At 70.2% G+C, this 49,581-nt stretch carries 41 protein-coding genes; 22 read left to right on the top strand and 19 right to left on the bottom strand.

Translation table 11 applies throughout. The features are described 5' to 3' along the window. The 3 genes from CQ047_RS15485 to CQ047_RS15475 form a co-directional block, all read right to left on the bottom strand. Positions 1-689, bottom strand: a 689-nt coding sequence (locus CQ047_RS15485) for a GMC family oxidoreductase (RefSeq protein ID WP_146114361.1), incomplete at its 3' end; no start/stop codon positions are given. A gap of 3 nt (positions 690-692) precedes the next feature. Continuing rightward, a complete protein-coding gene (locus tag CQ047_RS15480) occupies positions 693-2,132 on the bottom strand; it encodes an aldehyde dehydrogenase family protein (protein ID WP_181155968.1) in 1,440 nt (479 codons plus the stop codon). A 144-nt stretch (positions 2,133-2,276) separates the two neighbouring features. Further along, the gene (locus CQ047_RS15475; protein ID WP_105676682.1) at positions 2,277-2,714 is read right to left on the bottom strand and encodes an Lrp/AsnC family transcriptional regulator; all 438 of its coding nucleotides are present in this window, start codon (positions 2,712-2,714) and stop codon (positions 2,277-2,279) included. A gap of 151 nt (positions 2,715-2,865) precedes the next feature. On the opposite strand from CQ047_RS15475, the gene pdhA reads away from it, so the two are divergent. The 3 genes from pdhA to CQ047_RS15460 are packed head-to-tail and all read left to right on the top strand — an operon-like array spanning position 2,866 to position 6,445. Next, complete coding sequence (gene pdhA / locus CQ047_RS15470) at positions 2,866-3,969, top strand: pyruvate dehydrogenase (acetyl-transferring) E1 component subunit alpha (protein WP_105676691.1); 1,104 nt, start codon at positions 2,866-2,868, stop codon at positions 3,967-3,969. Beyond that, on the top strand, positions 3,966-4,994 hold the full coding sequence (locus CQ047_RS15465) for an alpha-ketoacid dehydrogenase subunit beta (RefSeq protein ID WP_105676681.1): 1,029 nt from the start codon (positions 3,966-3,968) through the stop codon (positions 4,992-4,994). The genes pdhA and CQ047_RS15465 overlap by 4 nt, the downstream gene beginning before the upstream one ends. Then, positions 4,991-6,445 carry a dihydrolipoamide acetyltransferase family protein gene (locus CQ047_RS15460; protein ID WP_258132711.1) on the top strand — a complete coding sequence of 485 codons (1,455 nt, stop codon included), beginning with the start codon at positions 4,991-4,993 and terminating at the stop codon, positions 6,443-6,445. Before CQ047_RS15465 ends, CQ047_RS15460 begins: the two co-directional genes overlap by 4 nt. Positions 6,446-6,483: 38 nt before the next feature. On the opposite strand, the gene CQ047_RS15455 is transcribed toward CQ047_RS15460, so the two are convergent. From CQ047_RS15455 to dhaK, 4 genes are all read right to left on the bottom strand, one after another. After that, positions 6,484-7,767 carry a sensor domain-containing protein gene (locus CQ047_RS15455; RefSeq protein WP_181155967.1) on the bottom strand — a complete coding sequence of 428 codons (1,284 nt, stop codon included), beginning with the start codon at positions 7,765-7,767 and terminating at the stop codon, positions 6,484-6,486. 156 nt (positions 7,768-7,923) lie between these two features. Next, on the bottom strand, positions 7,924-10,371 hold the full coding sequence (gene ptsP, locus CQ047_RS15450) for a phosphoenolpyruvate--protein phosphotransferase (RefSeq protein WP_105676678.1): 2,448 nt from the start codon (positions 10,369-10,371) through the stop codon (positions 7,924-7,926). Beyond that, a complete protein-coding gene (dhaL, locus tag CQ047_RS15445) occupies positions 10,371-11,012 on the bottom strand; it encodes a dihydroxyacetone kinase subunit DhaL (RefSeq protein ID WP_105676688.1) in 642 nt (213 codons plus the stop codon). Before dhaL ends, ptsP begins: the two co-directional genes overlap by 1 nt. Beyond that, entirely contained in the window at positions 11,012-12,004 is a 993-nt protein-coding gene (gene dhaK, locus CQ047_RS15440) for a dihydroxyacetone kinase subunit DhaK (RefSeq protein WP_105676686.1), read from the bottom strand. The genes dhaL and dhaK overlap by 1 nt, the downstream gene beginning before the upstream one ends. Positions 12,005-12,153: 149 nt before the next feature. On the opposite strand from dhaK, the gene CQ047_RS15435 reads away from it, so the two are divergent. Continuing rightward, on the top strand, positions 12,154-12,921 hold the full coding sequence (locus tag CQ047_RS15435; protein WP_105676684.1) for an IclR family transcriptional regulator: 768 nt from the start codon (positions 12,154-12,156) through the stop codon (positions 12,919-12,921). Between the two features lie 159 nt (positions 12,922-13,080). On the opposite strand, the gene CQ047_RS15430 is transcribed toward CQ047_RS15435, so the two are convergent. The 3 genes from CQ047_RS15430 to CQ047_RS15420 all read right to left on the bottom strand — a co-directional run bounded on the left by CQ047_RS15430 (position 13,081) and on the right by CQ047_RS15420 (position 16,426). Next, a complete protein-coding gene (locus CQ047_RS15430; RefSeq protein WP_105676677.1) occupies positions 13,081-14,613 on the bottom strand; it encodes a GMC family oxidoreductase in 1,533 nt (510 codons plus the stop codon). Positions 14,614-14,736: 123 nt separating this feature from the next. Next, complete coding sequence (locus tag CQ047_RS15425; RefSeq protein WP_105676676.1) at positions 14,737-15,735, bottom strand: helix-turn-helix domain-containing protein; 999 nt, start codon at positions 15,733-15,735, stop codon at positions 14,737-14,739. A gap of 79 nt (positions 15,736-15,814) precedes the next feature. Continuing rightward, on the bottom strand, positions 15,815-16,426 hold the full coding sequence (locus tag CQ047_RS15420) for a TetR/AcrR family transcriptional regulator (RefSeq protein WP_105676674.1): 612 nt from the start codon (positions 16,424-16,426) through the stop codon (positions 15,815-15,817). A gap of 109 nt (positions 16,427-16,535) precedes the next feature. Here CQ047_RS15420 and CQ047_RS15415 point away from each other — a divergent pair, with 109 nt between their 5' ends. From CQ047_RS15415 to paaI, 5 genes are read left to right on the top strand one after another with little or no spacing between them, the layout of a single operon-like run. Beyond that, positions 16,536-17,723: an acetyl-CoA C-acyltransferase gene (locus CQ047_RS15415; RefSeq protein WP_105676683.1), complete on the top strand. Its 1,188-nt coding sequence runs from the start codon at positions 16,536-16,538 to the stop codon at positions 17,721-17,723. Further along, the gene (locus tag CQ047_RS15410) at positions 17,720-18,484 is read left to right on the top strand and encodes an enoyl-CoA hydratase/isomerase family protein (RefSeq protein ID WP_105676673.1); all 765 of its coding nucleotides are present in this window, start codon (positions 17,720-17,722) and stop codon (positions 18,482-18,484) included. The genes CQ047_RS15415 and CQ047_RS15410 overlap by 4 nt, the downstream gene beginning before the upstream one ends. Beyond that, positions 18,481-19,386, top strand: coding sequence for a 3-hydroxyacyl-CoA dehydrogenase family protein (locus CQ047_RS15405; RefSeq protein WP_105676672.1), 906 nt, complete (start codon positions 18,481-18,483; stop codon positions 19,384-19,386). Before CQ047_RS15410 ends, CQ047_RS15405 begins: the two co-directional genes overlap by 4 nt. After that, positions 19,383-21,440: a phenylacetic acid degradation bifunctional protein PaaZ gene (gene paaZ / locus CQ047_RS15400; RefSeq protein WP_105676671.1), complete on the top strand. Its 2,058-nt coding sequence runs from the start codon at positions 19,383-19,385 to the stop codon at positions 21,438-21,440. Before CQ047_RS15405 ends, paaZ begins: the two co-directional genes overlap by 4 nt. Then, the gene (gene paaI, locus CQ047_RS15395) at positions 21,437-21,829 is read left to right on the top strand and encodes a hydroxyphenylacetyl-CoA thioesterase PaaI (RefSeq protein ID WP_105676669.1); all 393 of its coding nucleotides are present in this window, start codon (positions 21,437-21,439) and stop codon (positions 21,827-21,829) included. Before paaZ ends, paaI begins: the two co-directional genes overlap by 4 nt. 97 nt (positions 21,830-21,926) lie before the next feature. Here paaI and CQ047_RS15390 read toward each other — a convergent pair whose 3' ends face one another. After that, complete coding sequence (locus CQ047_RS15390; RefSeq protein WP_105676668.1) at positions 21,927-23,336, bottom strand: aldehyde dehydrogenase family protein; 1,410 nt, start codon at positions 23,334-23,336, stop codon at positions 21,927-21,929. 184 nt (positions 23,337-23,520) lie between these two features. Here CQ047_RS15390 and paaK point away from each other — a divergent pair, with 184 nt between their 5' ends. Both paaK and CQ047_RS15380 read left to right on the top strand, forming a co-directional pair. Further along, positions 23,521-24,816 carry a phenylacetate--CoA ligase PaaK gene (paaK, locus tag CQ047_RS15385; RefSeq protein WP_105676667.1) on the top strand — a complete coding sequence of 432 codons (1,296 nt, stop codon included), beginning with the start codon at positions 23,521-23,523 and terminating at the stop codon, positions 24,814-24,816. 130 nt (positions 24,817-24,946) lie between these two features. Further along, a complete protein-coding gene (locus tag CQ047_RS15380) occupies positions 24,947-26,599 on the top strand; it encodes an AIPR family protein (RefSeq protein ID WP_146114360.1) in 1,653 nt (550 codons plus the stop codon). A gap of 143 nt (positions 26,600-26,742) precedes the next feature. Here CQ047_RS15380 and CQ047_RS15375 read toward each other — a convergent pair whose 3' ends face one another. Further along, positions 26,743-28,851 carry a RecQ family ATP-dependent DNA helicase gene (locus tag CQ047_RS15375; RefSeq protein WP_105676663.1) on the bottom strand — a complete coding sequence of 703 codons (2,109 nt, stop codon included), beginning with the start codon at positions 28,849-28,851 and terminating at the stop codon, positions 26,743-26,745. Positions 28,852-28,920: 69 nt separating this feature from the next. Between CQ047_RS15375 and CQ047_RS15370 the strand changes: the two genes are divergently transcribed. The 7 genes from CQ047_RS15370 to CQ047_RS15340 all read left to right on the top strand — a co-directional run bounded on the left by CQ047_RS15370 (position 28,921) and on the right by CQ047_RS15340 (position 34,175). Continuing rightward, entirely contained in the window at positions 28,921-29,340 is a 420-nt protein-coding gene (locus tag CQ047_RS15370) for a pilus assembly protein CpaE (protein WP_105676662.1), read from the top strand. Between the two features lie 230 nt (positions 29,341-29,570). Beyond that, positions 29,571-30,572: a 1,2-phenylacetyl-CoA epoxidase subunit PaaA gene (gene paaA / locus CQ047_RS15365; protein ID WP_105676661.1), complete on the top strand. Its 1,002-nt coding sequence runs from the start codon at positions 29,571-29,573 to the stop codon at positions 30,570-30,572. Then, entirely contained in the window at positions 30,572-30,877 is a 306-nt protein-coding gene (gene paaB / locus CQ047_RS15360; protein WP_105676660.1) for a 1,2-phenylacetyl-CoA epoxidase subunit PaaB, read from the top strand. The genes paaA and paaB overlap by 1 nt, the downstream gene beginning before the upstream one ends. Further along, positions 30,874-31,707: a 1,2-phenylacetyl-CoA epoxidase subunit PaaC gene (gene paaC, locus CQ047_RS15355; RefSeq protein ID WP_105676658.1), complete on the top strand. Its 834-nt coding sequence runs from the start codon at positions 30,874-30,876 to the stop codon at positions 31,705-31,707. The genes paaB and paaC overlap by 4 nt, the downstream gene beginning before the upstream one ends. Beyond that, positions 31,701-32,228 carry a 1,2-phenylacetyl-CoA epoxidase subunit PaaD gene (paaD, locus tag CQ047_RS15350; RefSeq protein WP_105676657.1) on the top strand — a complete coding sequence of 176 codons (528 nt, stop codon included), beginning with the start codon at positions 31,701-31,703 and terminating at the stop codon, positions 32,226-32,228. The genes paaC and paaD overlap by 7 nt, the downstream gene beginning before the upstream one ends. Further along, complete coding sequence (gene paaE / locus CQ047_RS15345; protein WP_105676655.1) at positions 32,228-33,391, top strand: 1,2-phenylacetyl-CoA epoxidase subunit PaaE; 1,164 nt, start codon at positions 32,228-32,230, stop codon at positions 33,389-33,391. Before paaD ends, paaE begins: the two co-directional genes overlap by 1 nt. A 13-nt stretch (positions 33,392-33,404) precedes the next feature. After that, positions 33,405-34,175 (top strand): enoyl-CoA hydratase/isomerase family protein, encoded by a 771-nt coding sequence (locus CQ047_RS15340; RefSeq protein ID WP_105676653.1) that lies wholly within the window; start codon positions 33,405-33,407, stop codon positions 34,173-34,175. Between the two features lie 39 nt (positions 34,176-34,214). On the opposite strand, the gene CQ047_RS15335 is transcribed toward CQ047_RS15340, so the two are convergent. Together CQ047_RS15335 and CQ047_RS15330 are read right to left on the bottom strand one after the other, a co-directional pair. Continuing rightward, the gene (locus CQ047_RS15335; protein WP_105676652.1) at positions 34,215-39,002 is read right to left on the bottom strand and encodes a DUF5724 domain-containing protein; all 4,788 of its coding nucleotides are present in this window, start codon (positions 39,000-39,002) and stop codon (positions 34,215-34,217) included. A gap of 7 nt (positions 39,003-39,009) precedes the next feature. Continuing rightward, entirely contained in the window at positions 39,010-39,411 is a 402-nt protein-coding gene (locus tag CQ047_RS15330) for a hypothetical protein (RefSeq protein ID WP_105676650.1), read from the bottom strand. Between the two features lie 87 nt (positions 39,412-39,498). Here CQ047_RS15330 and CQ047_RS15325 point away from each other — a divergent pair, with 87 nt between their 5' ends. Further along, on the top strand, positions 39,499-41,022 hold the full coding sequence (locus CQ047_RS15325; RefSeq protein WP_105676649.1) for an ATP-dependent DNA ligase: 1,524 nt from the start codon (positions 39,499-39,501) through the stop codon (positions 41,020-41,022). Between the two features lie 31 nt (positions 41,023-41,053). On the opposite strand, the gene CQ047_RS15320 is transcribed toward CQ047_RS15325, so the two are convergent. After that, complete coding sequence (locus CQ047_RS15320) at positions 41,054-41,563, bottom strand: phosphoribosyltransferase (RefSeq protein ID WP_223586868.1); 510 nt, start codon at positions 41,561-41,563, stop codon at positions 41,054-41,056. Between the two features lie 68 nt (positions 41,564-41,631). Here CQ047_RS15320 and CQ047_RS15315 point away from each other — a divergent pair, with 68 nt between their 5' ends. After that, positions 41,632-42,453 carry a class II glutamine amidotransferase gene (locus tag CQ047_RS15315; RefSeq protein WP_105676647.1) on the top strand — a complete coding sequence of 274 codons (822 nt, stop codon included), beginning with the start codon at positions 41,632-41,634 and terminating at the stop codon, positions 42,451-42,453. Here the strand turns inward: CQ047_RS15315 and CQ047_RS15310 are convergent. The 3 genes from CQ047_RS15310 to CQ047_RS15300 are packed head-to-tail and all read right to left on the bottom strand — an operon-like array spanning position 42,437 to position 45,872. Beyond that, the gene (locus CQ047_RS15310) at positions 42,437-43,282 is read right to left on the bottom strand and encodes a transglutaminase family protein (protein ID WP_105676645.1); all 846 of its coding nucleotides are present in this window, start codon (positions 43,280-43,282) and stop codon (positions 42,437-42,439) included. The genes CQ047_RS15315 and CQ047_RS15310 overlap by 17 nt on opposite strands. Next, complete coding sequence (locus CQ047_RS15305) at positions 43,279-44,205, bottom strand: alpha-E domain-containing protein (protein ID WP_105676644.1); 927 nt, start codon at positions 44,203-44,205, stop codon at positions 43,279-43,281. Before CQ047_RS15305 ends, CQ047_RS15310 begins: the two co-directional genes overlap by 4 nt. Beyond that, positions 44,199-45,872 (bottom strand): circularly permuted type 2 ATP-grasp protein, encoded by a 1,674-nt coding sequence (locus tag CQ047_RS15300; RefSeq protein ID WP_105676643.1) that lies wholly within the window; start codon positions 45,870-45,872, stop codon positions 44,199-44,201. Before CQ047_RS15300 ends, CQ047_RS15305 begins: the two co-directional genes overlap by 7 nt. A gap of 201 nt (positions 45,873-46,073) precedes the next feature. Between CQ047_RS15300 and CQ047_RS19140 the strand changes: the two genes are divergently transcribed. Next, positions 46,074-47,996 (top strand): thiamine pyrophosphate-binding protein, encoded by a 1,923-nt coding sequence (locus CQ047_RS19140; RefSeq protein WP_258132710.1) that lies wholly within the window; start codon positions 46,074-46,076, stop codon positions 47,994-47,996. A 101-nt stretch (positions 47,997-48,097) separates the two neighbouring features. Next, complete coding sequence (locus tag CQ047_RS15285) at positions 48,098-48,643, top strand: hypothetical protein (RefSeq protein ID WP_146114359.1); 546 nt, start codon at positions 48,098-48,100, stop codon at positions 48,641-48,643. A 326-nt stretch (positions 48,644-48,969) separates the two neighbouring features. Here the strand turns inward: CQ047_RS15285 and CQ047_RS15280 are convergent, their stop codons facing one another. Beyond that, entirely contained in the window at positions 48,970-49,359 is a 390-nt protein-coding gene (locus tag CQ047_RS15280) for a VOC family protein (protein WP_105676637.1), read from the bottom strand. Between the last annotated feature and the right edge of the window lie 222 nt (positions 49,360-49,581).

The following is a 49,581-nucleotide window of genomic DNA, read 5'->3' as shown; positions in this document are numbered from 1 at the left end:
GGCCGGCGGAGGAACTGGCCGCACTCGGCATCCGCCCCCTCCCCGAGCCGGACCCCCAGCGCCCGACCGTCTTCGACGATGACCGAGTGCACCTCACGGCCGGTGACGACCGTGAGGCGGTCGGCGATCGGCTGCGCATAGGCCATCCACGTGTTCACGCGGCGCCCGTCGCGCATCGTGACCTGCTCCTGCGAGATGCCGTCGAGGGTGCCGGCGTTGTAGTCCGGGTTGTGCGGCAGGCCCTCCTGCATGGCGGCCTCGATGATCGACGCCTGGATCGGTGACAGCGGGTAGTCGTCGGTCACGGGGAGCAGGTCGTTCTCGATGGCCTCGTAGACCGGCTCCACGTCGGACCAGCCCCAGCCGGTCGCCCCGTCGCGCTCCCATCCGTCGTAGTCGGATGCCGCGCCCCGCACCCAGATCATCGCGTTCAGCGCGTGCGATCCGCCCGTCACCTTGCCCCGAGGCAGATGCAGTCGGCGGCCGGCCGCGTGCTCCTGCGGAACCGTGTAGAAGTCCCAGTCCTCGGCGGAGTGCCACAGCTCCCCCGCACGGGACGGGTCGTGGATCGCGGGGTTGGTGTCGTAGCCGCCCGCCTCGATCAGGGTCACGGCGACGCCCGCATCGGCCAGCCGTCGCGCGACGATGGCGCCCGATGTGCCGGCGCCGACGACGATCGCGGTCCGCACGCCTCAGCCCTTCCGTCCGGGGCCGGAGACGACCTGCGTCACCGCGACCGACTTGAGTCCCTCGACGCCGAACTCGAGGCCGTAGCCCGAGCTCTTCACCCCGCCGAACGGCACCATCGGGTGCAGCCCGCCGTGCGAGTTGATCCACACCGTGCCGGACTGCATGCGCGTCGCCGCCTCGCGGGCGGCATCAGGGTCGCTCGACCACACGGACGCGCCGAGGCCCACGTCGACCGCGTTCGCCCAGGCGAACGCCTCGTCGACATCGGAGTAGCGGATGATCGGCAGGGCCGGTCCGAACTGCTCCTCCTGCACGAGGGCGGCGTCGTTCGAGATGTCGGCGATGATGGTCGGCCGGTAGAACAGCTCGCCCAGCTCCGGGGCGGCCTCGCCGCCCGTGACGACCCGCGCCCCCGACGCCTTCGCGTCGTCGACGAGCCGCGAGACGATGTCGAACTGCGCTCTGTTCTGCAGCGGTCCGAGGACGTTGTCCTCGTCGAGGCCGTTGCCCATCGGGACCGACGCCGCGATCTCGCCCAGCGCGTTCACGACGTCGTCGTACACCGAGTCGTGCACGTACAGGCGCTTCATCGCCGCACAGGTCTGGCCGGTGTTGATGAATGCTCCCCAGAAGAGGTCCTGCGCGATGGCCGCGGCATCCGTGCCCGGCAGCACGATGCCGGCGTCGTTGCCGCCCAGCTCCAGCGTGAGGCGGGCGAGGTTGCCGGCCGAGCTCTCGATGATGCGGCGCCCCGTGGCCGTCGAGCCCGTGAACATGATCTTGGCGACGTCGGGATGCGAGGCGAGACGGGAGCCGACCTCGCGGTCGCCGGAGACGCCGATGAGGACGTCGGCCGGAAGGACCTCGTTCATGACCGAGAGCATCGCGAGCACGCTCAGCGGCGTGTACTCGCTGGGCTTCGCGACGACCGTGTTGCCCATGCGCAGCGACGGCCCGATCTGCCAGATCGTGATCATGAGCGGCCAGTTCCACGGACCGATCGCCCCGACCACCCCGGCCGCCTTGTACACGAGCTCCGCGTGCAGGTTCTCGTCGTCGACCAGCACCTGCGACTCCAGCACCGTGGCGGCGTTCGTGCGCAGCCACGCCGAGCACGCTCCGAGCTCGAACCGGGCGTTCGGTCCGTTCAGCGGCTTGCCCTGCTCGCGCGAGAGGATGTAGGCGAGAGCCTCCGCGTTCGCGTCGATCGCGTCGGCCGCAGCGAGCAGCAGCTCGATCCGCTTCTCGTGGCCGAGCGCCTCCCAGGCGGGCTGTGCCGCCCTGGCACGTTCGATCGCGCCGTCGAGGACGTCGATCGAGTCGACGGGGGCCCGTCCGATGATCTCGCGCGTCGCGGCGTCCGGGATCTCTCGTCCTGCGCCCTCCGGCGCCTGGATGCGGTCGAGCAGCGCGGCGGCTGCGGATGCGGCGGATTCGGACATCAGGACTCTCCTTCGAGCGGGGGCTTCGACCGGTGGACGGCCCCGGTCCCCTTCATTGTCGGATGCCGCGGCCCGCCGGACTTGTCGCGGAGCGCGCCGGTGATGTCCGAGTGCGAAGGGATCGCGGGAACCCTCCCGTGACCCTCAGGCCCTGGTGAAGTCCTCGAAGATCAGCGTGGTCCGCGTCGAGCGGATCGACGGGATCGCCTGGATGTCCTCCAGCACGATGCGGCGGAGGTCTCGCGCATCACTCGCGCGCACCAGGAGGATGACGTCGAAGTCCCCGCCGACCAGCGCCATGTGCTCGATCTCGGGGATCGCGCGCAGCCGTGCGCTCACGTCCTGCCAGGTGGCCTGCTCGATCGCGAGCATGACGTAGGCGCTGGCGTGGTGACCGAGCAGCACGGGGTCGGTCCGCACGGCGTATCCCGTGATGACGCCGGCCTCGGTGAGCCTCTTGATGCGGGCGTGGGCGCCGGCGCGGGAGATGTGCACGGCATCCGCGATCGCCGTCATCGAGGCGCGGGCGTCCTGACGCAGCTCTCGGAGGATCGCGTGATCGGTGTCGTCGAGCGTGATCATGGCACCCCTTCGTTCTGTCGATGAATTCTGACACTTCGATGCCTGAATCAACAATCATCATCCATTCGTCCAGGATTCGCGGATAGATCTTGGACGAGTGCGCGGAGCGACGCATGCTGGACCCATCGAGTTCGGCAAGGAGGGCGGACGGATGCAGGACACGGACATGCTCCCGCGTGAAGAAGCGGTGCAGCTGATCGACCAGGACGGCGCTGTCGTCGCCGACGACCACTACGCGCTGCCGGACACCGCCAGCCTGCTGCGCGCGTACCGCGGTCTCGTCGAGGGCCGCCGGATCAACGACCAGGCCAGCGCCCTCGTCCGGCAGGGGCGACTCGCGGTGTACCCGTCGTCGCACGGGCAGGAGGCCTGCCAGATCGGGGTCGCGCTCGCCCTCGCCGAGACGGACTGGCTGTTCCCGACCTACCGCGACTCCGTCGCCGTGATCGCGCGCGGTGTCAGCGCCGCCGACGCCCTGGTGCTGCTCAAGGGCGACTGGCACTCCGGCTACGACGTGAAGACCCATCGGGTCGCCCCGCAGGCGACCCCGCTCGCCACGCAGCTCCTGCACGCCGTCGGCTTCGCCTATGCGGCGAAGCAGCGGGGCGAGGACACGGTCGTCGTCGCACTCTGCGGCGACGGCGCCACGAGCGAGGGCGACTTCCACGAGGCGATGAACTTCGCCGCGGTCTTCCATGTGCCCGTCGTGTTCTTCGTCCAGAACAACGGGTTCGCGATCTCGGTGCCGCTCTCGCGCCAGACCGCCGCCCCCTCCCTCGCGCACAAGGCCATCGGCTACGGCATGCCGGGGCAGCGCGTCGACGGCAACGACGTCGCCGCGGTCCTCGCGGTGCTCGGAGAGGCCGTGGAACGGGCACGCACCGGCGGAGGGCCGGCTCTCATCGAGGCCCACACGTATCGGATGCAGGCGCACACCAACGCCGACGACGACACCCGCTACCGCGAGCGCGCCGAGGTGCAGGCCTGGGTGGCCAGGGATCCGCTCACGCGCCTCCGCGCGCACCTGACGGCCTCCGGCGTCCTCGACGAGGCGCTCGACGCCGAATACGCGGCCGGGGCCGAGACGATCGCCCAGGCGATGCGCGACGCGCTGAACGCGGATGCCGAGCTCGACCCCGAAGACCTCTTCCGCTTCGTGACCGCGGCCCGCTCGCCGCAGCTCGAGGAGCAGTGGCAGCTGCTCCGCGGAGAGATCGATCGGACCCCCGCCGAGACCTCAGGAGGCGCACGATGACCATCGCCGAGCACGACGTCCGGACAGAGGCGTCGACACCCGCCGTGGCCACGATGAGCATGGCGGCCGCACTCAACCTCGCCCTCGCCGATGCGATCCAGGCGGATCCGGAGGTCGTCGTCTTCGGGGAGGACGTCGGCGCCCTCGGAGGCGTGTTCCGCATCACCGACGGCCTCACGGCCCGGTTCGGCGAGGACCGATGCTTCGACACACCGCTCGCGGAGTCGGGCATCGTCGGCACGGCGGTCGGCATGGCGATGAACGGCATGCGCCCCGTGGTCGAGCTGCAGTTCGACGCCTTCGCGCTTCCTGCGTTCGAGCAGGTCGTCAGCCACGTCGCCAAGCTCGGCAACCGCACGCGGGGCGGGGTGCGGATGCCGTTGGTCATCCGCATCCCGTTCGGCGGCGGCATCGGCGGGGTCGAGCACCACTGCGACTCGTCGGAGGCGTACTACGCGCACACCCCCGGCCTCACGGTCGTCAGCCCATCGACTCCGCAGGACGCGTACTCGCTGCTGCGCGCCGCGATCGCCTCCCCCGATCCCGTGATCTTCCTCGAGCCGAAGAAGCTCTACTGGGCCAAGGGCGAGGTCGACACCTCGGTCACCGCCGAGATCGGCACCGCACGCGTCGCCCGCGAGGGCACGGATGTGACCCTGCTCGCCTACGGGTCCTCGGTGCCGCTGGCTCTGGAGGTCGCCGAGGTCGCCGCCGCCGAGGGGCGCAGCGTGCAGGTCGTCGACGTGCGCTCGCTGTCGCCCTTCGACGACGAGACGGTCACCGCCGCCGTGCGTTCGACGGGCCGCGCGGTCGTGATCGCCGAGGCTCCGGGCTATGTGAGCGTCGCGTCGGAGATCCAGGCGCGGGTGTTCGAGCGCTGCTTCGAGTATCTGGAGGCCCCCGTGCGCAGGGTCACCGGTTTCGACACCCCGTACGCGCCGCCCAAGCTGGAGCACTGGTACCTGCCCGACGTCGACCGCGTGCTCGACGCGATCGACTCGCTGCACTGGGAGGACGAGAAGTGAGCGCCCTCACCGCGCGCGTCTTCCGCCTCCCCGATCTCGGCGAGGGGCTCACCGAGGCCGGTCTCGTGCAGTGGCTCGTGGCCGTGGGCGACACGATCACGACGGATCAGCCCATCGCGGAGGTCGAGACGGCGAAGAGCGTCGTCGAGCTGCCGTCCCCGTTCGCCGGCGTGGTCATCGCGCTGCACGGCTCCCCCGGCGACACGATCGATGTCGGAGCACCCGTGCTCGAGGTCGCGGATGCCGCGGCATCCGACGTCCACGAGGCCTACCGCACCGAGGAGCGCGCAGGCTCGGGCAACGTCCTCATCGGCTACGGCACCTCGGAGCGCGAGGTCAAGGGGCGGCGCCGGCGCCCCGCCGCGCGTCCGGGTGCTCCGACCGTGACTCCGGATCTCTCGTCTGCCGCTCCGGACACCCCGATCACGACTCCTGAAATCGGAGACCCGCGCATTTCTCGGACGATTCCGCCGACGGCATCCGAGAATCGTACGATCATCCGAAATTCGGATGCAGAGGCGGCCGCCCGTCGACCGGTCGCCGTGCGCTCACCCCTCGTCCGCCGGCTCGCGCGAGACCTCGGCCTCGACGTGCGCCTCATCGCGCCGACCGGGGCGGACGGAGCGATCACCAGGGCCGACGTGCTCCGCGCGGCCGTCGATCACGCCGTGGACGGCGTGACGGCCGCGGCATCCGCTCCCGTGGAGGGCGGTCCGGCGGCGTCCGCTCTCGAGAGCGACGCACGGATCGACGGCCTGGCCGTGCGGTCCCGCACCCGCATGTCGCCCCTGCGCAAGGCCGCGAATGCGACGCTGAGCCGCAGCAGGGCCGAGATCCCCGAGGCGACCGTGTGGGTCGACGTCGACGCCACCGCGCTCTGGAACGCCCGCGCCGAGATGGCGCCGGAGGGCGGACGTGCGCCCTCGATCACCGCGCTGATCGCCCGCTTCGTGCTGATCGCGCTGGAGGACCATCCGCTGCTCGCCTCGCGTCTCTCCCCCGACGCGTCGGAGGTCATCGAGTTCGAGGGAGTGAACCTCGGCATCGCCGCCGACACTCCCCGTGGCCTCATGGTCCCCGTCATCCCGCACGCCGATGCCCTCAGCGCCGCCGACCTCGACGCCGCTCTCCGCGAGCTCGCCGGCACCGCGCGCGGCGGAACGATGCCGCCGGAGCGCCTGCGGGGCTCGACCTTCACCCTGAACAACTACGGCGGCTTCGGCGTCGACGGGTCCGCCGCGATCATCAACCACCCCGACGTGGCGATTCTCGGCCTCGGTCGCATCCTGGAGCGCCCGTGGGTGGTGGAGGGCGAGATCGTCGCCCGACGCATCGCCCAGCTGTCGCTCGTCTTCGACCACCGCGTCTGCGACGGCGGGTACGCCGCCTCGTTCCTGCGACGCGTGGTCGAGCTCATCGAGCATCCCCTCCGCGCCTTCGGGAGGGTGTGACCGGGGGCGCGTGCTGTCGCCAGCGCCCCCGGTGCGCGTCAGTCGCCCAGCTGCGGAAGGGGCGTCATCGTGGCGTCCCTCGCCGTGATGCCGACGATCAGTGCCTCCGGATCCACGGCGTCCCGATCGGTGTGGAACCGGAGCAGCCTCCCGCTGCGGGTGGCGACGTCGTACCAGTCGTCACCCGAGGAGGCGACGGTCACGATCGTCCCTCCGGGGAAGGCCGAGATGGCCTCTGCCACCGGCGAGCCCACGCGAATCTCCCCGGCTGCCGGAAGAGCCTGCCCCTCCTGCAACGGCCGCTCGAGCGAGGCCCTGGTGCCGACGGTCAGCGCCGCGACCTTCGACCCGTCTCCGGACGCCTCGATCAGGATCGAGCCGTCCGCCCCGGGGGCCGTCGCCTTCCACTCTCCACCCGGAAACTCGGGCTCCGCCACGGAACCGTCGGGAAAGACGGACTTCGCAATGTCGAGAGTGTCGCCGAGAAGGATGGGCCCCACGCCGGCGGTCGAGATCTTCCACTCGCTCCAGGGTGCGGAGGCGTCGCCGGTCGGCGCTTCCTCTTCGGTCGGCGGGGTGGCCGTCAGCTTCTCGATGAGCGCGTCACGCGCGTCCTCCGTGCGTGCGTTCATCGCCTCGGCGATGTCCCCGTTGTCGACCTCAGTGCCGTCGGGGAGAGGGGCTTCGAGCACGGTCACGACGTTGCCCGTCGCGGCATAGCCCCGCACCGTGCGCATGGCCGTCCCGCTCCAGTTATCCGTGAGGGTTCCCGCGAGCGCCCTGACCTCGCCGTCGCCTTCGGTGGCCACACCGTCGAAGGTCACGGCCGCCTCCTTCGTGAACGCGCTGCACTGCTCTGCCCCCTGGACGACCTGGTCCATCAGAGACCGGGCATGCTCCTCATCGGCGAACTGCAGAACCTGCAGGACCCCTGGCACGTCCTGCGCTGCACCCGGCATGCTCCACGTGACGACGCGAGCACCGACGGCGTGCAGAGCGTGCTCTGTGTAGAACACCTCGCAGATCCTCGGGTCAGCGCTCGGTCCGCTTCCGTCTGAGACCTGCATGAGCACCGACGAGGATGCCGTCACCCCCGTCGCCCCGGGAAGGATCTCCGCGATCTCCTCGGGTTCCAGCACAAGGAGATCCAGTTCATCGCCGACGAACGCCACCGGTCCGTCATACGGTTCCGGTGTCTCGGGGGCCGTCGACGGCGTCCCCCCGGGTTCGGACGCCGGCGCGCAGGCCGCGAGGCCCAGCAGAACGACTCCGGCCGCGGCGACGACGATCGAGGACCTTCTCCACACACGCAGATGAGACATGAGAACCCTCCAGTTCATTGATCGCACCGTTCTTCGGTGCCCCCTGGTGTCGAGGATAGAGGCGAGGAGAATCTGTGCTCACCTCTGCGTCCATGTCGAGACGGGAATGATATGAATCACATGCCGAGATGAGCATGTGACGACGCCGGCGCCGTCCTACCGCTGTCGCCCCCGACCCGCCGCATCCCGGGTCTGCTGCACGTCCGACGCCGTCGACACGGCCTCGGCCATCCGTCTGCACTGCGATTCGTCGACACCGGCCAGGGACGCCCCGACCCGTCCGAGGGCGCGAGGCGTCATCGACAGGCTGGTCGCTCCGAGTCCGACGAGCACCGGTGCGAGCACAGGGTCTCCCCCCGCTTCACCGCAGACGCCGACGGGCTTGCCTGCCGCCCGCCCCGCGGCGCCGACGGTGCCGATCAGGCGGAGCACCGCGGGCTGCCACGGGTCGTTGAGGTCGCCGAGATCGCTGAGGAGGCGGTCGGCGGCGAGCGTGTACTGGGCGAGGTCGTTCGTGCCGATGCTGACGAAGTCGACGACCTCCAGCATCTCCGCGGCCAGCAGCGCGGCCGACGGCGTCTCGATCATGATGCCGACGCGCGTGAGCCCCGCTGCGCGCGCCCGCTCGGCGAACTCCCGCGCCTCCTCGACCGTGGCCACCATGGGCGCCATGACCTCGACCAGCGCGTCCTCCGAGGCGGCCGCGGCGGCGAGGGCGCGCAGCTGATCGTCGAGCAGAGCCGGCGAACGGCGGGCGATGCGGAGCCCGCGCACACCGAGCGCGGGGTTCTCCTCGTCGTCGGCGTTCGCGAACGGCAGCGGCTTGTCGCTGCCCGCGTCGAGCGTGCGCACCACGACCTTGCGTCCGGGGAACGCCGCGAGGACTCCCCGATAGGCCTCGATCTGCTCCTCGACCGACGGAGCCTCCGTGCGGTCCAGGAAGCAGAACTCGGTGCGGAAGAGACCGACGCCCTCCGCGCCGGCCGCTGCGGCGGCCACGGCATCCGCCGCTCCGCCGACGTTGGCGAGCAGCGGCACCTCGTGGCCGTCCGCCAGCCTGCCCGCGCCGTCGAACGGCACGATGACGGCGGCGGCGACCGCCGCGTCGATCCTGGCGCGTGACGGCTCCACTTCGACGGTGCCTCGGTCCCCGTCGACCAGGACGGTCGCGCCCGAGGCGATCCCCGTCGCCCCCGCGACGCCCACGACGGCCGGCAGTCCGAGGGAGCGCGCGATGATCGCCGTGTGCGAGGTCGGTCCGCCCTGCTCCGTGACCAGGGCGACGCAGCGCCCTCCGTCCAGCGCTGCGGTGTCTGCGGGGGCGAGATCGGTCGCCACGAGCACGAACGGCTCGTCCCGCTGGGGCACCCCCGGCATCTCCACCTCGAGGATCTCGGCGATGATCCGGTCGCGGACGTCGCGGATGTCGGCGGCCCGCTCGGCCATCCGACCGCCGAGAGCGGCCAGCCCCTTCTCGTGCGCTGATGCGGTCTCCCAGACGGCGCGCGCGGCGGTGCGTCCCTTCGTCCGCACGAGCGCGGACGCCTCGGAGACGAGTTCGGGGTCGGAGGCCAGCAGCCGAGAGGCGTCGAGGATGTCGCGAGCCTCGCCCGACGCCTCCGCCGTGCGGCCGCGCAGTTCGTCGGCGACCGCGACCGCTGCCCACTCGATCGACGAGACCTCCGCATCGCGGTCGGCCTCGTCGATCACGATGTCGCTCGCGGGTTCCGGCAGCGGCGGCGCGAGACGCACGACGACCGCAGCGGCGGCCCCCGCGCTCACGCCACGGCCCCGCAGCACCGCGCCGGCCGCGACGGTCGCGGGGGGCGCCTCGACGGGAGCGGAAGCAGGCGCCGCCGCCTCGACGCCCTCGCCGAAACCGTCGTGGAAGAGGGCGGCGAGACGCGTGAGCGCCTCCTCGGCGGCGTCCCCGGACGCCGACAGCTCGATCTCATCGCCCTGACGTGCGCCGAGGATCAGCAGGCGCGACAGGCTGGCCGCGGCCGCCTCCGGCCCATCGGGCAGGAGGCGCAGCCGCACCTCGGCTCCCGTCGAGGCCTTGGCGATGAGCGCGGCGGGGCGTGCGTGGATGCCGAGCGGATTGCGCACCCGCACGGTGCGAGTGATCCGCTCCCCCTGCGCCTCTCCGCGCTCGTCCGCGGGTTCCCGCTCGGGCTCGGCCGTGTGCTCCCCCAGCTGCCCGGTCTTCGCCCCCAGAGCAGCGGAGGCCTCGTCGGCGACGACGTCCAGCGACGCCCCGGCCGCCGCCGACACGACGGCGGCGAGGAGTCCCTCGACGAACGGCGCGGGAACGAGCCGCACGGGAACCTCGCTGGTCCGGAACTCCAGGGCGAGCTCGGCGCTCATCACCGCAGACCCCAGATCCATGAGCACGAGCACGCCGCCGCACTCGGGGGCGAGCTCGTCGATGGCCGCGGCCACCGCGGTCGCGTCTGTTCCGAGGATCGGCCTGCCCTCGGCATCCGTTCCCGCCCCTGCCGCGACGCGCACCTGCACGCCGCCGCCCTGCACCATCTGGAGGGCGAGCTCGAGTGCCGCCTCCCCGAGCCGAGCGCTGTGGGAGACGGCGACGATGCCGATCATCAGGAGGCGGCCGCGATCGCGGCGTCCAGCGTCTCGAACAGCAGAGCGGTCGACGCGGCGCCGGGGTCGAGGTGACCGGCGCTGCGCTCCCCGAGATAGCTGGCGCGACCCTTGCGCGCCACGAGCGGGAGCGTCGCATCCCGACCCGTCGCCGCCGCGACCGCGGCCGCGTGGGCCGCCTCGCTCACGGAGGCGCCGCCCGCGAGGGCCCCGTCGAACGCGTCGACGGCCGGAGACATCGCGTCGAACATGGTCTTGTCCCCCGCTTCGGGCTTGCCCCGGGCGACGATGCCGTCGAGACCTGCGCGCAGAGCGCCGGCGAGCGACGCGCCGTCGAGGGAGTCGACCGCTCCCGCGCTCATCCCCATGCGCAGGAAGAACGTGCCGTAGAGAGGGCCGCTGGCGCCGCCCACCGAGCTGACCAGGGTCATCCCCACCGTCTTGAGCAGCTCATCCGCCGTGGCCGGCGCGCCTCCGCTCAGCTTCTCGACGACGGCGCCCATGCCCCGCGACATGTTCGCTCCGTGGTCGGCGTCGCCGATGGCCGAGTCGAGCTCGGTGAGCCAGTCCTTCTTCTCGGCGACGGCCGCGCTGAATCGCGCGATCCAGTCCTGCAGCGCCGCGACTCCCACGTTCCCCATCAGGCGCCCCACCGCAGACCGGGGGTGACGACCGGCGCATCCCACAGCCGCAGGACCTCGTCGTCGGCCTTGAGCACGGTGACCGAGCATCCGGCCATGTCGAGCGAGGTGATGTAGTTGCCGACGAGGTTGCGCACGATCTGCACGCCGGCCTTCTCCAGCAGAGCAGCCACCTCGGCGTACATCAGGTACAGCTCGATCTGCGGGGTGGCGCCCATGCCGTTGAGCATCACGATCACGGGTCCCGTGAAGTCGAGGTCGGCGAGGATCGGCTCCACCAGCTGCCGGGCGATGTCGGATGCCGGGGCGAGGGGCTCGCGGTGGCGACCGGGTTCGCCGTGGATGCCGATGCCGATCTCCATCTGGTCCTCGGGGAGATCGAAGGTCGGCTTGCCGGCGGCCGGCACCGTGCAGCTCGTGAGCGCCATGCCCATCGACCGGCCCTGGGCGTTGACGCGCTGGGCGAGTGCGACGACGGAGGCGAGGTCCTGCCCCTCCTCCGCGGCGGCGCCGACGATCTTCTCGAGCAGCACGGTGAGTCCGACGCCGCGTCGACCGGCGGTGTACAGCGAGTCCTGCACGGCGACGTCGTCGTCGACGACGACCGTGCCGACCTCGATGCCCTCCATCTCGGCGAGCTCGGCGGCCATCTCGAAGTTCAGCACGTCTCCGGTGTAGTTCTTGACGATGTGCAGCACCCCGGCGCCGCGGTCGACGGCCTTCGTGGCGGCCTGCACCCGGTCGGGGGTCGGCGAGGTGAAGACCTCACCGGCCACGGCGGCATCGAGCATCCCGATGCCGACGAATCCGCCGTGCAGCGGCTCGTGTCCTGAGCCTCCACCGGACACCACGGCGACCTTGCCCTGCGCCTTGGGCGTCGCGCGCGTGATGACGCTGGTGTCGAGGTCCACCGACAGCTCGGGGTGCGCCGCGGCGACTCCCCTGAGCGACTCGATGAGCACGTCCGCAGGGTTGTTGATGAGCTTCTTCATCGTCCGATCTCCCTTGATCACTGCCTGGCTGAAAGTCGTCGAAATCCGAAAGGAATTCGTTAATGTCGAATATGCTCGGAGTCGGACGGGATGTCAAGACCCCGTCGAGTCGCCGATTCGAGGAAGAATCGTCTGAGAGGGAGGGCCGCATGATCCAGGCCATCGACCGCGCCGCGAAGGTGCTCGAGCTGCTGCAGGGCGCCCGGCATCTGGGCATCACCGACCTCGCCCTCGCGCTGGACCTCCCCCCGTCGACCGTGCACGGCATCGTCAAGTCGCTCAGGGAGCACGGCCTCGTCGCCAAAGAGCGCGGCGGGCAGCGCTACATGCTCGGCCCCACGCTGCTGCGGCTGAGCAACGTCTACCTCGACACCCTCGACGTCCGCGCCCGCGCGATGCGCTGGACGCAGGATCTCGCCCGCCGCACCGGCCTGTCCGTGCGGCTCGGCGCTCCGCACTTCACCGACGTGCTGGTGATCCACCACAACCTGCGCCCGGACGACAGCCAGCAGATGCTCGAGACCGGGGTCGCGATCCCGGCGCACGCGTCTGCGATGGGCAAGGTGCTGCTCGCCTACGATCAGGGGTTCCAGCGGAACGTGTTCGCGCAGCCGCTGCGCAGTCTGACCGGCGACACGGTGACCGACGTCGCGAGGCTCACCCTCGAGCTGCCGGCGATCGTCGAACGGGGAAGCGCCTCTGAGACCGACGAGGCCGTGCTCGGCGAGACGTCGATCGCGGCGCCCGTGGCCGACGCGCGGGGCGACATCGTCGCGGCGCTCGCGGTCGTGATGCCGACCGCGCAGGCCCCGGCATCCGACGCGGTGCTCGCGGCCCTGCGGGAGACGGCCCGCAACATCTCCCGCGAGCTCGGCTCGACGACGTGGCCCCCGCGAGTCGCGCCGGCCGAGGACTGAACAGTCCGGGCCTCGATGCGCACCTCCTCCGCGGAGGCGATCGCCCACCACCCCGCACGAAGTGTCGAGACGGCCGCTGACGCTCCATGCCCGGGTGGACGCGCGCGGCGCATCCACCCGGGCACTCGACGTGTCCCGCGGGCTCGGGTTCTCCCGTGGCTACTCCGCGAGCAGGAAGCCCGCCGCCCGCTCGCCGATCATGATCGAGGGCGCGTTGGTGTTGGCGCTCGGCACGAAGGGCATGACCGAGGCATCGGCCACGCGGAGTCCCGCCACTCCGCGAACCCGCAGCTGCGGGTCGACGACGGCGAGCTCGTCGCTCCCCATCCGGCAGGTGCCTGCCTGGTGGTGATAGGTGCCGACCGTGCGGCGGGCGAAGTCGCGCAGCTGATCACGGGTGGTCACGTCGTCGCCGGGGGCGAACTCCGCAGCGCGGAACGGCGCGAACGCGTCCTGGGCGCCGACCCGGCGCACGAGCTCGATCGCATCGACCATCGCCTCCAGATCACGGTCGTCGGCGAAGACGTTCGGGTCGACGAGGGGAGCATCGGATGCCGCCGCAGAAGCCAGGCGCAGCGTGCCGCGCGAGTACGGGCGGACGATGCCCGCGACGATCGTGTACCCCTGCTCCGGCACGGCTCCGCCGTCGGTCGGATACGGCACGTGGATGAACAGCGGCTGCAGATCGGGGGCCGCATCATCGGCCGCGACGGAGGATCGGGCGTAGAACTGGCTCTCCAGGATGTTCCACTGCGGCGGGGCGACCGGGTCCTTCGCCTCGTACAGCACGCTCACCAGGAGGTGGTCGTGCAGGTTCTCGCCGACACCGGGCAGATCGGCCACGACATCGATGCCGAGGGCGCTCAGGTCATCCTTCGGGCCCACGCCCGAGCGCAGCAGCACCGCGGGTGAGCCGATCGCCCCGCCGGACAGCACGACCTCGCGCGTTGCCCGCGCCACTCGCGTCACGCCGTCGACCGAGTACTCGACGCCGACGGCCCTGCCGTCTTCGATCACGACCCGGTCGACGAGCGCATCCGTGGTCACGGCGAGCCGTGCGTCGCCGAGGATGGGGGCGACGAACGACTGCCAGGCCGACGCGCGTCTGCCGTCCTTCGTCGTCGTGTGGTTGAAGCCCGCGCCGTCGAGCGTCTCGCGGTTGAAGTCGTCGGTCGCGGGGATGCCTTCGGCCACCGCCGCATCCACGAACGCCGAGGCCAGGGGGTGCCGCTTGTCCACGGGCACCCGTTCGACGTGCAGCGGTCCGCCTGCGCCGTGGAACTCGTCGGCGCCGTCGGCGTGGTCCTCGGACGCGGTGAAGAAGGGGAAGACCTCGTCCCACGACCAGCCGGCCGCGCCCCGCTCAGCCCAGCCGTCGTAGTCGCTGCGGTCGCCGCGCATGTAGATCATGCCGTTCAGCGAGCTGGAGCCGCCGAGCGTCCTGCCGCGCGGCCAGTAGAGGACCCGCCCGCCCAGATGCTCCTGCGGAGTGGTCATGACCGCCCAGTCGCTGGGCGACATCAGCAGGCCCGGCCAGCCCTGCGGTGAGTGGATGTTCGGGTCGCTGTCCACCGGCCCCGCCTCCAGCACGTGGACGGTGCGCCCCGCGTCGACCAGGCGGCGCGCGATGGCGCTGCCCGCCGATCCCGCGCCGACCACGATGTAGTCGGCGACTTCTGTGAGCTCGGTCATCGCTCGTTCCTCTCTGAACGCCGGGCGGTCTTCGCCCGCTGTCAGATCAGAATCGCCCGGATGCGGCGGAACCGACCGGCCACCGGCGAACACCGATGTGCCGGACGCGCACGATCGCCGGGGTCAGTGCTGCAGCGCCTCGGCGCGGTACTCGCTCGGCGTGACGCCGAACCGCGTGCGGAACGCCCGGGAGAAGGCCGTGGCGTCGGTGAAGCCCCATCGCGCTCCGATCGACGCGATCTGCTGCCCGACCTGGGTCGGATTGCTCAGGTCTCTACGGGTGGCGTCGAGGCGGCGATGCCGGATCCACGAGCTCACGGTGTCGTTCCTGCCCTCGAACAGCTTCTGCAGATACCGCACCGAGACGTGGTGGGCGGCGGCGATCTGAGCGACCGTCAGCTCGGCGTCGCCGAGATGCGCGGCGATGTACATCTCGATCCTGGTCAGGAGCGCCCTCCGGTCGGCATCCCCTCCGCTGTCCAGCACGAGCTCCAGTCGTTCCCCGAGGGCAGCGGTCAGCATGTCGAGCACGGCGTCGGACAGCGGCATCCGGTTGCGGAGCGTGCCGTCTTCGAGGGCGCTGTCGAACGCGCGCAGCAGCGAGGAGGCGATCGCGCTCACGCCCTCGTGTCCGGAGAACCGCGAGGCCGTCAGCGCTCTCAGGCGCGCCCGATCGATGCGGAGGGTCTCGAGCGGGAACATCACGACCAGCATGCGGAACGAGTCGTCGAAGTCGACGGAGTAGGGGCGCGTCGTGTCGTAGACGGCGAAGTCCCCCGGCAGCAGGATGGCATCGCGTCCGTCCTGGCTGATCACGCTCCGGCCCTGCAGCTGCACGCCGAGCTTGATGTGGCCGGGGTCGTCACGGGCGATCTCGCTCCTGGTGCGGCTCACGCGAACGGGCGATCCCGACACGCTGCTCACCGACAACGGCCCGAGCTCCTGCGCCACGAGCTTGCCCGCGAAGCCCGCCCTGGTCGCAGGATCCGCAGACCAGGCCCGGAGGGGCACGAAGCTGCGATTCACGGCATCCGTCCACATGTCGAAGCGCTCAGCGGAGGCCACGTCGCCGCAGTCGAGCACGACCCTGCCCGGGTTCTCCTCGCGTTCGCGATCGCCCATCCATCACTCCTCGCCTCGTCGCGTGACGGACAGCATACGCGCAGTTCGTCGGCGCGCGCCGCGCGAGGTCGACCCGAGGTCAGCGCGACTGGAGCCCGTCCAGACTCACGCGCAGGATGTCCTCGCCGAGCTCTTCGGGGTCTACGGGGCCGCCTGGTCGGTACCACTCGACGACCGAGTTGATCATGCCGAAGATGAGCCTGGTCGCGACCGCCGCATCGACGTCATCGCGGATCAGCCCCTCGCGCTGCGCCTCGGCGACGATCGCCGTGACCCGCTGGTCGAAGTCGCGCCGGCGCCGCAGCGCCGTCGTCTCGACCTCGCTGTTGCCCCGCACCCGCAGCAGCAGGGTCACGGAGGGGAGCTTCTCGGTGAGCACGCGAACGGCTCCTCGGACGATCGAGCGCAGACGGTCGGCGGCGAGCGGATGCTGCGCCACGGCGTCGTCCACGACCTGCTCCAGTCCGTCGAGCGCGTCGTTCAGCGCGAGTTCGAGGATCGCGGACTTGGAGTCGAAGTGGTGGTAGAGCGCCGACTTCGTCAGCCCGAGCGCGGCGGTGAGGTCGGCGACGCTGGTCGCGTCGTAGCCGTGGTCGTTGAACACCTTCACCGCGACGGCGAGCACCTGCTCGCGGTCGTAGCCCGGCCTGCCCCGCTTCGGCGTCGGATCTGCGGGATCGGTGCGGGGCATGCGACCAGTCTGTCATCTCGGAGTTGCCAACCGCCGGTTCATCTGAGAATGTATTCCTGACCGATCGGTCTGAAATTATCTGCCAGTGGCGGCAGACAGGAGGATGACGATGTCCGAGGCCTACCTCGTCGGCGGTGCGCGCACCCCGGTCGGCCGCTACGGCGGCGCGCTCTCCAGCATCCGCCCGGACGACCTCGCCGCCCTCGTCGTCGGCGAAGCGGTGAGCAGGTCGACGGCGCCGGTCGATGCGATCGACGAGGTGATCCTGGGCGCGGCGAACCAGGCGGGCGAGGACAACCGCAACGTGGCCCGCATGGCCGTGCTGCTCGCCGGCCTCCCCGATTCGGTCCCCGGGCTGACCGTGAACCGGCTGTGCGCGTCGGGGATGTCGGCCATCGCCCTCGCGGCGAACGCCGTGCGCGCGGACGACGCCGACCTCATCGTCGCCGGCGGCGTCGAATCCATGACCAGGGCGCCCTGGGTGCAGGCGAAGCCGGAGCGGGCATGGGGCAAGCCGGGCGCGGCCTTCGACACGTCGATCGGCTGGCGATTCACGAACCCTCGGCTGAGCGCACGCGACAAGGCGACCTTCTCGATGCCGGAGACCGCAGAGGAGGTGGCGCGCGTCGACGGGATCTCGAGGGCGGATGCCGACGCGTTCGCGCTCCTGAGCCATCAGCGCGCCCTCGCGGCGATCGACGCCGGACGGTTCGCCCCCGAGATCGTGGGGGTCGAGACGCCCCGCGGACTCGTCGACACCGACGAGGGCCCTCGACGCGAGACCTCGCCCGAGGCGCTCGCTGCGCTGCGTCCTGTCGTGGTCGGCGGATCGGTCGTCACGGCCGGCAACTCCAGCTCGCTGAACGACGGCGCCTCCGCGATCCTCGTCGCGAGTGCACAGGCCGTCGCCGCGCACGGACTGCGCCCCCGCGCGCGCATCGTCGCCTCGGCCTCGGCGGCCCTCGCCCCCGAGATCATGGGGCTCGGCCCGGTGCCGGCGACCGAAAAGGCGCTGCGCAAGGCCGGACTGAGCATCGCGGACATCGGCGCGGTCGAGCTGAACGAGGCGTTCGCCTCGCAGTCGCTGGCCTGCATCCGCCGCCTGGGACTCGACCCCGCGATCGTGAACGCCGACGGCGGCGCGATCGCCCTCGGACACCCGCTGGGATCGAGCGGATCGCGATTGATCGTCACGCTGCTCGGCCGTATGGAGCGCGAGGGCGTGCGCTACGGCCTCGCCACCATGTGCGTCGGCGTCGGCCAGGGCACAGCCATGATCGTGGAGCTCGTGTCATGACGCTGCGCATCGAGGAGCGCGCCGACCGCGTGATCGCGACCCTGGACCGCCCGGAGAAGCGGAACGCGATCGATCAGGAGACGATCGATGCCCTGCACGAGCTGTGCGCAGGGCTCGAGGCCGCGCCGCGCACGCTGATCCTCACTGGCTCCGGAGGAACCTTCGCGGCGGGGGCCGACATCGCCCAGCTGCGGGAGCGCACGGCCGAGGACGCGCGGAAGGGCATCAACGCGACCGCGTTCATCCGGATCCGCGAACTCCCGATGCCCGTGATCGCGGCGATCGACGGCTATGCGCTCGGCGGTGGCGCCGAGCTCGCCTACGCGGCGGACATCCGCATCGCCACCCCCGCCCTGAAGATCGGCAACCCCGAGACCGGGCTCGGCATCATCGCCGCGGCGGGCGCCGCCTGGCGACTGCCCGAGATCGTCGGGGAGGCGAGAGCGAGCGAGCTCCTCCTCACCGGTCGGGCGCTGGATGCCGAGGAGGCGCTGGCCTGGGGGCTGATCTCCGCTGTGCACGCCGCGGACGACCTCCTGCCCGCCGCCCACGCGATCGCAGATCGGATCGCCGCGAACGACCCCCTCGCGACGCGGCACACCAAGCGCGCCCTGCGCACGCCGAGGGCCCAGCATCCGGCCATCGAGCTCGAGCTGCAGGCCGAGCTGTTCGAGTCCCCCGAGAAGCACCGCAGGATGACCGCGTTCCTGGAGCGCCGCACTGAGCGAGCGCAGCGAGACGAAGCGAGGAACAAGCTATGAGCGACCCCGCTCCCACCCCCCGGTCGTTGAGCGAGCGCAGCGAGACGAAACGCCCGCCGGCACGCGTCGGCGTCCTGGGCGGCGGACGCATGGGCGCCGGCATCGCGCACGCGTTCCTGCTGGCGGGGTCGCACGTGACCGTGGTCGAGCGCGACGACGCCAGCGCGGATGCCGCGGCCGACCGCATCGACGACAGCATCCGTCGCTCGGCCGAACGCGACGCCTCCCTCGACGGGACCGCGCTGCGCTCACGCCTCACGACCGGCACGGACATCTCAGCCTTCGGCGAGTGCGACCTCGTGATCGAGGCGGTGCCGGAGGACCGCGACCTCAAGGAGCAGTCTCTCGCCCGCGCGGAGGCCGCCATGCCCGCGCACGCGACGCTGGCGAGCAACACGTCGTCGATCTCGATCGACGACCTCGCCGCCACGCGCCTGCGCCCGGAGCGCTTCCTGGGCCTGCACTTCTTCAATCCCGTCCCCGCTTCGGCGCTGGTCGAGATCGTGCACGGCACGGCGACCGCGCCCGATGTCACCGAGAGCGCCCGCGACTGGGTCGCGGCCCTCGGCAAGACGCCGATCGTCGTGCGCGACTCCCCCGGCTTCGCGTCTTCGCGCCTGGGCGTCATGCTCGGCCTCGAAGCGATCCGGATGCTGGAGGAGGGCGTCGCATCGGCCGCCGACATCGACGCCGCGATGACCCTCGGGTACCGGCATCCCACCGGCCCGCTGCGCACCTCGGACATCGTGGGCCTCGATGTGCGCCTCGGGATCGCGGAGGAGCTGGAGCGCGCGTTCGGCGAGCGCTTCGCCCCGCCGGAGCTGCTGCGCCGGATGGTGGCCGAGGGGCGGCTGGGCCGCAAGTCCGGCCGCGGATTCTACGAATGGAACGAGGAGAGATGACCGAGTACCTGTCGAGCTACGTCAACGGCGAGTGGTGGACGCCCTCCTCCCCCGACCGGGCGACGGACGTCCGCGACGCCTCCACCGGCGAGCTGATCACCCGGGTGTCCACCGAGGGACTCGACCTCGCTGGCGCGCTCGAGTTCGCCAGGACGACCGGGCAGCGGAGCCTCGCCGCGCTCACCTTCCACCAGCGGGCGGTGCTGCTCAAGCAGTTCGCGCTCGCCCTCACCGCGCGCAAGGACGAGCTGTACGCGCTGTCCTCGCGCACAGGCGCCACGAAGGTCGACTCGTGGGTGGACATCGACGGCGGGATCGGCGTGCTCTTCTCCTACTCGGGCAAGGGCCGGCGCGAGCTGCCGAATGGCACCGTGCACGTCGACGGACCCGTGGAGCCGCTCTCCAAGGACGGATCCTTCCTCGGCCGCCACGTCTACACGACCCTCCCCGGTGTGGCGGTGCAGATCAACGCCTTCAACTTCCCGGTGTGGGGTTCTCTGGAGAAGTTCGCCCCCGCGTTCCTCGCGGGCATGCCGACGCTCGTCAAGCCCGCGACGCCGACCGGATACCTGGCCGAGGCGATGGTGCGGATCCTCGTCGAGTCGGGGCTGCTGCCCGAAGGATCGCTGCAGCTGGTGAGCGGCAGCGTGCCCGAGCTGTTCGAGAACCTGCGACTCGGCGACCTCGTCGGCTTCACCGGCAGCGCATCCACCGCGGAGAGCCTGAAGGCGCACCCGGCCGTGCAGACGGGCGGCGTGCGGTTCACCGCCGAGACCGACTCGATCAACGCCTCCGTGCTCGGCACCGACGCGGTGGAGGGCACCCCCGAGTTCGACGCGTACGTCCGCCAGCTCGTGACGGAGATGACGACCAAGGCCGGACAGAAGTGCACCGCGATCCGCAGGGCGATCGTGCCCGCCGCATCCGCGGACGCCGTGATCGCCGCCGTGCGGTTGCGCATCACCGAGAAGACCGTGCTGGGTGACCCCCGCGCGGAGGGCGTGACCATGGGTCCGCTCGCCTCGACAGCTCAGCGCGACGAGGTGCGGCGCCAGGTGCGGGTCCTGCAGGACGCCGGCGGCCGGGTCGTCGTCGGATCGACCGACGCCCCCGAGGTGCGCCTCGCCGACGGCACGGTGGGCGACGCCCCCGACGGCGCCTTCGTCTCGCCCGTGCTGCTGCGCTTCGACGACGCGCAGTCGGATGCCGTGCACTCCGTCGAGGCGTTCGGCCCCGTCTCCTCGCTGCTCACGTACGACACCACCGCCGAGGCCGCGGCGCTCGTCGCCCGCGGCGGCGGCTCGCTCGTCACCAGCATCGCGACGCACGACCCCGCACAGGCCGTCGAGCTCGCCACGCGCATCGCGCCCTTCAACGGACGCATGCTGCTGCTCGACCGCGACGATGCCCGATCCTCCACCGGCCACGGCTCCCCGCTGCCGAACCTCGTGCACGGCGGTCCCGGGCGGGCCGGCGGCGGCGAGGAGCTCGGCGGCATCCGCGCCGTGCTGCACCACATGCAGCGCACGGCCGTGCAGGGATCGCCCGAGATGCTGACGGCGCTGACCGGCGTGTGGCATGCCGGCGCCGCGGCGCACAGCGGCGGACGGCATCCGTTCCGCAAGTCGCTGGCAGAGCTGCGGATCGGCGATCAGATCGTGTCGGCTTCGCGCGAGGTGACCCTCGACGACATCGAGACCTTCGCGCACTTCACCGGCGACACCTTCTACGCGCACATGGACGAGGAGGCCGCCGCGGCCAACCCGTTCTTCCCCGGGCGCGTGGCGCACGGCTACCTGCTCGTCTCGTGGGCGGCCGGGCTGTTCGTCGACCCGGAGCCCGGACCGGTGCTCGCGAACTACGGACTCGAGAACCTGCGCTTCCTCACGCCGGTCTCCCCCGGAGACGAGATCCGCGTCGAGCTCACCGCCAAGCAGATCACGCCGCGCGAGACCGACGAGTACGGCGAGGTGCGGTGGGATGCCGTCATCCGCAATCAGGAGGACGAGACCGTCGCCACCTACGACGTGCTGACGCTGGTGAGCAAGTCATGAGGCCGATGATGCAGCGTGACAGCGCCTCGGCGATGCTCGGGATGGTCGTCGAACTCGACGAGCCGGGGCACGCGATCGTGTCGATGCCCGTGCGGGAGGACATGCTGAACGGCTTCGCGATCACCCACGGAGGACTCGTGTTCGCCCTGGCGGACACGGCGTTCGCGATCGCGTGCAACGAAGACGAGCGGGTGACCGTGGCCGCAGGAGCCGACATCACCTTCCTGAAGTCGACGCGGGCGGGGCAGACCCTCACCGCGACCGCCGTTCGGCGCGTGGTCAGCGGCCGCACCGGGCTGTACGACGTCACGGTCACCGACGAGATCGGCGATGCCGTCGCCGAGTTCCGCGGACGCTCGATCACCACGAACCGGCCGGCATCGCGCTGAGGCGCGGGCCGTCACGGATGCCGCCGCCATGCGCACCTCTGACGCAGAGAAGGGCCGGGGTCGTCACGACCCCGGCCCTTCCGCGCGTTCGAGAGGTTCAGCGCTGGATCACCTGGGGAGCGGCGACGGCCTTGAGACCGGCGACGCCGAACTCCTGCCCGTAGCCGCTGGCCTTGATGCCGCCGAACGGCACGTTCGGGTTGATCGCACCGTGCTGGTTGATCCACACCGTCCCGGCCTGCACCCGACGGGCGACCTCGGTCGCGGCATCCGCATCCGACGACCACACCGACGCACCCAGTCCCTGCGACGACGCATTCGCCCGGCGCACCGCATCATCGATCTCCGAGTAGCGGATCACTGGGATCACGGGGCCGAACTGCTCCTCGTCGACCAGCGGGGCGCCGTCGTCGATGTCGGCGACGACGGTCGTCTGGTAGAACAGCGGTCCGTGCTCGGGCGCGGCCGCTCCGCCCGTCACGATGCGGGCGCCGCGCGCCCTCGCGTCATCCACGAGCCGGCGCACGACGTCGAACTGCTTCTCGTTCTGCAGGGGGCCGAGCACGTTCGCCTCGTCGAGCCCGTTGCCGCTCGGCATCGCCGCGGCGAGGTTCGCGAGCGTCTCCACGACCTGCTCGTACTGCGAGTCGTGCACGTACAGCCGCTTGAGGGCCGCGCAGGTCTGACCCGTGTTGAGGAAGATGCCCCAGAACAGGTTCTCGGCGATGGCGGCGATGTCGGTGCCCGGCAGGATGATGCCCGGATCGTTCCCGCCCAGCTCGAGCGTGAGCCGCGCGAGGTTGTGCGCCGAGGCCTCCACGATGCGGCGCCCCGTCTCCGTCGATCCGGTGAACATGATCTTGTCCAGCCCCGGGTGCGCCGCGATCGACGCGCCCACCTCGCGGTCGCCCGAGACCACGGTCAGCACGCCCTCGGGCAGGTGCCGGTTGAACACCGCGGCGAGCGCGAGCACCGAGAGCGGCGTGTACTCGCTCGGCTTCACGACCACGGTGTTGCCCATGCGCAGCGAGGGCGCGATCTGCCAGACCGAGATCATCATGGGCCAGTTCCACGGACCGATCGCGCCGACGACGCCGAGCGGCTCGTAGTGCACCTCTGCCCTCGACTCGCCGGCCTCGAAGACGACCTCGGGTTCGAGCGGGGTATCCGCGGCGCTGCGGGTCCAGAGCGCGCACGCGCCGACCTCGAAGCGCGCGTTGGGTCCGTTGAGCGGCTTGCCCTGCTCGCGCGAGAGCAGCACCGCGAGCTCCTCCGCGTTCGCCTCGATCTCGTCGGCGATCGCGTGCAGGATGCGGCTGCGCTCGGCGTGACCGAGTGCGGCCCACCCCGGCTGCGCCGCACGGGCGTCGGCGATGGCCCTGTCCAGGTCCTCCGTGGTGTGCACCGGCGCGTACGCGATCACCTCGCGGGTCGCGGCGTCGGGGATCGGCCGACCGATCCCCTCGGGCACGCTGATCTCCTCCAGGAGCGTCGTCGTCGTGGTCACAGCATCCTCCTTCTCCGCGGACGGCTCCGTCCGATTGCGGCGAGCCTACGAGCCGGCCGCTGCCCGCGACAGGGGCTTCACCCGTTCATGCATCCGCGGCACAGCGGCGTACGTGTACGGCAGATCGCACCCGACCGACACCCGCTGAAATGAAGATGCCGCCCCTGCGACGAAGGAGTCGACCATGACCTCAGAACTTCCCGAGATCGGGACCGAGACCGAGCTGCACTCGCGCGATGCGCTCGCCGAGCTGCAGCTGCGCCGCCTGCAGTGGACCGTGCGCCACGCGTACGACAACGTGCCGCTGTACCGGCGCACCTTCGACGAGCACGGCGTTCATCCCGACGACATCCGCGAGCTCGCCGATGTCCAGAGGCTCCCGTTCACGACCAAGGCCGATCTGCGCGAGACCTACCCGTTCGGCATGTTCGCCGTGCCGATGGCCGATGTGCGCCGCATCCACGCCTCGTCGGGGACCACCGGCCGGCCGACCGTCGTGGGCTACACGGCGGGCGACCTGGAGCGCTGGAGCGACCTGGTCGCGCGGTCACTGCACGCCGCGGGCATCCGCGCGGGCATGAAGGTGCACAACGCGTACGGCTACGGGCTGTTCACCGGCGGCCTCGGCGCGCACGCCGGCATCGAACGGCTCGGCGCCACGGTCATCCCGATCTCCGGAGGCCAGACCGCCCGGCAGGTGCAGTTGATCACCGACTTCGAGCCCGATGCGATCCTGTGCACGCCGAGCTACCTGCTCACGATCGCGGATGCTCTGGAGGCCGCCGGCCTCGACCCTGCCGCGACCTCGCTGAAGGTCGCCGTGCTGGGCGCGGAGCCCTGGACGAACGAGATGCGCCGGGAGATCGAGCGGCGCCTGAACATCGACGCCGTGGACATCTACGGCCTGAGCGAGGTCATGGGCCCCGGCGTCGCGAGCGAGAGCGTGCTCACGAAAGACGGTCCGCACATCTGGGAGGACCACTTCCTGCCGGAGACCATCGACGGCGACACCGGAGTCACTGTGCCGGATGGCGAGCTCGGAGAGCTCGTGTTCACGTCGCTCACCAAAGAGGCGTTCCCGGTGATCCGATACCGCACGCGCGACCTCACGAGACTGCTGCCCGGCACGACCTACCCTGCGGTGCGTCGGATCGAGAAGATCACGGGCCGCAACGACGACATGATCATCCTGCGCGGCGTGAACCTGTTCCCCACCCAGATCGAGGAGATCGTGCTCGGCATCGAGACCCTGACCCCGCACTTCATCCTCGAGCTGCACCGGGCGGGGCGGATGGACTCCCTGACCGTGCGGATCGAGCGGCATCCCTCGCTGAGCGCCGAGGAGTGCGAGGGCGCAGCCGCCGTGCTCAGGCACCGCATCAAGATGCACATCGGCACGAGCGTCGAGGTGCAGGTCGAGGAGCCGGGGGTGCTCCCCCGCAGCGAGGGCAAGTACAAGCGCGTGTACGACCTGCGCTGATAAGCCGGGCATGAATCGCGCGGAGCAATCTATGCCAAGATTTGGAACAGGCCCCGAGAGGGACGAACCCTCCGCTCTATGTTGACTCGGACACGCTACTGTCGATTCAACCAACCGTCAGGAGTCGAACTTGAGCAAGTTTCATGTAAGCCAAATCGAGACCCACGTTCGCGGCCTCTACGAAAGCGAACACTGGAACGCAAAACTAGACGACGTAGCGAACCTTTCGCGGCTCCTCGGCCTTCACGCAGTACATTTGGTCCTCGGCAACCTCGCAGACGGATCTCAAATTATTGAGATTACCGATGGCGGCGAAGATCGAGGGATCGATGCCATTGGTGTCGATCCCTCTGCCAAGCTCGTGGTACTGGTGCAATCGAAGTGGCGCCAGGATGGAACCGGGTCGATTGATCTGGGTGGCGTCTTGAAGTTCCTCGCCGGCGTGAGATCCCTTCTCGGAATGAAATCTGACGAAGAGCCAATACACGCGTCAGAAACCACCAAGACAGCCGTCCGTGAACTACTCAAGACGCCCGGAGCTCGAATTAGACTAGTCACAGTTTCAACGGCAAGCGAGGAGCCGTCGGAAGAAGTCGAGCTACCGATTCAAGAGATTCTTGAGCAGCTCAACGACCTCCAGGACGTCGAGCCGCTGGCAGGTCACAACCATTTCGGCCAGGCCGCACTTTTCAACTCGATCTCCGAGAAAATTCGCCCCTCTGTTGATATCGACCTTCAGATGCTCGATTGGGGCAAGGCTTCCGATCCTCAGCGGATCTTTTACGGACGCGTCAGCGCAGCCGAGATCGCATCATGGTTCAAGGAACACGGGACAGACCTTTTTGCGGAGAATATTCGCGTAGTGATCCCCCGCTCCGACATAAATGAGGGAATCCTCTCGACCATCGCGACGAAACCAGATCGCTTTGTCTATTACAACAACGGGATAACCATCCTCGCAGATACGATTGAGACTGGCCCTGGCGGTTTGCTGAACAGGGACGTCGGCTATTTCAAGTTGACCAGCGCGAGCATAGTGAACGGCGCACAGACTGTTTCCACTCTTGGTTCAGCAATTGGGACTGAGCGAGAGGAAAACCTTGGCAAGGCTTTCGTTCTTGTCCGCTGCATTGAGGTACCACTCGCCGAGGAAGATCTCGGGCGGAGCATCACGCGCTACGCGAATACGCAGAATGAGGTCTCAAGTCAAGACTTCGCTTTTCTGGATCCAGAGCAGCACCGACTCGTACGTGAACTTCAAGTTCTAGGATACGAGTACCTGCTTCGTTCGGCGGAAGTGCCAAAAAGCAAGGACCCGACAAAAGTCATCGAGTTGCGGCAGGCGGCAATTGCCCTCGCATGCGCGTCACCGAATGCGTCCCACAGCGTCGTAGCAAAGAGAGAAGTGTCACGACTCTTCACTGATTCGTACTCAGCGCTATTCAATCCATCAACTGACCCGCTACGACTCTCGCGAGCTGTCGTAATCACGGACGCGGTCGATGAAATCCTCGACGACATTGAGCGCGAGTCGGATGGAGTGAAAGGCGGCGTCGCCGTTCACGGTCGAAGAGTTATCGCTCATCTCGTCATGAAGAAGATTGGCCAGAAAGCACTGGCAGACCCAGATCACGACTTGACCGCAAACCTAAATAACCTCAGAGGCGATGTCAGCAACATGGTTGATTCTCTTGTTGAGATCTTTCCAACTAACGCTTACCCTGGCAATGTCTTTAAGAATGGATCACGGGTCTCGAAGCTGTTGAGCGACGCCGACCTCTGACCCCTACCCACTTCAGGCATGCGTGAGCTCCAGCGCGGCCGGAGCTGCACAGAGAATTCAGGTGCGTCGGGCGGCGCTTCCCGAACTTGCAGCGATTGCTGGGATGCTGAGTCGGTGTTCAGCGAGGACACATTTCAGGCCGATCAGCCCCGCAGGGCCAGCACGAACGGCAGCACCTCGGCAGCACCGGCCTGGCGGAGCACGCGGGCGGCGATCGTGAGGGTCCAGCGGCTGTCGGCCTGATCGTCGACGAGCAGCACCGGCCCGTCCGGCACGTCGAGCCCCTCGGCGCTGAACCGCTCCCAGAGCCCCGCGACGCGGAAGGCGCTGTTGCCGCCGGGCTGACCGGTCGGCCCTCCGCCGACCAGCCCCAGTTCGCCGAGGTACGGCAGCCGGCCGATCTCCGCGATGCCGCGGGCGAGGGAGTCCACCAGCTGGGGGCGGGAGCGCGACGGCATCGCGATGACGGCGACCGGCCGCTGCTCCCATCCCCACCCGGCGAGCACGCGCACGCACCCGGCGAGGAGCTGCGGCGGGACCACGGCATCCGCGGCCCCCGCGCCGAACAGGTCTCGCAGCGCTCCTCCCCAGCCGAGATCGGTGAGCCGCGCCAGCGCGCGCCCCTCGGCCGCCTGCTCGGCCGGTGCGATGCGCCCCTTCACGGGAACGCCCAGCCGGTCGGCGCCGGTCGGCCAGGCTCGTCGTGGCTCGATCGGCACGCCGACCCGATCGAGGGACTCGGATGCCGCGGCCGTCGCCCGCTCCTCGATGTCGCGGGGGAACCACGCCCCGGCGCAGTTGTCGCAGCGTCCGCACGGGACCGCGGTGTCATCGTCGAGCGCACTCTGGAGGAACTCCATGCGGCAGCCTGCCGTCGTCTCGTAGTCGAGCATGCTGCGCTGCTCGGCGACACGCTCCGCCGCGATCCGCTCGTACCGTTCGGCGTCGTAGATCCACGGCTCGCCCGTGGCCACCCATCCGCCCTGCACCCGCCGCACCGCACCGTCGACGTCGAGCACCTTGAGCAGGAGCTCCAGAGGTGTGCGCCGGATGTCGACCATCGCCTCGAGCACCGGGGTCGAGACCGGGCTGTCGCCGAGAGCGGAGATCACCCGTTCGGCGCGCTCCCGATCGGGCATCGACGCGGTGGCGAAGTAGTGCCAGATGTCGCGGTCCTCGACGCCGGGCAGCAGCAGCACGTCAGCGCTCTCGCTCGCACGGCCGGCGCGACCGACCTGCTGGTAGTACGCCACGGGAGAGGACGGGGCTCCGAGGTGCAGCACGAAGCCGAGGTCGGGCTTGTCGAAGCCCATCCCGAGGGCGCTCGTGGCGACGAGCGCCTTGACCTCGTTGCGCTTGAGCATGCCCTCCGACTCCTCGCGCTCGTCGGCGTCGGTCTGCCCCGTGTAGGCGCGCACCTCGTGACCGCGCTCGCGCAGCAGTCGAGCGGTGTCGACGGCCGCCGCGACGGTGAGCGTGTAGATGATGCCGGAGCCGGGCAGATCGTCGAGGTGGCTGAGCAGCCAGGCGAGACGACTGGCCGAATCGGGCAGCCGCAGCACGCCCAGCCGCAGCGACGTGCGTGCGAGGGCGCCGCGGATGGTCAGCACCTCGGCATCCGATTCGCCGGTGCCGAGCTGCTCGGCCACATCGGCGACGACGCGGCTGTTCGCCGTCGCCGTCGTCGCGAGCACCGGCACGTCGGCGGGCATCTGCGCGATGAGGTCGCGCAGGCGCCGGTAGTCGGGGCGGAAGTCGTGACCCCAGTCGCTGATGCAGTGCGCCTCGTCGACCACGAGCATGCCGATGCGGCGCACCAGCGCGGGCAGCCGCTCCTCACGGAAGGACGGGTTGTTCAGCCGCTCCGGCGACACCAGCAGCACGTCGACCTCGTCGCGGTCGAGCTGCGCGAGCACATCGGACCACTCGTGCGCGTTCGTGGAGTTGATCGCGACCGCGCGCACGCCCGCCCGCTCGGCGGCCGCGATCTGGTCGCGCATGAGCGCCAGCAGCGGCGACACCAGCACGGTCGGCCCCGCGCCCTGCCGGCGCAGCAGCAGGGTCGCCACGAAGTACACCGCCGACTTGCCCCACCCCGTCCGCTGCACGACGAGCGCGCGACGACGACGTTCGACCAGAGCTTCGATGGCCTCGTACTGCCCGTCGTGGAACTCGGCGTCCGGCCTCCCGACCAGTTCGCGCAGTGCGGAGAGGGCGGCGGTGCGGGTGTCGCCGGAGAGCGGAGAGGTCATGTCCCCACTCTGCCTCACGTCGCGGACATCGTCGGCGACGCGTAGATGTCGATGCTCTACCGTTGACCCATGATCGCCCGTGAGCTCGCCGTCGCCCTGCGCGAGGCCGGGCTGATGTGGCACCCCGCCGAGGGAGACCGCTTCCAGCTCGATCTGCCCGATGAGGTGGAGCTCGAGGCGGAGGCCGACATCTTCACCGTGAGCGAGATGACGATCGAGGCGCGTCAGACCCCGAGCGGCACCGACCTCGCGTTCAACGGCACGACGGAGTGGGCGCTCGACGCCGTGACCCTCGCAGACGCCGTGTGGCTGCCCCGAGAGGATCAGCTGCGCGACCTCCTCCGCGGCACCTTCCGTCGACTGACCCGCCTCGGCGACGCCTTCCTCGTCGAGATCGAGATCGCCGGGGAGACGCTGGCGTTCGAGCATCCGGATCCCGCGGAGGCGTACGGCCTTGCGCTTCTGGAGCTGATCTCCCGCTCGCACTGACCCTCCCCTCCCGCTCCGGAACTCCGGAGATCGGGCGGCGCCGGCCATCCGGATACCGCTCGACTCACGCGTGCGCGAAAGGGGCAGCTCCCGCATCTCCGGTTTCTCCGGAGTTCTGGAGCGCCGGCCCCGAGCACGGCGGAGGGCACTGTCTTGCGTGCGACGACGCGCCGTGTCAGAATTACCTAACGAACGGTCAGTAAAGAAGGCCGGACCCTGAGGAGTCGATGATGACCAGCCCCGCAGACCTCTCCCTCGTGAACGAGGAGCTCTCCGACGAGGAGCGCCTGTTCGACGAGCTCATCGCGAACGAGCAGCGCATCGAGCCCCGGGACTGGATGCCCGACGCCTACCGCAAGACGCTGATCCGTCAGATCTCGCAGCACGCGCACTCCGAGATCATCGGCATGCAGCCGGAGGGCAACTGGATCACCCGCGCGCCGAGCCTCAAGCGCAAGGCGATCCTCATGGCGAAGGTGCAGGACGAGGCCGGCCACGGACTCTACCTCTACTCCGCCGCGCAGACCCTCGGCATCACCCGCGACGAGATGATGGACCAGCTCATCAGCGGCAGAGCCAAGTACTCCTCGATCTTCAACTACCCCACCCCGACCTGGGCCGACATGGGCGCGATCGGCTGGCTCGTCGACGGCGCCGCGATCTGCAATCAGGTGCCGCTGTGCCGCGCCTCCTACGGCCCGTACGGACGCGCGATGGTGCGCGTCTGCAAGGAGGAGTCCTTCCACCAGCGGCAGGGCTTCGAGATCCTGCTGACGCTCATGCAGGGCACCGAGGAGCAGCGGCAGATGGCGCAGGATGCCGTGAACCGCTGGTACTGGCCGAGCCTGGCGATGTTCGGACCGCCCGACGACCAGTCCCCCAACTCCGCGCAGTCGATGAAGTGGAAGATCAAGCGCTTCTCCAACGACGAGCTGCGCCAGCGCTTCGTGGGGATGCTCGTGCCGCAGGCCGAGATCCTCGGCATCACCCTGCCCGACCCCGATCTGCGCTGGAACGACGAGACCGGGCAGTACGACATCGGCGAGATCGACTGGGACGAGTTCTTCGAGGTGCTCCGGGGCAACGGACCCTGCAACGCCGAGCGTCTCGAACGGCGCCGCACGGCGCACGCGGAGGGCGCGTGGGTGCGCGAGGCCGCGGCCGAGTACGCGCGCAAGCAGCGTTTCGGCTCGCCTGCGGCTCGCTCGACGACCGGTCGGGGAGCGGCGTGATGGCGACCCCCGGCGCCGACGAGCGCGAACCCTGGCCCCTCTGGGAGATCTTCGTGCGCGCGAACCGCGGACTCAGCCACGTGCACGTGGGCTCGCTGCATGCTCCGGATGCCGACATGGCGATCCGCAACGCCCGCGACCTGTACACGCGGCGCGGTGAGGGCGTGTCGATCTGGGCGGTGCCCGCCGAGGCGATCACGACGAGCGACCCAGACGCGAAGGGCGCGTACTTCGAGAGCCCCGCGGGCAAGAACTACCGCCACGCCGTGTACTACACGGCGTCCGAGGGGGTGCCGCACCTGTGAGCGACGACATCCACGGCGACGTCCACGGCGACGTCTCCGTCGACGAGCTCCGGCTGAGCGACGAGCTCGCCGGCGCGGGGGCGATCGCGGCATCCGCCGACATCGCCGAGTACGCCCTGTGGCTCGGGGATGACGCGCTAATCCTCTCGCAGCAGCTGGGCGCCTGGATCTCGAACGCCCCCGAGCTGGAGGAGGACGTGGCCCTCGGCAACATCGCCCTCGATCTGCTCGGCCACGCCCGCTCGCTGCTGCGCTACGCCGGATCCGTCGACGGCCGCAGCGAAGACGACCTGGCCTACTTCCGCGACGAGCCGGAGTTCCGCTGCGCCTGGATCGTCGAGCAGCCGAACGGCGACTTCGCACAGACCATCGCGAGGCAGTTCATCGTCGCGACCTACATGTTCGAGCTCTACTCCGCGCTGCGCGGAAGCACCGACGAGACCTTCGCCGCGATCGCCGAGAAGGCGCTCAAGGAGGTCGACTACCACCGCGACCACGCCGTGCAGTGGGTGCTGCGTCTGGCCGGTGGCACGGAGGAGTCGCGGACCAGGATCGTCCGCGCGTTCGGCGACGTCTGGCCCTACGTCGAGGAGCTGTTCCGCGACGAGCCCCTGATCGACCGCCTCGGAGACGCCGCGGTGCGTCCATCGTCGCTGCGCGCCGGTGTCGACGGGGTCATCGACACCGTCTTCGCCGAGGCGGAGCTGTCGACGCCCGCCGTCGCCGCATCGTCTGCCGGCGGCAGGCACGGAGCCCACGCGACCCCGCTCGGCCACCTCCTCGCGGAGATGCAGGTGCTCGCCCGCCGGCACCCGGGGGCGACATGGTGACCGCGGGCGAGGCCCGGACACAGGCGCCCTCGCTCGACGGCCGGGAGCACGACGCGTGGCGGATCGCGGCATCCGTCGCCGACCCGGAGGTGCCGGTGCTCACCATCGAGGACCTCGGCGTGCTGCGTGCCGTCGAGGTCGACGGAGGCGTCGTGCGCGTCGACATCACGCCCACCTACAGCGGCTGCCCCGCGATGGACGCGATCCGCGACGACGTGATCCTCGCTCTCACCGCCGCGGGGTACGCGGAGGTCGACGTGCGGCTCGTGCTCTCCCCCGCCTGGACCACGGACTGGATGTCGGATGCCGGCAAGCGGAAGCTGACGGAGTACGGCATCGCCCCGCCCTCCGGCCGCGCCGCCGTGTCGACCGGTCCCATCCGGCTCGCCCTCAGCGTCCGCTGCCCGCGATGCGGATCGCTGGACACGCGTGAAGTCTCCCACTTCGGCTCGACCTCCTGCAAGGCGCTGTTCGAGTGCCGTGCGTGCCTCGAGCCCTTCGACCATTTCAAGGTGCACTGATGTCGCTGTTCGCCTCCGCTCACACCGCTCCGGCATCCGCCCCCTCGCGCGGCGTCTCCGGCGAGCGCACGCGCGCTCGCTTTCACACGCTCACCGTGGAGGACGTGCGTCCCCTCACCGACGATGCGGTCGAGGTCACGTTCGCCGTGCCCGCCGAGCTCGCCGACGACTATGACCACCTGCCCGGCCAGTACGTGGCGCTCAGGACGACCCTCGACGGCGTCGAGGTGCGGCGCTCGTACTCGCTGTGCCGCGCGCCGGAGCACAGGGGCGCAGGGCAGCCCACGCGCCTCAGCGTCGCCGTCAAGCGCGACGAGGGCGGGCTGTTCTCGACCTGGGCGCAGACCGGGCTGCATCCGGGGTTCCGCATCGACGTGATGAGCCCGCAGGGGACCTTCACCTCGGGTCTCGATGACCTCGACCACCGCCACATCGTCGGGATCGCGGCTGGCTCCGGCATCACGCCCCTCATGGCCCTCGCGCACACCGTGCTCACGCGCTCGGAGACCTCGCGCTTCACGCTGCTCTACACGAACCGGTCGACGCTCGACGTGATGTTCCTGGAGGACCTGGCCGACCTCAAGGACCGCTACCCCACCCGGCTCACGCTGCACCACGTGCTCTCGCGCGAGCAGCGCACGGCGCCGGTGCTGTCCGGCCGCATCGACGAGGAGAAGCTGCGGACGATCCTGCGGGTGCTCATCGATCCGACCGATGTGGACGAGTGGTTCCTGTGCGGCCCGCTGTCTCTCGTCGACCTGTGCCGCGAGGTGCTCGCGGATGTCGGGGTGGCCCGCGAGCACATCCGCTTCGAGCTGTTCACGACCGGCGACGAGCCGCTGCGCACCGCGCGCCCTGTCGAGGTGCGCAAGGGTGAGAAGACGTTCCGCATCGAGGTGAACCTCGACGGCGTCTCGTCGACGGTGGAGAGCCCCGTCGACGCGCACGAGTCCGTGCTGAACGCCGCGCTCCGGGTGCGCCCCGACGCCCCGTTCGCGTGTGCGGGCGGCGTCTGCGGCACGTGCCGCGCGCGGGTCATCGAGGGCAGTGTGACCATGACCGAGAACTACGCCCTGGAGCCGGACGAGCTCGAACGCGGCTACGTCCTCACCTGCCAGTCCCACCCCACGAGCGACCGCGTCGTGGTCGACTACGACGTGTGAAGCGGAGCATCCGATGATCGACCTGAGCATCCACGACGACGTCGCCACCATCGTGCTGAACGCGCCGTCGCGCCTCAACGCGCTCGACGAGCAGGCGCTGCACGGCCTGGGCATGGCCTACGACGAGGCGGAGGCCGCAGGCGTGCGCGCCCTGGTGCTCCGCGGCGAGGGCCGGGCGTTCTGCGCCGGCCGCGACATCTCCGGCGTGGATCCGAGGGATGACGACGTCATCGGCTACCTCGACGGCCTCGTGACCCCGCTCCTGCAGCGGATGTCGCGGTTCCCCGCGCCGACCTTCGCCACCGCCCACGGAGCATGCCTCGGTGTGGGGCTCGGGCTCCTCATCGCCACCGATGTCGTGTACGTGGCGGAGTCCGCGAAGATCGGCTCGCCGTTCGCGGCTCTCGGCGCCACACTCGACTCGGGCGGCCACGCGCTCTTCCTCGACCGCCTCGGCGCCCACAAGACGCTCGATCTCATCTACACCGGGCGTCTGATGAGCGGCACGGAGGCGGTGCAGTCCGGCCTCTTCTCCCGGGTGCTCCCCGACGACGAGGTGGCGCAGGCGACGACGGATGCCGCGACCGCCGCGGCCCGTGGAGCCACGGCCGCGTTCCTCGCGAGCAAGCGGCTCGTCGCACGGATCCGCGACGAGCGCCTCGCGCTGTGGGATGCGGTGGGCATCGAGAACGCCGCCCAGGCCGCGCTCTGCGACACCGACGACTACCGCGAGGGCTTCGCGGCGTTCCAGGAGAAGCGGAAGCCGGAGTTCCGCGGCCGCTGACACGACGGGAGGACCGCGGCGCCTGTGGGGCCTCGCGACTCAGCGCACAAGCTGGCTCACGATCGTCGGATCCTTGATCTTGTCGTCGCTCGCCAGCATCACCACCTTGGAGACGACCTCGGCGGTGCGCGGGTCGTCGTCGACGAAGGGCAGGAAGACTCGTCCCCTGTGCTGCCCCCCGACCGGGATGATGAACAGGGTGTTCCCGGGGATGCGGTGCACGATCCCCGACCCCAGATGCACGGAGTACACGCCCAGTGCCCCCTTCACCCGGACGTGATGCCCGGAGACCTCGATGTTCTCGAGTCCGAGCAGGAGACAGGTCTCCTCGACGATCCGCCGCCTCGCCTCGATAGTCGACTCTGAACTCTGGGGATCGACGCCGCTCGAGTGGGCGACCGACACCACGAGGTCCAGATCCCGCATGGTCTCGGAGTACACGCGCGGCGGCACCTCGTCCAGCGGGATCGCGCGGTGGCTTCCCGCCGGACCGAACCGCACATCGCTCACCGTTGCGTCTTCGGCCCCCGCTGCTGTGTCCCACCCGTCGTCGACGTTGCAGAACACGTGGATCTTCTCGTTGTGGAAGGTGCGCTCATAACCGATCCCGTAGTCTCGCATCCACCCCCTGGCGGTGAACAGCCCGGAGGCGCGACGGGCGTCGATCTGGTGGCCCGCGTAACGGCGAGACGATACTCCGCCCTCGCCCTTCTCGTTCTCCGTCGGCACATAGAGTTCGCGGAACACCTGCTTGAACGGCTGCGGCCGGCCCCGCGTCATGACCTCATGCTGCAGGTCGGGCCAGTCTCCACTCGCCAGCAGATCGAGAGGGTGAGCGATCCGCAGTCCGCCGACCGGCTCGAACGCGGTGCCGTCGGCACGAACGAGCTCGTCCCCGGCTCCGCTGAGGAACCCGACGCGTCCCTCGCCGTCGACCAGCACGAGGTCGGCCAGCATCCTGCTGAGCTGCGGATGAGAGGTCAGGAGCGCGATCTCCCCTGCCTCGAACACGTCGCCGAGGACGCAGGCGGCCTCGAGCGAAGACCGCATACGCTGCGCCTGCTTCTTGAGTTCTGCGGCGCGGTTTCGGAGAGCCTCGATGCGCTCGACCTTCCGGCTCGCGGCCGGCACCGACGCGAGGGGCTTCCCGGCGCGGTCCACCGCGATCGTCGGCATCCCCTGCGCGTCGATCGACAGGCTCACCGTCAGGTCTCCGTCCGTGGCGGCGACGGGGCCGTGCAGGAGGTCTGTCGCCGTGCGCGCTTCCATGGCCCAGGTCAGCCGCAGCGGGTCACGATATCCCGCGGAGCGGGCGAGGTTCTCGAGCGCGGTGTGCACAGCTGCGGTCTCGGTGGCGCGACGCTGCGCGCCGTTGGTCTTGCCGGTGCTCACGAACGCGCGCAGCACCTCGTACCGCTGCAGCAGCACCTCGGGCTCGTCGGCGAGCGGCAGCAGCCCATACGCGCGCACGGCATCCTGGTGGCGTTTCTCGTGCATCCGAGCGAGCAGCTCCTCCTCGCCGACGCGGCCTCGGAGGACGTTTGCGAACAGCTCCGCCTGTTTGTGCTCGCCTGCCACCGAGGCGTACTTCGCGGCCTTGAGCACACGGTCGAGGCGATCGTCGCCGAGCTCGGCGTGGAACCGGTGGAACCACTCGGCGTCCGCGCAGCCGCGCTCCCGATCGTCCGACGGCACCGCGGTCCGCCTCGCGATCTCCCGCCCCCGATAAGCGCGGATATCTCGGTTGATCTCATGGGTGTCGACCGGAGTGTGCGCGTGGAGCCACCAGACAGCCGAAGCGAACCCCGGCCAGCCCAGGTGCTCCTCGAAGACCTCGGCCCACTGCGGCGAGTACACGGCAGTCTCGATCACCCTGCTCTCGGGGATCTTTGCGGTGGCGAACGCCTTCGCCACGGATTCCGCCGTCTCGTCACTCGCCGGGTGGTGCACGCGGATCAGGTGGGCGAAGACCTCCTCCCTGTCCTCCGCGTACAGGTGTCGCCGCGGAATCGGACGGCGCCCCAGGGCTTTCACCGTCGCGACGAGCGTCTCCGCTCCAGTGACCCTCTGCAACGACATCGCCATCCGGGAGTACTTCGTCATCTGGTCGCCGCGCGGGAGCTCCAGTTCGACGACGGCACGCTGCACGTCATCGACCACGCTCTGCGTGGCGGCGGCGGCCCCGGTGATGCCGCTGAGCCTGGCGAGCGGATTGGTCTCGAGACCACGCAGCTCGCTCTGCCGCAGGGGCCGCACGAACGCCCAGTCGACCAGATCGGCACGGGTCGCGATGCCACGCTCGAACGCGGTGCGCACCACCTCGAGCGGCGGCCGGAACCGGAACGGCTGATCGACCGACACGTCGACCTCGTTGCGATACCAAGGGTCGCTCCACTCGACTTTCGGACCGTCCCATTGGTCGACGGCTCCCTCTGGTTCGTCGACGAAGCGGAGGATGCCCCAGAGTCGGCGGAGCCGTTGGTCGTCGAGGGACGTCGGGTCCAGGTAGCCGGACACGCGGCCGAACATGCCACCCTCGCGGGGGTCGCTGCCGATGCGTCTCCGGTCTTCGCCGAAGCGGACGTTCCTGGGCCCGAGGAACCGGCCGGTCGGCAGTTCTGCGGCCAGGAGCGCCAGCAGATCGATCATCGGGTCCGCCCACGTCGCACGCCGCTCCCTGCGGGCGAGGTGGTCGATCAGAGCGACCCGCAACGATCCCTGTGCATCGCCGCGGTCACGTCCGATGTCGCCGAGGATCCGCAGGCCCATCGCGTCCTGATCCGCGTTCAGGATGGAGAGCAGAGCCAGCTCCACACCGCCGTCGATCAGGTCGCCGCGCACCCGCTCCCACCAGGGATCGACCAGTTCGGCGAGAGGCATGGTCCCGTCATCGCCCGTGCGGAGCTCGTGCCCCTGCACGTTGGCGAGCAGCTGGACGCCGTGATTCGACTGCACCTCGACGTCGGAGTGCTCGTCCATCCATGCCTCGAAAGACAGCCAGATTCGGCGCGCTCCGGGGTGGTAGCCGTCCCATCGCGACCTCGATGGCGCCTGAGGACGCACGGCCGGCGTGCGCTCCTCGACTCCGAATCGGAGCGCGGCCGGACGATCGGAGAACGCGCCAGCGCTGTCCTGAGGCGCCACGGGGTCGGTCTTCCTCCCGAGTCCTGCCATCTGCGCGAGATCCTCCGCGGCCCGCCGCTGATCCGGCGTACCGGCGCGAAGCCGCTCCACCGACGCGATGACGCCCTCCTGCCCCTGCAGCTGCAGGAGCCGCAGCGCGCACTTTCGGATGTCGTCGGCCTTGCGGGTGAGCGCGCGCTCCAGCTCCCTCGCCTCGTCGTCCGTGATCGACTCGACGGCGAAGCCCCGATGCGCGACGCTCCTCACCTGGGACGACGGGTCGAGAAGGAGCCTGAAGAGGTCGGCCCGATGGCCTTCGAGGTTCTTCGCGTACCTCGCCGCCGCTCCTCGACGCACGTCAGGCGACGCGGTCGCGATGTCGATCTCGTCGGTGTCGGAGTACACCGCGACGACGTCGATGATGTCGGTCTTCTTCAGCGTCACCATGCGCGGCGCCATGATCCCGATGTCGACCGCGAGCGGGGAGGTCAGCCGGCCGCTGCGCTCACGCAGTCCACGGGCCGCGGCGGCCGTCAACGTGCACTCCCGGTGCGCTGCGGCGTGGTGCGCGGGCCAGGCGGCGAGCGCCACCGCGAACACCGCCGGGTCGTCGTCTTCGAGGCCGCGGGCCAGTGCGTCGACGATCGACGGGTGCCCGAGCCTGACCAGCATCCGCGACGCAGCGAGCCGCAGCCCCGCATCGTCGTCGTCCATGAGTTCCGCCGCCGCACCGATCGCCACGCCGATGTCGCGCACCGCGAGGGTCCACAGACCGAGATAGGCCTCGATGCGACTCCCCGCGCGGAGGTCGTCGGACGTCGGCGGAGTGCGCAGGAATCGGACGATCGTCGCGACGGCCGCGTCTGCGCGCACCGCATCGCGCACGGTCAGCTCCTCGTCGACCCACCGCGACAGCGCGCGGATCGAGCTCGAGAAGCGGATGAGCCCCTCGTCGGCCACGGTGCCGAGCACACGTTCGATCGCTCCGGGGTGCGCGACGTCGAGCGCGTCGAGGATCGTCTGCCGAAGGCCCTCCGCACGTCCGGCGTCGAGCAGCTGGCCGACCACGAGGTCCCAGGCGCCGGCGTCGTCTGCCGCGAGCAGGGCGACGTAGGCATGAGCCGATGGACCGGCGACCGCATGCGATCCCGAGATGCCCTCGACGAGGATGCGGCGGACTGCGGCGTTGCCCGCGTCGACAGCGGATGCGACGAAGTCTCCGAGTCGCGGATGCTCGGGGAGGTGCAGCAGCCAGGTCGCGTGCCACTCGATCGGCTGCGGATAGTGGGTGACATGACGGATCAGCGAGACGAGTCTCTCCCACCTCGATGGCAGGGTGAACCGGAGGTCCGTGGAACGATACGGTGCGCTACTCCAGGACCCCTGCACGTAGGGCCGTGATCGCGACCACACCCACCAGGACGAGAGCTCGGCGCCGACCGACGGACACAGCGCCTTGAGCGCCTTCGTGCGCGCACGGTCGTCGAGCGCGTCGAGCTCGTCTGCGAGGGCCCGCGCCGTGGCCCGCACCGCCTCTGCAGCTTCGGGGTCGTGGGCCCCGCTGCTGACGTTCAGGTGGTCGGCGATGCGGCGGGCGAGACGCGGAGCGCCCCATCCGTGCACGTCGACCGGGCGCGGCACGCCCTCCTTGTCGCACGAGCAGAACCTGCTCAGTTCCTCGGTCGCCTGCTCGGCAGTCAGCACGGTGCTCCTATCCGGTGAGCGCGACGAGCCGCACGAGCCGGAGGCGCGAGTGCGGCTCGACCACGATGATGTCGTCGAGTGCGTGGATCCGGACGTCGTCGAGGAAGACGAAGTACAGCTCGTCGTCGAAGGCCTCCACGGCACGGGCATAGGCCCCGTCGATGACGGGGGACGCCGGGAGCGCACGCGGCTCGTGGCCGTAGCGTCCTGTCTCCACACCCTTGACGAGGTCTGCGGGAGTGAGGATCTGCAGGGTCGCTGAGCGCTCCCGATGGGCGACGTAGAGACCCACCTCGTGCTCGACGAGGAAGCGCAACAGCGATCTCAGGGAGTGCTCGCCGCTGATTCCAAGGAGCGTGACGGGCTCGCCGAACGCTCCTCGGCCCGGCGCGGTGCTCTCGACGATCATGGAGCCAGTCTGGCATGGGGCTCCGACAGCGGATGCGCAGGTCGATCCCGCTGGTCGGATGTCGGAGGCCGGTGCCAGACTGCAGTGATGAAGCTCGCGGACGTCGTCGACAAGACCCGGACGATCTCAGCCACGCGGTCGCGGCTCGCGAAGATCGACACGCTCGCCGCGCTTCTCGCCGAGACAGAAGCGGAGGAGCTCCCGGTTCTCGTCGGCCTGCTGCTCGCCGCACCGCGACAGGGACGACTGGGGGTCGGCTGGCGAGGGATCGTCACGCTCGAGGTCACGCACGCGGCGGCATCCACGCTCACCATCTTGGAGGTCGACGGTGCGCTCGATGCGCTCGCGAGCGCCTCCGGCCCCGGATCCGCAACCGCGCGCAACGAGCTTCTCACGGCTCTCGCCGCCCGGGCCACGCCCGACGAGTGGGACTTCCTCGCCCGCTCCATGCTCGGCGAGCTGCGCACCGGCGCACTCGCGGGCGTCCTGCTCGACGCGATCGCTCGGGCATCCGACCGCCCTCCCGCCGCCGTCCGCCGCGCGGCGATGCTGTCGGGCGACCTCGGCGTCACCGCGGTGATCGCCCTCACCGGCACCCCCGACGAGCTCGACGACGTCGGTCTCGTCCTGGGCCGCCCCGTGCTGCCGATGCTGGCCTCGACCGCCGCGACGCCGACGGCGGCGCTGGAGCTGACGGGAGAGTCGTCGGTCGAGTACAAGCTCGACGGCGCGCGCATCCAAGTGCATCGGCACGGAGACGAGGTCGGCGTGTTCACGCGCAGTCTCGCCGACATCACTCACCGCGTGCCCGAGATCGTGGAGATCGTGCGCGGCCTCCCGGCGCACGACCTCATCCTCGACGGCGAGACCCTGGCGCTCGATGAAGACGGAGGCCCGCGCCCGTTCCAGGAGACCATGTCGCGGTTCGGCGCCGAGGCCTCGCGCGATCTCGCGCTGCGACCCTGGTTCTTCGACCTGCTCCACGTCGACGGACGCGACCTCATCGACGAGCCGCTCTCGGTGCGACTGGCCGAACTCGATCGGGTCGCCGAACGCTGGCGGATGCCCGGCATCGTCACGGGCGACGCCGACGCCGCAGAGCGGCTCTCCCGCGATGCTCTCGCCGCCGGCCACGAGGGCGTCGTGGTCAAGAGCATCGACTCGCCCTACGCCGCCGGCCGGCGCGGGAAGTCCTGGGTCAAGGTCAAGCCGGTGCTCACGTACGACCTCGTGGTGCTCGCCGCCGAATGGGGGTCGGGGCGCCGCCGCGGCTGGCTGTCGAACCTGCACCTCGGCGCACGCGATCCCGACGGGGAGTTCGGCGAGCCAGGGGGCTTCGTGATGGTCGGCAAGACCTTCAAAGGACTCACCGACGAACTGCTCCGCTGGCAGACGGAGACCTTCCCGCAGCACGAGGAGAGGCGCACGGCATCCGCTGTCTTCCTGCGCCCCGAACTGGTCGTCGAGATCGCGATCGACGGCGTGCAGCGCTCACCGCGGTATCCGGGCGGCCTCGCCCTGCGCTTCGCGCGCGTCAAGGGCTACCGACCTGATAAGACCCCCGAGGGCGCCGACACGATCCAGACCCTGCGCGCTCTGCTGCGCGGGTGAGTCCCGCGCAGTCTGAGCGCGACGTCCCACGTCAGGCGGAGGGAGCGAGCCCCAGGTCCTCTTCGCGCACCGTGCCCTGGAACGACCACGGGAAGTTGATCCAGAGATCGGTGTCCTTCCAGGCGTAGTCGGGCTGGATGATCGTCGACGGCTTCGTGTAGATGGTGACGGAGCGCACGTCGGCGCCCTTCTCCTTCAGCAGCTCGACGGCGAGCGCGAGGGTGCGTCCGGAGTCGGCGACATCGTCGACGAGGAGCACGCGACGTCCGTCGAGGTAGGCCATGTCGAGCTCTGGGGGCAGCACCTCCGGAGCGTCGAGCACCGTGCCGATACCCGTGTAGAACTCGACGTTGATCGCGCCGCAGTTCTTCGCGCCGAGCCCGTACGCGATCGCGCCGGCCGGGAGCAGCCCGCCCCGAGCGATCGCCACGACGACCTCCGGCTCGAAGCCGCTGTCGAGGATCTTGCGCGCGAGGTCGCGCGTCGCGGATCCGAAGCCGTCCCAGGTGAGCGTCTCGCGCTCGTTCGATGCATCAGTCACCGGTACATTCTCGCTCATGCACGGGCGTCACGCCGCCGGGTCGGAGGATGCGCTACAAACGAAGGACCATGTGCCGCCTCTTCGCCTTCGTCTCCCCCACCCCGTCGTCGGTGCGCCGCGAGCTCGGCGACACCGGTATGGAGCGCCTGATCTCCCTCGCCCGCCTGCACGGAGACGGCTGGGGCTGGGCCGGGGTCGAGCGCCGGGGCGAGGCGCCCGGGGTGCGCAAGTCCGCTCTCTCGGCGGTCTCCGACCCCGATTTCGAGGATGCGGCGACCACGATGGCCCGCGCTGCGATGGTGCACCTGCGGTGGGCGACAGCGGGCATCGAGATCGCCGACCGCAACGCTCACCCTTTCCTCCGCGGCGCCGTGGCCTTCGAGCACAACGGCTCGCTGAAGCCGATCGAGAGCGCCCGCGCCCTGCTCTCCCCCGAGAGCCTCGCCGAGATGACCGGGGAGACCGACAGCGAGATGTACTTCGCCCTCATCCGCGAACGGCTCGCGCTCGGCATCCCGCTCTCCGCGGCGACGGCCGATGCGGCCCGCATGCTGCGCGAGGTCTTCCCTCTCGCGAGTCTCAATGCGATCATGCTCGACCGGGAGCAGATGGTCGTGGTGCGCGCGAGCGCACGCAGCGTGCTCTCCGACGACGACCTCGACGAGATCGCGCAGCATCCGCTGCTGCCCGAGGAGCACAACGAGGACTACTTCGCTCTGCGTTGGACGCGCACGGACGACGGCGCCCTGCTGATCGGCTCCACGGGGGTCTCCGGGTACGACTGGGAGGCTCTGCCGCCCGAGTCGGTCACGACGATCCGCCTCGACGACCTCACCGCATCGACGGTGCTCCTGCACCGCGCCGAGTCGGACGTCACTCGAGCCGGGTGATCTCGACGGAGACGAAGAGCTCCGAGGCGCTCGGCCCCGCGTAGACCCCGCGCAGCGGAGCCACGTCGCCGTAGTCGCGACCGTGCCCCACGTACACGTGAGACTCCCCGATCTCGACGAGGTTGGTCGGGTCGTATCCGCGCCACCGTCCCGAGTACCACTCCACCCAGGCGTGCGACTCGCCGATCACCGGCTGCCCGATCCCCGCTGAGGGGTCGGGGTGCAGGTACCCGGACACGTACCGCGCGGGGATGCCGGCCGCTCGCAGCACCCCGAGTGCGACGTGGGCGATGTCCTGGCACACCCCCGAACGCGTCGGCCAGGCGTCGCGCGCCGTGGAGGTCACCCCGGTCACCCCTCGCCGGTACTCCATCGCCTCCCCGACCGTCCGGCAGATCTCGAAGGCCGTCTCGTCGACGTCGCCGCCCTCCGCCTCGATGCGCAGGGCCAGGTCGCGCATCTCGTCATCGGGTTCGGTCGCCGGCGTCTGCGCCACGCACTCGGCGAGCGCGAGCGACAGCGGGATGCGGGCGGACAGCTCGTCCCAGTCGATCGAGGCCGCCGCAGCCGGAGCGGGCCGCACGTCTACCACGCTCGTCGCAGTGACCGACAGCAGCTGGTGAGGCGTGAGCACCTCGAACGTGGAGACCCTCGTGTCCCAGTAGTCCGCGTAGGAGTGCTGGGTGGCGGTCGGCGTGATCTCCAGGTTCGCCTGCAGCACGAACTGCCCGTCGCGCGAATGCGGGAGCATCCGCGCCTCGTTGTACGACGCGGTGGCCGGCTTCTCGTAACGGAACCCGGTCCTGTGCACGATCCGCAGCCGGCTCACAGCGCTTCTCCGATCCACACCGGCATCGCGATCGACGGGAAGTAGCGCTCCCTGATCGCGTCGCTCGCCATCGACATCCCCACCTGCACCTCTTCCATGCTCTCCGACAGGCGATGCACGATGTCGCCGATCGGCCGGTACTCCAGCTCCGACCGCATCCGTCCGAGCACGCGGTGCGCGCGGTCGGGTGCTCCGAACGCGCCGGCCGGGTCGATGCCGCGCAGACAGTCCTCGGCCTGCAGGATGCTCGACAGCACCGAACGAGGGAACAGCCGATCCACCAGCAGGAACTCGAGGGCGGACGCCGCGGTCGGCATCGCCCTGTGACTCCGGAGGTGCGCCTCGTACGCCCCGCAGCTGCGCAGCAGGGTCGTCCAGCTGGGTCCGGCGGCGTCCGTGAGCGACCGGGTGGCGAGGAGCCGTGCGGTCATGTCGGCGCGTTCGATCGACCGTCCGAGCACGAAGAAGTGCCAGGCCTCGTCGCGGCTGGTCGAGGAGTCCACCACCCCGAACGCGAGGGCGGAGCGGTCGCGCACCCAGCGGAAGAACGGGTGGGTCTTGTCGGAGGCGATGCGCCGCGGCATCCGCGCGTTGGACTCGTTGAGCGTCTCCCACAGGTCGGTGGAGATGATCTCCCTGGCGCGCCGCGCGTTCTCCCGAGCGGAGGCGATCGAGTGCGCGATGGATGCGGTGTGCTCCCTGTCGAGGGCGAGCAGGCGCACGACGTCGTCGCGGCTCAGCACGACGTCCGGCTCGGCGCTGGTGCCCATGACCGACAGGAGCGCACGGCACGCCGTGTCTTCCTCGACCCAGGGATCCTCCAGCAGCAGCTGCAGGTGCACGTCCAGGATGCGGGCGGTGCCGTCGGCGCGCTCGACGTAGCGGCCGATCCAGAACAGCGCCTCGGCGATGCGGCTCAGCACGACGCACCTCCCTGCTGTTGCTGTTGTTGTTGCTGCTGCTGCTGGTGGTGCCGCGCCTCGACGTCCTCGTCCTGCGGGGACGAGAGGAACGGAGGGTGCGGGTCCTCGCGGGGAGGCGCGACCACGGCGATCGCTCCGGTGGCGAGCGAGACCTCGTCGGATGCCGGGTCCGGTGCCCCGGCGAGCGTCGTCGGCCCGGTGAACAGCGAGGGGTCGAGCACCCACGTGTCCTTGGAGCCGCCGCCCTGACTGGAGTTCACCACGAGCTGCCCCTCCGGCAGGGCGACCCTCGTCAGTCCGCCGGGGAGCACCCACACATCGTCGCCGTCGTTCACCGCGAAGGGGCGCAGATCGACGTGCCGCGGACGGAACCCGTCTTCGACGAGCGTCGGGATCGTGGAGAGCTGCACCACCGGCTGAGCGATCCACCCGCGGGGGTCCGCGAGGAGGGTGCGGCGCAGCTCCTCCAGCGTGGCGCGGGAGGCATCAGGCCCGACGACGAGCCCCTTGCCCCCTGACCCGTCGACCGGCTTCACCACGAGCTCGTCGAGCCGATCCAGCACCTCCTCCAGAGCGGCGGGCTCCTCCAGCCGCCAGGTGTCGACGTTGGGGATGATGGGGTCCTCACCCAGGTAGTACCGGATCAGGGCCGGGACGTACGTGTAGACGAGCTTGTCGTCGGCGACGCCGTTGCCCACCGCGTTCGCGATGGTGACGGTGCCGAGCCGCGACGCCAGCATGAGCCCCGGGGCGCCGAGCACCGAATCGGGGCGGAAGTGCTGCGGATCGAGATACTCGTCATCCACGCGTCGGTAGATCACGTCGACACGCGTGGGGCCTGCGGTCGTGTGCATCCAGACCCGTCCGCCAGAGCAGAAGAGGTCACGCCCCTCGACGAGCTCGACGCCCATCATCCGCGCGAGAAGGGTGTGCTCGTAGTAGGCCGAGTTGTGCACTCCCGGGGTCAGCACCACGACGTTCGGGTGATCGACGCCCTCGGGCGCGGCCGCACGCAGCGCCTGCAGCAGGCGCCCCGGGTAGTCGACGACGGGCCGCACGCGGAGGCTGGTGAACAGCTCGGGCAGGGTCTGCGCCATGACCCGCCGGTTCGCGAGGACGTAGCTGACGCCGCTCGGCACGCGGACGTTGTCCTCGAGCACCCTCCACGCCCCGGCCTCATCGCGGATGACGTCGATCCCGGCGACGTGGATGCGCACGCCGTTCGCCCCGACGATGCCCGCCGCCTGACGGTGGAAGTGCGAGGAGGAGCTGATGAGGGATGCCGGGATGACCCCGTCCTGCACGGCGAGCTGCGGGCCGTAGACGTCGGCGAGGAACGCCTCCAGCGCCCTGACCCGCTGCTTCACACCGGATTCGACGTAGAGCCAGTCGTCCGCCGCGACCACGCGCGGCACCACGTCGAGCGGGAACGGGCGTTCCTCCCCCGCGAAGTCGAAGGTCACGCCCTGGGCGAGGTAGCTGCTGGCGAGCGCATCCGTGCGGGCCCGCAGCTCGTTGTCATCCATACCGGCCAGAGCCGGGTACAGATCCCGATAGGGGCCGCGCACCTCTCCGTCCGGCGCAGCCGGGAACATCTCGTCCCAGGGTCCAGGCCCGGTCCGCACCGCGCTCCGTCGTGAGGTGTATCCGTTGAACAGCGACTCCATGACCGCATGCTTCCGCGTCGCGGTTTCCGCGATGTTACGGTCGCGAGACGGCGCCGAGTCGGGCCCTCTCGCGCTAGAATCGACGGGTCCGGCTCTGACGAGGCCGGTGCCTGAAAAAGAGGCACGAAGCACCCCGCATCGCAGCGGGGGCGAGACACATACGGAACAGCATCCTCCGTCCCTGTCTCGAAAGGCTTTCGCATGCCCACCGTCTCCGCGCACGTCGCCCTCACCCTCGCCCAGCACATCGACGCCGTCTTCGGCGTGATGGGCAACGGCAACGCCTACTTCCTCGACGCCATCGAGACCCAGACGGATGCCGTCTTCACAGCCGTCCGCCACGAGCAGGGCGCCGTCGTGGCCGCCGACGCGCACTTCCGCGCCTCGGGGCGCATCGCCGCCGGCACCTCGACGTACGGCGCCGGCTTCACCAACACGCTGACCGCTCTGGCTGAGGCCGTGCAGGCGCACGTGCCGCTCGTGCTCGTCGTCGGCGACGAGCCCACCTCCGGCCCTCGTCCGTGGGACGTCGACCAGATCGCGCTCGCCTCTGCCGTTGGCGCCCGCACCTATACGGTCGGACGGGCGGATGCCGCCGCCACCACCGTCATCGCGATCGAGCACGCCCTGACCTACCGCGTGCCCGTGGTGCTCGCGATCCCCTACGACGTCGCCGCCCTCGAGGCCGGCGATGTGCCGCCGGCACCGTCTCCGCGCATCCCCGCGCCGCTCGCTCCGCGCGGTGAGTTCGCCGAGGGGATGCTCGATGAGATCGCGCACGCCCTGCGCGGCGCCGAGCGCCCGTTCCTGCTCGCGGGGCGCGGCGCCTGGCTGGCCGGCGCCGGTTCAGCGCTCGGCGAGCTCGCCGCCCTCACCGGAGCGCTGACCGCCTCGTCGGCGCTCGGCCGCGGCGTCTTCCCCGAGACGCAGTACGACCTGGGCGTGACCGGCGGCTTCGGCGCCGACGGAGCCATGGAGCTCGTCCGCACCGCCGACGTCGCCGTGGTCTTCGGCGCGTCGCTGAACCAGTTCACGATGCGCTTCGGCGAGCTGTTCGCGCCCGGAACCCGCGTCTTCCAGATCGACACCGCCCCCGCGGCCACCCACCCGCACGTCGGCGGCTTCGTGCGGGCCGACGCCCGCGTCGCGGCGGAGGAGCTCGTGACGCGCGTGGCCGCGGCATCCGCCACGTCTGCCGGGCACAGCGTCGGAGAAGAGGCCGCCGGGCCTGCCGGGCCTGCCGGGCACAGCGTCGGAGAAGAGGCCGCCGTGCCTGCCGAGCACAGCGTCGGAGCAGAGGCAGGACACGCCGGGCGAGCCCTCGATGCGCGCGGCGTGTCAGTGCCGACATCCGAAGCCATGCCCGGTGTTGCATCCGAAGCCGCGCCCGATGCCGAGCTCGGTGTCACATCCGAAGCCGTGCCCAGCGCCGCATCCGAAGCCGTGCCTAGTGTCGTGCCCGCCCGTCCCTGGCGGGAGACGGTCGACGTGGCCGGCTCGCGCGCATACGAGACCGGCGACGACCTCGCCCCGGACGGACGGCTCGACCCCCGCTCGGCGGCACGACGCATCGCCGAGCTGCTGCCGGAGGACCGCGTGGTCGTGTCCGACGGCGGCCACTTCATCGGATGGGCGAACATGTACTGGCCTGTCGCTGCTCCCGACCGCATGATGATGGTCGGCACCGCCTTCCAGTCGATCGGTCAGGGCTGGCCGAGCGTCGTCGGCGCCGCGCTCGCGCGCCGGGAGTCGACCGTCGTGCTCACGAGCGGTGACGGCGGTGGCCTCATGGCGATCGCCGACCTCGAGTCCGCTGTGCGCGCGGCGGCCGGACGGGGCATCGCCGTGATCTGGAACGATGCCGCCTACGGCGCCGAGGTGAACCTCTACGGGCTGAAGGGCCTCGCCGAGGGGCCGATGCGCATCCCGGAGGTCGACTTCGCGGCGTTCGGCGCGGCCGTCGGCGCCGAGGGCGTCGTGGTGCGCACCCTCGCCGACCTCGACCGTCTCGGCGAGTGGGCGCGGGAGGATGCGGCCAGCCGCCGCTTCCTGCTCCTCGACCTGCGGATCTCGGGCGACGTCATCGCGCCGTACCAGCAGGAGATCATCCGCGTAAACTCCTGAGGTCGCCGACTCAGGTCGCGTTCCGCATGGTGATCATCCGTGAACTCCCGAGGTCGCCGACGCAGGTCGCGGTCCGCATGGTGAGATGAAGCATGCGCTACGTGTTCCGCCCCAGCGTCCTGAGCACGCTCATCACCACGATGAAGGCGATCGAGGTCCGCACGGAGACCGGCGCCCTCGTCGGGACGATCAGCCGAGGCACGATCAACGGAGCCGAGACGGCAGGGACGTTCTGTTTCGAGCCGGAGGGCGCGACGCCGACGACAGTGGGGATCGGCAGCTTCAGCCGGTCCTGGCTCAAGCGGCTCGTACGTCCTGACTACCTGGTGCGCCGAGACGATCGCGAGGACCGGCTGAGCGACCGGCTCGGCGAGAACCTGCTCTACTTCGCGGTGGACGGAAGGATCGACGGCCGCGACTACCTCGCCCGACAGGACTGGGACGACTCGGTCGAGGTCAAGGTCGATGGCGCCCTCGCCGCACGCTGGAACATCGACGACCTGAGCGGAACGGTCACGATCGACGCAGATCCGGAGGGCATGATCGCGGACCCGGCCTCCACGCTCTTCGCCGTGACCGTGCTCCTGCCCTTCATGCAGATGATCCACTCCGATGAGTCCGAGCTGCTCGAGTCAATTCTCGACTGAGATCGACGCGCGGTTGAGTCGGTCCTCGGTTGAGTCGGTCCTCGGCTGAGTCAGTCCCCGACTGAGTCAGTCCTCGACTGAATCGGTCCTCGGCCGCGATCGGTCCTCGACTGAGCTCCATCCTCGACTGAGGTCGGCCTTCGACTGAGGTCGAGCCTCGGCTTCGATCCATCATCGACTGAATCGGCCCTCGACTGAGGTCGAGCCTCGGCTGAGTCGGTCGGATGACCTCTGCAGTCCGGAACTGCTCACTGGACCGCAGAGGTCAACCGGTTCGAACACCCCTTCAACAGGGGACGAACCGCATCGGGCCGCCGCGGCTGCGCTCAGGCCTGCTGGTTCGCCGCCGCGTAGTCGGGCAGCTCCTGCAGGGTCCACGTGTTGCCGTCGGGGTCGTCGAACCAGACGAAGCGACCCCAGCCGAGGTCTTCGACGCCGCGCGTCGCGACGCCGACGGCTTCTAGCTGCGCCTTCGCCTCGTCGGCGTTCGGGACGACCACCTGGATCGTCTTCTGCTGCCCCGGCTCGAGCGGGATGTCGAGACCGGTGCCGAAGGCGATCGAGCAGGCCGACCCCGGAGGGGTCATCTGCACGAACCGAAGCCCCTCGTAGGGCACCTGATCGTGGTCGGGATTGAAGCCGATCTTCGTGTAGAAGTCCTTCGCGCGGTCGACATCGGTCACCGGCACGAAGATGAGCTCGATCTTCCAGGTCATCGCACACACCCTCCATCGCGGGCATCTCCCGCCTGCGACCAAGGTACGCGGGGCCTCCGACATAGCGACACCCCCTTCCGCGCGCCTCCACTGACCGTGCATCCGACGCCGCATCGCCCCTCCAACACTCAGCCCTCAGCCCTCAGCCCTCGGCCCTCAGCTCTCCGGCACTCGGCCCTCAGGCCCTCAGGCCCTTAGCGCCCCGGTCGCAGGCCGCGCCCG

It is taken from the genome of Microbacterium sp. MYb72 (genome assembly GCF_002979415.1).
In the GTDB taxonomy this organism is placed as follows: Bacteria; Actinomycetota; Actinomycetes; order Actinomycetales; family Microbacteriaceae; genus Microbacterium; species Microbacterium natoriense.
The sequence above is the reverse complement of the archived record's forward strand: the minus strand, read 5'-3'. Positions and strand labels throughout refer to the sequence as shown.

Excerpts from the sequence above, each read along its gene's own strand:
- CQ047_RS15480 (WP_181155968.1), bottom strand. The coding sequence starts at position 2,132 with ATGTCCGAATCCGCCGCATCCGCAGCCGCCGCGCTGCTCGACCGCATC.
- CQ047_RS15475 (WP_105676682.1), bottom strand. The coding sequence starts at position 2,714 with ATGATCACGCTCGACGACACCGATCACGCGATCCTCCGAGAGCTGCGT.
- pdhA (WP_105676691.1), top strand. The coding sequence starts at position 2,866 with ATGCAGGACACGGACATGCTCCCGCGTGAAGAAGCGGTGCAGCTGATC.
- CQ047_RS15465 (WP_105676681.1), top strand. The coding sequence starts at position 3,966 with ATGACCATCGCCGAGCACGACGTCCGGACAGAGGCGTCGACACCCGCC.
- CQ047_RS15455 (WP_181155967.1), bottom strand. The coding sequence starts at position 7,767 with ATGTCTCATCTGCGTGTGTGGAGAAGGTCCTCGATCGTCGTCGCCGCG.
- ptsP (WP_105676678.1), bottom strand. The coding sequence starts at position 10,371 with ATGATCGGCATCGTCGCCGTCTCCCACAGCGCTCGGCTCGGGGAGGCG.
- dhaL (WP_105676688.1), bottom strand. The coding sequence starts at position 11,012 with ATGGGGAACGTGGGAGTCGCGGCGCTGCAGGACTGGATCGCGCGATTC.
- dhaK (WP_105676686.1), bottom strand. The coding sequence starts at position 12,004 with ATGAAGAAGCTCATCAACAACCCTGCGGACGTGCTCATCGAGTCGCTC.
- CQ047_RS15435 (WP_105676684.1), top strand. The coding sequence starts at position 12,154 with ATGATCCAGGCCATCGACCGCGCCGCGAAGGTGCTCGAGCTGCTGCAG.
- CQ047_RS15430 (WP_105676677.1), bottom strand. The coding sequence starts at position 14,613 with ATGACCGAGCTCACAGAAGTCGCCGACTACATCGTGGTCGGCGCGGGA.
- CQ047_RS15425 (WP_105676676.1), bottom strand. The coding sequence starts at position 15,735 with ATGGGCGATCGCGAACGCGAGGAGAACCCGGGCAGGGTCGTGCTCGAC.
- CQ047_RS15420 (WP_105676674.1), bottom strand. The coding sequence starts at position 16,426 with ATGCCCCGCACCGATCCCGCAGATCCGACGCCGAAGCGGGGCAGGCCG.
- CQ047_RS15415 (WP_105676683.1), top strand. The coding sequence starts at position 16,536 with ATGTCCGAGGCCTACCTCGTCGGCGGTGCGCGCACCCCGGTCGGCCGC.
- CQ047_RS15410 (WP_105676673.1), top strand. The coding sequence starts at position 17,720 with ATGACGCTGCGCATCGAGGAGCGCGCCGACCGCGTGATCGCGACCCTG.
- CQ047_RS15405 (WP_105676672.1), top strand. The coding sequence starts at position 18,481 with ATGAGCGACCCCGCTCCCACCCCCCGGTCGTTGAGCGAGCGCAGCGAG.
- paaZ (WP_105676671.1), top strand. The coding sequence starts at position 19,383 with ATGACCGAGTACCTGTCGAGCTACGTCAACGGCGAGTGGTGGACGCCC.
- paaI (WP_105676669.1), top strand. The coding sequence starts at position 21,437 with ATGAGGCCGATGATGCAGCGTGACAGCGCCTCGGCGATGCTCGGGATG.
- paaK (WP_105676667.1), top strand. The coding sequence starts at position 23,521 with ATGACCTCAGAACTTCCCGAGATCGGGACCGAGACCGAGCTGCACTCG.
- CQ047_RS15375 (WP_105676663.1), bottom strand. The coding sequence starts at position 28,851 with ATGACCTCTCCGCTCTCCGGCGACACCCGCACCGCCGCCCTCTCCGCA.
- CQ047_RS15370 (WP_105676662.1), top strand. The coding sequence starts at position 28,921 with ATGATCGCCCGTGAGCTCGCCGTCGCCCTGCGCGAGGCCGGGCTGATG.
- paaA (WP_105676661.1), top strand. The coding sequence starts at position 29,571 with ATGACCAGCCCCGCAGACCTCTCCCTCGTGAACGAGGAGCTCTCCGAC.
- paaB (WP_105676660.1), top strand. The coding sequence starts at position 30,572 with ATGGCGACCCCCGGCGCCGACGAGCGCGAACCCTGGCCCCTCTGGGAG.
- paaD (WP_105676657.1), top strand. The coding sequence starts at position 31,701 with ATGGTGACCGCGGGCGAGGCCCGGACACAGGCGCCCTCGCTCGACGGC.
- paaE (WP_105676655.1), top strand. The coding sequence starts at position 32,228 with ATGTCGCTGTTCGCCTCCGCTCACACCGCTCCGGCATCCGCCCCCTCG.
- CQ047_RS15340 (WP_105676653.1), top strand. The coding sequence starts at position 33,405 with ATGATCGACCTGAGCATCCACGACGACGTCGCCACCATCGTGCTGAAC.
- CQ047_RS15330 (WP_105676650.1), bottom strand. The coding sequence starts at position 39,411 with ATGATCGTCGAGAGCACCGCGCCGGGCCGAGGAGCGTTCGGCGAGCCC.
- CQ047_RS15325 (WP_105676649.1), top strand. The coding sequence starts at position 39,499 with ATGAAGCTCGCGGACGTCGTCGACAAGACCCGGACGATCTCAGCCACG.
- CQ047_RS15315 (WP_105676647.1), top strand. The coding sequence starts at position 41,632 with ATGTGCCGCCTCTTCGCCTTCGTCTCCCCCACCCCGTCGTCGGTGCGC.
- CQ047_RS15300 (WP_105676643.1), bottom strand. The coding sequence starts at position 45,872 with ATGGAGTCGCTGTTCAACGGATACACCTCACGACGGAGCGCGGTGCGG.
- CQ047_RS19140 (WP_258132710.1), top strand. The coding sequence starts at position 46,074 with ATGCCCACCGTCTCCGCGCACGTCGCCCTCACCCTCGCCCAGCACATC.
- CQ047_RS15280 (WP_105676637.1), bottom strand. The coding sequence starts at position 49,359 with ATGACCTGGAAGATCGAGCTCATCTTCGTGCCGGTGACCGATGTCGAC.